This is a genomic window from Micrococcus sp. CH7 (genome assembly GCF_001595485.1).
Taxonomy (GTDB): Bacteria; Actinomycetota; Actinomycetes; order Actinomycetales; family Micrococcaceae; genus Micrococcus; species Micrococcus luteus.
In genome coordinates, this window is record NZ_LOSQ01000041.1 from 31,301 (window position 1) to 74,433 (window position 43,133).

At 73.7% G+C, this 43,133-nt stretch carries 39 protein-coding genes and 4 tRNA genes; 23 read left to right on the forward strand and 20 right to left on the reverse strand.

Annotation, left to right across the window (positions count from 1 at the left end):
* Positions 1 to 115 precede the first annotated feature (115 nt).
* Positions 116 to 544, reverse strand: a complete 429-nt coding sequence (locus AUV08_RS09480) for a hypothetical protein (RefSeq protein ID WP_061867201.1) — start codon at positions 542 to 544, stop codon at positions 116 to 118.
* A gap of 131 nt (positions 545 to 675) precedes the next feature.
* Here AUV08_RS09480 and AUV08_RS09485 point away from each other — a divergent pair.
* Positions 676 to 752: transfer RNA gene (locus tag AUV08_RS09485), tRNA-Pro, on the forward strand.
* Between the two features lie 64 nt (positions 753 to 816).
* Here the strand turns inward: AUV08_RS09485 and AUV08_RS09490 are convergent.
* From AUV08_RS09490 to AUV08_RS09510, 5 genes are all read right to left on the reverse strand, one after another.
* Positions 817 to 1,179 carry a GNAT family N-acetyltransferase gene (locus tag AUV08_RS09490; RefSeq protein WP_061867200.1) on the reverse strand — a complete coding sequence of 121 codons (363 nt, stop codon included), beginning with the start codon at positions 1,177 to 1,179 and terminating at the stop codon, positions 817 to 819.
* A gap of 57 nt (positions 1,180 to 1,236) precedes the next feature.
* The gene (locus AUV08_RS09495) at positions 1,237 to 1,734 is read right to left on the reverse strand and encodes a carboxymuconolactone decarboxylase family protein (RefSeq protein ID WP_061867199.1); all 498 of its coding nucleotides are present in this window, start codon (positions 1,732 to 1,734) and stop codon (positions 1,237 to 1,239) included.
* A gap of 92 nt (positions 1,735 to 1,826) precedes the next feature.
* Entirely contained in the window at positions 1,827 to 3,386 is a 1,560-nt protein-coding gene (locus AUV08_RS09500) for a DUF5129 domain-containing protein (protein WP_061867198.1), read from the reverse strand.
* 62 nt (positions 3,387 to 3,448) lie between these two features.
* Positions 3,449 to 4,189 carry an NADPH-dependent F420 reductase gene (locus tag AUV08_RS09505; RefSeq protein ID WP_061873218.1) on the reverse strand — a complete coding sequence of 247 codons (741 nt, stop codon included), beginning with the start codon at positions 4,187 to 4,189 and terminating at the stop codon, positions 3,449 to 3,451.
* Positions 4,176 to 5,078: a fumarylacetoacetate hydrolase family protein gene (locus tag AUV08_RS09510; protein ID WP_020625724.1), complete on the reverse strand. Its 903-nt coding sequence runs from the start codon at positions 5,076 to 5,078 to the stop codon at positions 4,176 to 4,178. The genes AUV08_RS09505 and AUV08_RS09510 overlap by 14 nt, the downstream gene beginning before the upstream one ends.
* Before the next feature lie 65 nt (positions 5,079 to 5,143).
* Between AUV08_RS09510 and AUV08_RS09515 the strand changes: the two genes are divergently transcribed.
* The 4 genes from AUV08_RS09515 to treZ all read left to right on the forward strand — a co-directional run bounded on the left by AUV08_RS09515 (position 5,144) and on the right by treZ (position 11,212).
* On the forward strand, positions 5,144 to 6,187 hold the full coding sequence (locus tag AUV08_RS09515) for an aldo/keto reductase (protein ID WP_061867196.1): 1,044 nt from the start codon (positions 5,144 to 5,146) through the stop codon (positions 6,185 to 6,187).
* A 36-nt stretch (positions 6,188 to 6,223) separates the two neighbouring features.
* Positions 6,224 to 6,682: a hypothetical protein gene (locus AUV08_RS09520; RefSeq protein ID WP_061867195.1), complete on the forward strand. Its 459-nt coding sequence runs from the start codon at positions 6,224 to 6,226 to the stop codon at positions 6,680 to 6,682.
* A gap of 61 nt (positions 6,683 to 6,743) precedes the next feature.
* The gene (gene treY, locus AUV08_RS09525; protein WP_061867194.1) at positions 6,744 to 9,224 is read left to right on the forward strand and encodes a malto-oligosyltrehalose synthase; all 2,481 of its coding nucleotides are present in this window, start codon (positions 6,744 to 6,746) and stop codon (positions 9,222 to 9,224) included.
* A complete protein-coding gene (treZ, locus tag AUV08_RS09530) occupies positions 9,221 to 11,212 on the forward strand; it encodes a malto-oligosyltrehalose trehalohydrolase (RefSeq protein WP_061873219.1) in 1,992 nt (663 codons plus the stop codon). The genes treY and treZ overlap by 4 nt, the downstream gene beginning before the upstream one ends.
* Positions 11,213 to 11,225: 13 nt before the next feature.
* Here the strand turns inward: treZ and AUV08_RS09535 are convergent, their stop codons facing one another.
* Positions 11,226 to 12,527: a DUF4032 domain-containing protein gene (locus AUV08_RS09535; protein WP_061867192.1), complete on the reverse strand. Its 1,302-nt coding sequence runs from the start codon at positions 12,525 to 12,527 to the stop codon at positions 11,226 to 11,228.
* A 119-nt stretch (positions 12,528 to 12,646) separates the two neighbouring features.
* On the opposite strand from AUV08_RS09535, the gene AUV08_RS09540 reads away from it, so the two are divergent.
* The 5 genes from AUV08_RS09540 to AUV08_RS09560 all read left to right on the forward strand — a co-directional run bounded on the left by AUV08_RS09540 (position 12,647) and on the right by AUV08_RS09560 (position 17,791).
* Complete coding sequence (locus tag AUV08_RS09540; protein WP_231862071.1) at positions 12,647 to 13,507, forward strand: thioredoxin domain-containing protein; 861 nt, start codon at positions 12,647 to 12,649, stop codon at positions 13,505 to 13,507.
* Positions 13,508 to 13,627: 120 nt separating this feature from the next.
* Positions 13,628 to 13,704, forward strand: a tRNA-Thr gene (locus AUV08_RS09545).
* Between the two features lie 275 nt (positions 13,705 to 13,979).
* Complete coding sequence (locus tag AUV08_RS09550; protein ID WP_231862070.1) at positions 13,980 to 15,431, forward strand: S8 family peptidase; 1,452 nt, start codon at positions 13,980 to 13,982, stop codon at positions 15,429 to 15,431.
* A gap of 200 nt (positions 15,432 to 15,631) precedes the next feature.
* Positions 15,632 to 15,705, forward strand: a tRNA-Val gene (locus AUV08_RS09555).
* Between the two features lie 166 nt (positions 15,706 to 15,871).
* A complete protein-coding gene (locus AUV08_RS09560) occupies positions 15,872 to 17,791 on the forward strand; it encodes a threonine/serine exporter ThrE family protein (protein ID WP_061873220.1) in 1,920 nt (639 codons plus the stop codon).
* A 13-nt stretch (positions 17,792 to 17,804) separates the two neighbouring features.
* On the opposite strand, the gene AUV08_RS09565 is transcribed toward AUV08_RS09560, so the two are convergent.
* Entirely contained in the window at positions 17,805 to 18,482 is a 678-nt protein-coding gene (locus AUV08_RS09565) for a uracil-DNA glycosylase (RefSeq protein WP_036382484.1), read from the reverse strand.
* Between the two features lie 36 nt (positions 18,483 to 18,518).
* On the opposite strand from AUV08_RS09565, the gene AUV08_RS09570 reads away from it, so the two are divergent.
* The 3 genes from AUV08_RS09570 to groL all read left to right on the forward strand — a co-directional run bounded on the left by AUV08_RS09570 (position 18,519) and on the right by groL (position 21,881).
* The gene (locus tag AUV08_RS09570) at positions 18,519 to 18,863 is read left to right on the forward strand and encodes a DUF3263 domain-containing protein (RefSeq protein ID WP_205805498.1); all 345 of its coding nucleotides are present in this window, start codon (positions 18,519 to 18,521) and stop codon (positions 18,861 to 18,863) included.
* A 3-nt stretch (positions 18,864 to 18,866) separates the two neighbouring features.
* Positions 18,867 to 19,931: a LytR C-terminal domain-containing protein gene (locus AUV08_RS09575; RefSeq protein WP_061867188.1), complete on the forward strand. Its 1,065-nt coding sequence runs from the start codon at positions 18,867 to 18,869 to the stop codon at positions 19,929 to 19,931.
* 318 nt (positions 19,932 to 20,249) lie between these two features.
* Positions 20,250 to 21,881 carry a chaperonin GroEL gene (gene groL, locus AUV08_RS09580; RefSeq protein WP_061867187.1) on the forward strand — a complete coding sequence of 544 codons (1,632 nt, stop codon included), beginning with the start codon at positions 20,250 to 20,252 and terminating at the stop codon, positions 21,879 to 21,881.
* A 109-nt stretch (positions 21,882 to 21,990) separates the two neighbouring features.
* Here the strand turns inward: groL and AUV08_RS09585 are convergent, their stop codons facing one another.
* From AUV08_RS09585 to AUV08_RS09605, 5 genes are all read right to left on the reverse strand, one after another.
* A complete protein-coding gene (locus AUV08_RS09585; protein ID WP_061867186.1) occupies positions 21,991 to 22,923 on the reverse strand; it encodes a DUF4031 domain-containing protein in 933 nt (310 codons plus the stop codon).
* Between the two features lie 67 nt (positions 22,924 to 22,990).
* Entirely contained in the window at positions 22,991 to 23,281 is a 291-nt protein-coding gene (locus AUV08_RS09590; protein ID WP_010079419.1) for a WXG100 family type VII secretion target, read from the reverse strand.
* Between the two features lie 55 nt (positions 23,282 to 23,336).
* Entirely contained in the window at positions 23,337 to 25,142 is a 1,806-nt protein-coding gene (locus tag AUV08_RS09595; protein WP_061867185.1) for a HAMP domain-containing sensor histidine kinase, read from the reverse strand.
* A gap of 1 nt (position 25,143) precedes the next feature.
* Complete coding sequence (locus tag AUV08_RS09600; protein WP_041103075.1) at positions 25,144 to 25,854, reverse strand: response regulator transcription factor; 711 nt, start codon at positions 25,852 to 25,854, stop codon at positions 25,144 to 25,146.
* Positions 25,855 to 25,932: 78 nt separating this feature from the next.
* A complete protein-coding gene (locus AUV08_RS09605) occupies positions 25,933 to 26,196 on the reverse strand; it encodes a hypothetical protein (RefSeq protein ID WP_061873222.1) in 264 nt (87 codons plus the stop codon).
* 211 nt (positions 26,197 to 26,407) lie between these two features.
* On the opposite strand from AUV08_RS09605, the gene AUV08_RS09615 reads away from it, so the two are divergent.
* Together AUV08_RS09615 and AUV08_RS09620 are read left to right on the forward strand one after the other, a co-directional pair.
* Complete coding sequence (locus AUV08_RS09615; protein WP_020628350.1) at positions 26,408 to 26,791, forward strand: cold-shock protein; 384 nt, start codon at positions 26,408 to 26,410, stop codon at positions 26,789 to 26,791.
* Positions 26,792 to 26,794: 3 nt separating this feature from the next.
* Positions 26,795 to 27,280: a DUF3027 domain-containing protein gene (locus tag AUV08_RS09620; RefSeq protein ID WP_041103071.1), complete on the forward strand. Its 486-nt coding sequence runs from the start codon at positions 26,795 to 26,797 to the stop codon at positions 27,278 to 27,280.
* Positions 27,281 to 27,371: 91 nt separating this feature from the next.
* Here the strand turns inward: AUV08_RS09620 and serC are convergent, their stop codons facing one another.
* Entirely contained in the window at positions 27,372 to 28,499 is a 1,128-nt protein-coding gene (gene serC / locus AUV08_RS09625; protein WP_044659024.1) for a phosphoserine transaminase, read from the reverse strand.
* Positions 28,500 to 28,627: 128 nt separating this feature from the next.
* Between serC and AUV08_RS09630 the strand changes: the two genes are divergently transcribed.
* From AUV08_RS09630 to AUV08_RS09640, 3 genes are all read left to right on the forward strand, one after another.
* Entirely contained in the window at positions 28,628 to 29,350 is a 723-nt protein-coding gene (locus AUV08_RS09630; RefSeq protein WP_020628347.1) for a metal-dependent transcriptional regulator, read from the forward strand.
* Positions 29,351 to 29,509: 159 nt separating this feature from the next.
* On the forward strand, positions 29,510 to 30,004 hold the full coding sequence (locus AUV08_RS09635) for an HNH endonuclease (RefSeq protein ID WP_036382503.1): 495 nt from the start codon (positions 29,510 to 29,512) through the stop codon (positions 30,002 to 30,004).
* Positions 30,005 to 30,080: 76 nt separating this feature from the next.
* Positions 30,081 to 31,949, forward strand: a complete 1,869-nt coding sequence (locus AUV08_RS09640; RefSeq protein ID WP_061867722.1) for an ABC transporter ATP-binding protein — start codon at positions 30,081 to 30,083, stop codon at positions 31,947 to 31,949.
* Between the two features lie 26 nt (positions 31,950 to 31,975).
* Here the strand turns inward: AUV08_RS09640 and AUV08_RS09645 are convergent.
* Both AUV08_RS09645 and AUV08_RS09650 read right to left on the reverse strand, forming a co-directional pair.
* Positions 31,976 to 32,049: transfer RNA gene (locus AUV08_RS09645), tRNA-Arg, on the reverse strand.
* A 43-nt stretch (positions 32,050 to 32,092) separates the two neighbouring features.
* Positions 32,093 to 32,743: a hypothetical protein gene (locus tag AUV08_RS09650; protein ID WP_036382508.1), complete on the reverse strand. Its 651-nt coding sequence runs from the start codon at positions 32,741 to 32,743 to the stop codon at positions 32,093 to 32,095.
* A gap of 222 nt (positions 32,744 to 32,965) precedes the next feature.
* Between AUV08_RS09650 and pcrA the strand changes: the two genes are divergently transcribed.
* The 3 genes from pcrA to sucD all read left to right on the forward strand — a co-directional run bounded on the left by pcrA (position 32,966) and on the right by sucD (position 37,829).
* On the forward strand, positions 32,966 to 35,527 hold the full coding sequence (gene pcrA / locus AUV08_RS09655) for a DNA helicase PcrA (protein WP_061873223.1): 2,562 nt from the start codon (positions 32,966 to 32,968) through the stop codon (positions 35,525 to 35,527).
* A gap of 184 nt (positions 35,528 to 35,711) precedes the next feature.
* Entirely contained in the window at positions 35,712 to 36,881 is a 1,170-nt protein-coding gene (sucC, locus tag AUV08_RS09660) for an ADP-forming succinate--CoA ligase subunit beta (protein WP_041103060.1), read from the forward strand.
* A 27-nt stretch (positions 36,882 to 36,908) separates the two neighbouring features.
* Complete coding sequence (gene sucD / locus AUV08_RS09665; RefSeq protein WP_061867723.1) at positions 36,909 to 37,829, forward strand: succinate--CoA ligase subunit alpha; 921 nt, start codon at positions 36,909 to 36,911, stop codon at positions 37,827 to 37,829.
* A gap of 118 nt (positions 37,830 to 37,947) precedes the next feature.
* On the opposite strand, the gene AUV08_RS09670 is transcribed toward sucD, so the two are convergent.
* Genes AUV08_RS09670 through AUV08_RS09680 form a run of 3 tightly spaced genes read right to left on the reverse strand, consistent with a single transcriptional unit; the run spans position 37,948 to position 39,951 of the window.
* Positions 37,948 to 38,556: a response regulator transcription factor gene (locus AUV08_RS09670; protein WP_230956215.1), complete on the reverse strand. Its 609-nt coding sequence runs from the start codon at positions 38,554 to 38,556 to the stop codon at positions 37,948 to 37,950.
* On the reverse strand, positions 38,553 to 39,662 hold the full coding sequence (locus AUV08_RS09675; protein WP_060973827.1) for a sensor histidine kinase: 1,110 nt from the start codon (positions 39,660 to 39,662) through the stop codon (positions 38,553 to 38,555). Before AUV08_RS09675 ends, AUV08_RS09670 begins: the two co-directional genes overlap by 4 nt.
* Before the next feature lie 40 nt (positions 39,663 to 39,702).
* On the reverse strand, positions 39,703 to 39,951 hold the full coding sequence (locus AUV08_RS09680; protein WP_060973828.1) for a hypothetical protein: 249 nt from the start codon (positions 39,949 to 39,951) through the stop codon (positions 39,703 to 39,705).
* 211 nt (positions 39,952 to 40,162) lie between these two features.
* Here AUV08_RS09680 and AUV08_RS09685 point away from each other — a divergent pair, with 211 nt between their 5' ends.
* Positions 40,163 to 41,083 (forward strand): ABC transporter ATP-binding protein, encoded by a 921-nt coding sequence (locus AUV08_RS09685; protein WP_060973829.1) that lies wholly within the window; start codon positions 40,163 to 40,165, stop codon positions 41,081 to 41,083.
* A 46-nt stretch (positions 41,084 to 41,129) separates the two neighbouring features.
* Positions 41,130 to 41,837 carry an ABC transporter permease gene (locus tag AUV08_RS09690; protein WP_060973830.1) on the forward strand — a complete coding sequence of 236 codons (708 nt, stop codon included), beginning with the start codon at positions 41,130 to 41,132 and terminating at the stop codon, positions 41,835 to 41,837.
* 179 nt (positions 41,838 to 42,016) lie between these two features.
* On the opposite strand, the gene AUV08_RS09695 is transcribed toward AUV08_RS09690, so the two are convergent.
* A partial coding sequence (locus tag AUV08_RS09695) for a VIT1/CCC1 transporter family protein (RefSeq protein ID WP_061873224.1) occupies positions 42,017 to 43,133 on the reverse strand: 1,117 nt, incomplete at its 5' end.

Consider the following 43,133-nt stretch of genomic DNA (forward strand, 5'->3'; position numbering starts at 1 on the left):
AGGGCCTCGCACTGTTGGTGCGAGGCCCTTCCCGCATTCCGGGGAGGATTCACCGGGCGGCCCCGTGCGATCTGCACGGGGCTTTCTGCGTTCCCGGGTGCATTCCCCGCGGCGCTCAGAACTCCTCGCCGGCCCGCAGCCGCGCCGTGAGCGCGCGGGTGAGTCGGCGGCGCAGCCGGCCGTGCTCCGTGCTCTGCTCCAGAAGGCGCGCGTGCACGGCGTCGGCATGGGCCGGCTTCTCCGAGTCGGGGAGCGCGAGGAAGTCGCGCAGCAGCGGCTCCAAGCGCCCGGTGAGGGCGAGCACGAGCTCCTGGGCCTCCACGGGCCGTGTGCGCTGCAGGCGAGTCCAGGCCGGGGCGTACTCGGCGGCGTGCTCGACCATCTCCCACGCGAGGGCCCAGCTGTCCGGGCGCAGCCGGTGCCGCTCCGCGCGCAACAGCTGTCGCAGGGCGGCCACGGCCTCCTCGAGCTCGGCAGCGGCCGGGGCGCCGTCGTCGTCGGGGGAGGGGCTCGCGGAGGGACGCAGGAACGGCCACCAGCTCATGCCGGCCTCTCTCGGATTCGTCGGGTGCGCAGAGGTCTCATGCGTGCGATTCTGCCCCGCATCTCGGTTTGGCGGCACCCGGTGTGGCTGGTATAGTCGCACTCTGTTGGATTCAGGTCTGAGACCTCCAACGGGGTGTGGCGCAGCTTGGTAGCGCGCGTCGTTCGGGACGACGAGGCCGCAGGTTCAAATCCTGTCACCCCGACCAGAAAGAGCCCCCGCCGATCCGGCGGGGGCTCTTCTCGTCTGTGGGTGCAGTCGGGTGCGGGGCGTCAGTCCTGGCGGGACTCCAGGAACCGCAGATGCTCGGGGCGCGCCGGGTCCACTTCGCCGGCCACGTCGTCGTGTTCGTCCACCCAGTCCTTCACGTACGGGCACACGGGGACGATCCGGCGGCCCGCGGCCACGGTGTCCTCCAGCGCCTCGCGCACGAGGATCGAGGCCAAGCCCCGGCCCTCGTACTCGTGGTCGACCTTGGTGTGCGGGAAGATCCGCTGGGCCGGGCCGTCGGCGGTGTCGTCGTCGATCGCCACCGTGAAGCCGGCCACCGTGCCCGCGTCATCGACGACGATCTCGTACCCCTCCGCGTTCTTGCGGACCTGCGGGTGCTCCAGGCTCGGGGTCTGCTCGGTCATGGTCGGTCCTCTCGTTCCTCGGTGGACCCCGCCGCCGGGCCGGCGACGGGGAAGGGGTCAGCCGTCCCGGCGCCGCACGGGGTGATGGGACAGGATCGAGATGCGGTTCGTCAGGTTCATCACGATCGCGACCCACTGCACGGCCGCGTACTGGGCGTCCGTGAGCACGGCGGCCGTGGAGGCCTGCACGTAGTTCAGCTGCTCCTGCTCGGGGAGGTCCGTGACCGCCTCGGCGAGCTCGAGCGCGGCGCGCTCCTGCTCCGAGTACACGGCCCCGGCCTCACGCCACGCCGGCAGCAGCCCCAGGCGCTGCACGCTCAGGCCGGCGTCGGCGCCCTGGCGGGTGTGCCGGTCCAGGCAGAACACGCAGCCGTTGAGTTGGGAGACCCGGAGGTTCACGAGCTCCACGAGCTGCCGGTCCAGCCCGGCCTGCTCGGCGGCATCGCGCGCGGCCGAGGCCAGCGGCCCGACCGCGTGCCACGCCTCGGGCACGGCCTTGTCGAGGAAGAACGCGAGGGGGTCCTGACGGGGTGCGGGGGTGTCAGCGGCGGTCATGGTCCTTCACTGTCTCGCAGAACGGGGCGGGGGGCCAGGGACCGGGTGCCCGGCCCGGACGAGCTTCCGGCTCAGATCCGGCCCCGATCGCCTCAGAATCGGCCGGACGAGCCCGCCCCGGAGAACGAGCCGCCCGAGGATCCGTAGCCGGTCCCGGAGGAGCTGGACTGCGCCTGGCGGTGGTCCTGGACGGACCGCTCGCCGGCCTGGTGGCCCGTGGTGAAGGCCACCACCGTCCAGTAGGCATCCGCCGGCAACGCGGAGTCCAGGATCGAGCCGCGCGCGGACCGGGCCGGGCCACGGTGCGAGCGCAGCTCGTCGCGCAGCAGCTCACGCTCGGCCTCGTCCTTGCCGAAGGCCGCCACCTCGGCGTCGGCGAGGGCGGAGACCAGCCCGGTCAGGCGACGCCGCAGCGCGTCCAGCTCGTCCAGCGCCGCGGCCGGGGTCAGGCGCTCCTCCTGCAGGTCCGCGCCCAGCGCCTCGAGCCGGTCCTGCGCCTCGGCGCGGAAGGACTCCAGCGCGGCGACCGCGGACCGGACGGGTCCGGCGGAGCCGACGGAGGAGGCCAGCGTGCCGACGGCGTCCAGGTCGGCCCGCAGCGGGGCGGTCTGCTGGTCCCACGCCGCCGGCCACCCCGGGTGGCGGTTGAGGAAGGTGTTCGCCGCGGCCACGGCGTCGTCGAGGCGGTCGAGCTCACGGGCGCGGTCCCGGACGTCCTCCGCGGCCCGGGCATGCTCCGTGCGATGCAGGCTGCGCTCCGGCAGGGCCTCGAGGCGGTCCAGTTCCGCCGACGCGTCGAGCGCCTGGCGCCGGAAGCCGCGGAAGCGCTCCATCAGCGCGGCCGCGTGGGGCGAGTCCTCAGGCACCGTGGACGCGTTCACCTCGGTGGCGTCCATCTCCAGGGTGACGGAGGTCAGGTGGGTGCGGGCCTCGGCCAGCAGGTCGGCCGTCCGGCGGCGGCGACGCCGTCGGCTCGCGAGCACCGCGGCCGCGGCGCCGCCGCCCGCCACACCGACGATCCCCGCGCCGAACCACAGCTCGGGAGCCTGCCACCAGGGGCGCCCGATCAGCTCTGCGGCGGCGCCCGTCACCTCCACGACCGTGTCCGTCCATCGGGCCGCACGGGCCGCCTCGTGGCCGGCCTCGCGCACCTCCCGCAGCTGGTCCGTGCTGAGCATCCGGTCCTCGCCCACGTACACCCCGATCACCCGGTTGTCCGGGTCGAGCGCCACGATCACGAGGCCGTCGGCCCACTTCTGGCCGTCCGCGCTGAGCCAGTCCGGGTGCTCGGCGCGAGCCCGTTCGAGCACCCGCCCGTTGAACGCCTGGGACGCGCGGTCGTCGTCCAGCGCGGAGAGGTCCGGGCCGCGCTCGGTGACCACGGCGACGCGGGTCGGCTCCCGGAACTCGATCCCCGCCAGGTCACGGCGCAGCTGGGCGGGGTCGATCACGCCCGCGTCATCCACGAGCTCCACCCGGTCCCAGGCCACGGCGTGGGCCTGCGGCGCGGCGGCCACGACGGCGCCCGTCACCCCCGCCGCGACCGGCAGGGCGACGACGGTGGCGGCCGCCGCCGGTCCGGTGAGGGCGGCGGCGGACAGGGCGACCGCGGCGAGCGTGCGGCGGGCGGTGCGGTGCGTCGGACGGGTCACGGGGGCCTCCTGGAGGGGTCGGCGGTCCCGCCCAGCGTAGGCACCGCAGGGCCGGTGTCGCCTCAGCCGGTGGACGCGTCGGCGAGCAGCACGGCGAGCCGGCCGGCGTCGTGCGCAGTGCCGAACCCCGCCGCCCCCGGCTCGAGGGCCCCGGCCCGGTCGAGGCCCGTGTAGGGGACCGCGTCGAAGCCCATCGCCGTGACGAGGGCGATCACCGTGTCGCGCGCGGCGGCGACCGCGGCCGGGTCGGCCGTCGCGTCGGCCGGCTCGGTGCCCACCGCGAGGGCGCGGCGCGGGGCTGTGGCACGCCCGGCATCTCCGAGGTCGTGATGCGAGATCTCCGAGAACGCGCGCACGACGGGAACGCGCAGCCCCGCGGCGGCCCAGCGCGCGGCGATCCGGACGGAGCCGGGCGAGCCGTCGTCGTCGAGCCACGCCGGGACGGGCTCGCCCGGCCACGTGTTGGTCAGGTCCACCACGGCGCGCGTGGCCGGCCCGGCGAGGGCGAGCGGGTCGACGTCGTCGAGCGCCTCGCGCGGCACGGCCACGACGACGAGCTCCGCCTCCGCCGCCAGGTCCTCGGCCGACACGGCGACGGCCTTGGGCGCGTAGATCGTCAGGTGGCGCTGGACCGCCGCGGGGCGCCGCGTGCCCGCGACCATCACCCGCGGGGCGGCCGTGCCCGGGGAGAGGCGGGGGATGCGCGCGATCGCACGTGCCAGCGCGGTGCCCGCCCGCCCCGCACCGAGGATGCCGACGACGCGGGGCAGGGCGTCCGCCGGCGCCGCCTCAGACGAGCTCATTGCGCTGGCGTCCCAGCCCGGTGATCTCCACCTCGACGACGTCGTCGGGACGCAGCCACGGGCGGCGGCCCTCGGCGTCCCGGCGGGCCAGGGCGACCCCTGCGGGCGTGCCGGTCAGGATCAGGTCACCCGGGTTCAGGGTGATCAGCTGCGAGGCGTAGGAGACCAGCTCGGCGGGGGAGAAGACGACGTCGGCGACCCTGTCCTCCTGACGCAGCTCACCGTTGACGTGCGTGAGGACGCGCGCGTCCGCCGGGAACTCTTCCGGGGTGACCAGCCACGGACCCACGGGCGTCGAGGCCTCCCACACCTTGCCCTGCAGCCACTCGGAGGTGCGGCCCTGGAAGCCGCGCATGGAGATGTCGTTGGCCACCGCGTAGCCCGCGATGTGCTCCGGGGCGTCCTCGACGGCGATGCGTCGGCCCGGCTCCCCGACCACGATGCACAGCTCGCCCTCGTAGTCGACCCGGTGGTCCTCCTCGGGGACCTCGATCGGGTCCAGCGCACCCGTGAGGGACTGCGGGAACTTCGCGAACAGCGTCGGATGCTCGGGGCGATCCAGGCCCGTCTCGTCGATGTGGTTCGTGTAGTTCAGGCCCACGCAGAACACCTTGGTGGGGAAGGGCACGAGCGTGTCGTAGACGAGGCCGGAGGTGTCCAGCAGGAGGGACCGGTCGGCCTGCGCCGCGCGGAGGGCACCCTCCACCATCTCCCGCTGCTCCTCCGGCGTGGCGGTGAGGTACTCGCCGACGTCGCGACAGTCCGGCAGGGCGACGGCGCGCACGGCGACCTCGGGGTCCTCGGGGTGCACGGAGGTGATGACCGCGGCGAACGTGGCGCCGGGGTAGGCGGCGTCGGAGTCGGGCTGGCGGAACGTGGCGAGCTTCATGGACCCATCCCATCACAGGGCGGCGGGTCCGGACCCGGGGCGGGCGGACGTGAGACGGTGAGGCCATGAGCACAGCCTCCACGCATCCGCCGCTCGACCTCGACCCGACCCCGGCCACCCCGATCGTCCTCGGGACCATGGCCTGGGGGTCCGTTCCCCCGCCGCCCCCGGACGCCGATCCGGGGGCGGGGCCGGAGGGGCCCGCGGGCGCAGCGCAGGCCGAGGCGGCCGTGGAGCGTGCCCGCCGCGCCCTGCGCGCCGGGATCGAGGCCGGCGTCGACCTGCTGGACACCGCGGACATCTACGGGGCCGGCCGCTCCGAGGAGACCGTCGGCCGGCTGCTGCACGAGCTGCCCTACGAGGAGCGCTCCGCCCTGAAGGTGCAGACCAAGTGCGGGATCGTCCTGCACGAGACGGACCCGGCCGGGCGGCGTCTGACCCGCTACGACTCCTCGCCCGAGCACGTGCGCGCCTCGCTGGAGGGCTCGCTGTCCCGCCTCGGCGAGCAGCGCGTGGACACCCTGATCATCCACCGGCCCGACGTCCTCACGCCCGTGGCCGACACCGTGCGCGCCTTCCTCGACGCGCGGGAGGCGGGCCTGGTCGGCAAGCTGGGCGTCTCCAACCTCGGCGTGGGCCGCGTCCTCGAGTTCCAGCGCGAGCTCGAGAGCCAGGCGGCGGACGGGACCGGGCTGGCGTGCGTCCAGGTCGAGCTCGGCCTGCACCACCGCACCCTCGTGGAGGCGGTCGTGCTCGCCAACCACCCGGACGCCCCCGCGGACGCCGACGCCGGGCGCCTCGGCCCGGTGTGCGCCGCGGAGGGGATCGAGCTGCAGGCCTGGGGTCCGCTGGGGCAGGGTCGGTTCAGCTCCGGCGACGACGGCGCGGCCGGCGTCGTCGGCGAGGTCGCGGCGGAGCTGGGCGTCAGTCGGGAGGCCGTGGTGCTCGCCTGGCTGCTGCGCCTGCCGTGGGGCGTGCGGCCCGTGATCGGCACCCAGGACCCGGAGCGCGTCGCCGCGTGCGCCGAGGCGGCCGCCGCGGGCGAGGCGATGGACTCCGCGCAGTGGCACCGCCTGTGGACCGCGGCACGCGGCGCCGGCCTGCCCTGAGCGACCCACAGACGTGAGGGATGTCACACTGGGGGCATGACCTTCGAGCCCGTCAACCTCTTCACCCCCTGGCTCGCCTACTGGGCGGCCGCCCTCGCGCTCGTCGTCGGCGGCATCCTGCTGGCCGCCGGGATCTGGCGTGAGCGCCGACACCGCCGGCACGCTGACGCGCACGGACGCAACACCGAGGTGGACGTCCTGGACAACACCCGGCTGCAGCGCCGGGTGGGGGCCGTGATGCTGGCGGTCGCGGCCGTGCTGGCCGGCGTGGGTGTGTGGACGCACCTGGCGGGGCTGGACACGCTGCGTCAGAACCTGACGGCCAAGTACGGCTACACCTCGATCGAGCGCATCCGCCAGTCCGGCCCCGGCTTCGTGGCCGATCTGACCCAGGCCGACGGCACCGTGCTGCGCGACGAGATGGTCCTGCTGGAGTCCTCGGGCGAGCCCGTCGTCGGGGAGGACATCTTCGCCCGTCCGGTCGAGACGCGTTGACCTTCCCGCCCCGGCCCGTCGGGCCTGATGCCGCGTCGGGGGCCTCTGTTAGCGTCGCCGCGTGAGCACCTCGACCGTCCGTTCCGCCCCCGCGTCCACCTACCGGCTCCAGGTCAGCCCGGATCTGCCGCTGGAGTCCGTGGCCGGGCTCGTGCCCTATCTGCGGCGCCTGGGCGTGGACTGGCTCTACCTCTCGCCGCTGCTCGAGGCCGAGCCCGGCTCCGACCACGGGTACGACGTCGTGGACCCCACGCGGCTGGACGCCGCCCGCGGCGGGGCCGAGGGACTGGACGCGGTCGCGCGCGCCGCGCACGAGGCGGGCATGGGCGTGCTCATCGACATCGTGCCGAACCACGTGGGCGTGGCCACGCCCCAGGCCAATCCGGCGTGGTGGGACGTGCTCACCCACGGTCCCGAGGCGGCGCATGCGGCGTGGTTCGACGTGGACTGGGCGGCCGGCGGCGGCTCCCTGCTCATCCCCGTGCTGGGAGACGGCCCTGACGGGGACGCGAACGCGGAGCTGGACCGTCTCGTCGTCGACGCCGAGGGCGGCCGTCTGCGCTACTGGGACAACGTCTACCCCCTCGCCCCCGGATCGCTCGAGGCCGCCGAGACGGAGACCGGGCTGCGCGCCGCGGAGGTCTTCGCGGCGGCGGACCCGGCGAAGGAGCCGACCGCGGAGCAGGCCCGCCTGGCCCGCGCCGTCCACGACCGCCAGCACTACCGGCTGGTCGGCTGGCGCCGCGGCGACGCCGAGCTGAACTACCGCCGCTTCTTCACCGTCACCACGCTTGCGGGCGTCCGGGTGGAGGAGCCCGAGGTCTTCGACGTCGTCCATGCCGAACCCGCCCGCTGGGTCCGCGAAGGGCTCGTGGACGGGCTGCGCGTGGACCACCCGGACGGCCTGGCGGACCCGGCCGGCTACACGCGGCGCCTGCGCTCCCACGTCCTGCCGGAGGGCTACCTCGTGGTGGAGAAGATCCTCGAGCCCGGTGAGTCGCTGCCCGCGGACTGGCCCGTGGACGGGACCACCGGCTACGACGCGCTCGGCGAGGTCGAACGCGTCTTCATGCATCCCGAGGCCGCGGGCGATGCGGCCGAGGACGCGCGCCGTCGTCGGGAGTGGGACGAGGCCGTGGTGCGGGCCAAGCACGACGTGGCCACCGGCTCCCTCGCGGCCGAGACCGCCCGGCTGGTCCGGGAGGTCCGCACCGTGCACGCCCTCAACGCCCACCCGGACGAGGACGTGGCCGCCGCGTTCGCCGCCGTGCTCGCCCGCCTGCCCGTGTACCGCACCTACCTGCCCGTGGGCCTGGCCGTGCTCGAGGGCGCGCTGGCGGACGCGGCCGCGGCGGAGCCGGGCCTCGCCGACGTGCTCGGCGACCTGCGGCCCGAGCTGACCGACCCGGACTCGCCCGTGGCCCGCCGGTTCCAGCAGACCTCCGGCATGGTGATGGCCAAGGGCGTCGAGGACCGGTCCTTCTACCGGTACACCCGGTGGGCCAATCTGAACGAGGTCGGCGGAGACCCCTCCCACGTCGCCCTGTCCCTGGCCGACTTCCACGCCGCCCAGCAGGCGCGCCAGGCCGCCTGGCCGACGGCCATGACCACCCTGAGCACCCACGACACCAAGCGCGGCGAGGACGTGCGCGCCCGCATCGCCGTGCTCGCCGAGGAGCCCGACCGCTGGGCCGCCGAGCTCGCGGAGCTGAGGCGCCTCCACCCGCTCGGCCACCCCGACGCGGAGCGGCTGCTCTGGGAGTCCATCGTGGGTGTCTGGCCCACGGACGGCACCGCGCCGGAGGAGGAGCGGATCCTCGGCTTCCTGCAGAAGGCCTCCCGCGAGGCGGCCCTGGCCACCACCTGGACGGACCAGGACCCCGAGTTCGAGGCCCGGCTCGCCGCGCTCGCCGCCGCCGTCACCTCCCCCGAGGGGCCTGCGCGGGGCGTGCTGCAGGCCGTCGCGGACCGCATCGCCGAGCCCGGCCTGGTGGTCCAGCTCGGCCACAAGCTCGTCCAGCTCGCCGCCCCCGGCGTCCCCGACGTCTACCAGGGCACGGAGGTGCCCTTCCCCACCCTCGTGGACCCGGACAACCGCCGCCCCGTGGACTTCGCGGCCCGGGCCGACCTGCTGGACCGCCTCGACGCCGGCCACACGCCCGGCCTCGACGACCCCGCCGCCGCCAAGCTGGCCGTCGTGGCCGGCGTGCTGCGCACCCGCCGCGACCGGCCCGAGCTGTTCACCGGCCACCGCCCCCTCGACGTCTCCGGCCCCGCCGCCGAGCACGCGATCGCGTTCGACCGGGGCGGGGCGCTCGCCGTGGCCACCCGCTGGCCCGTCCGCCTGGCGGCCGCGGGCGGCTGGGGCGAGACCGTCGTGACCGTGCCGGCCGGCCGGTGGGAGGACGCCGTCACCGGCCACCCCGTCCACCCTGACGCGCGCGGCGCCGTGCGCCTCGACGAACTGCTCAGCACCCTGCCCGTCGCGCTGCTCGTCCCGGCGCACGCCCCGTCCGACCGCCGAGAGAGGACCGCCCCGTGACCGAGCCCCGTCCGGCCGACGCCCCCGCCCCGGGCCTGCACCCGATCGGCTCCGACCCCCTGGACCCCGCCGCGGCCGAGCGGGCCGCCGTCGACGCCGCGCGCGTCGTCCCCTACGCAGTGTGGGCGCCGCACGCAGAGAGCGTCGACCTCGTCCTCGTCGACACCGAGCCCGGCGCCCTGCACGACGCCGAGGACCGCTGGCCCGTCGCCGCCGTCGTGGCCATGGACCCCGCCGCCGGAGGCTGGTGGACGCCCACGGAGGACCCGCTGGCCACCCTCGGCCTCGACGCCGCCCAGCCGCCGGCCGACCCCGGCTACGGCTACCGCGTGGACGGGGCGGACCCCGTGCCGGACCCCCGCTCCCGCCGCCAGCCCGACACGGTCCACGGGCCCTCCCGCCGCGACGTCGCCGGCCGCGCCTTCGCGTGGCCGGACGAGGGCTGGACCGGGCCGCCCGGGGTGGAGTCCGATCCGGCCGCACCCCAGGGCGGGGGCCTGCGCGGCGCCGTCCTCTACGAGCTGCACGTGGGGACCTTCACGGCCGAGGGGACCCTCGACGCCGCCATCGCCCGCCTGCCGCACCTGACGGACCTCGGGGTCACCCACGTCGAGCTGCTGCCGGTGAACTCCTTCCCCGGGCCGCGGAACTGGGGCTACGACGGGGTGGCGTGGTTCGCCGTCGACGAGTCCTACGGCGGCCCCGCCGCCTACCGCCGCTTCGTGGCCGCCGCCCACGCCGCCGGCCTCGGCGTGGTCCAGGACGTCGTGCACAACCACCTGGGCCCCTCCGGCAACTACCTGCAGGTGTTCGGGCCGTATCTGGGTCAGGGCGGCACCGGCTGGGGCGACGGCCTGAACCTGGACGGCGCCGACTCGGACGAGGTGCGCCGGCTCGTCCTGGACAACGTCCGCTTCTGGCTCGAGGAGATGCGCGTGGACGGGCTGCGCCTGGACGCGGTGCACGCCCTGCGGGACGCCCGCGCCGTGCACCTGCTCGAGGAGAGGGCCGCGCTCGCGGACGGGATCGCGGCCCGTGCCGGCCGACCCGTGCCCCTCCTGGCCGAGTCCGACCTCAACGACCCGCGTCTGGTGCTGCCCCGCCACGCCGGCGGGCTCGGCCTCGCCGCGGCCTGGAACGACGACGTCCACCACGCCCTGCACGTGGCCGCGACGGGGGAGACCCACGGCTACTACGCGGACTTCGCCCCGCTGGAGGCGGTGGCCAAGGTCATGGAGCGCACCTACTTCCACGACGGCACCCGCTCCACCTTCCGCGGCCGTGACCACGGGCGCCCCGTGCCGGAGGCTGTCCCCAACCACGCGTGGGTGGCCAGCATCCAGAACCACGACCAGGTGGGCAACCGTGCCGGCGGCGACCGCACCGCTGCCGCCCTGTCCGAGGGTGCGCTCGCGGCCGAGGCCGCCCTGCTGCTGACCGGCCCGCACGTGCCGATGCTCTTCATGGGGGAGGAGTTCGCGGCCTCGACGCCGTGGCCGTTCTTCACCTCGTTCCGCGAGCCCGAGCTCGGGGACGCCGTCCGGCAGGGACGACGCCGCGAGTTCGCCGCCCACGGCTGGGACCCGGCCGACGTCCCCGACCCGCAGGACCCCGCGACGCGGGACGCGGCGGTGCTGGACTGGGCGGAGGCCGCGGGCGGCACGGACGGCCAGGGCCGCGGGGTGCGCGTGCTCGCCGCCTACCGCACCCTGATCGGCCTGCGCCGCACGCTGCCCCAGTTCACCGACCCTCGCCGCGACCGCGTCCGGGCCGAGGTGGACGCGGCCCGGCGCCACGTGCGCCTCACCCGCGCCGGCGAGGACGCCGACGTCGTCCTGCTCGTCGCCCTCGGCGCGGAGCCGCTTCCCGTGCCCGCGGACCTGACGCGGGCGGAGCTGCTCGCCGGCCACGGCGACCACGGCCCGCTCGGCCCCGGCACGGTGCCGGCGGCGGTCCCGGCCCCCGGCTTCCTGCTCCTGCGCCGCTGAGCCGTGTCCGGCGTCAGTCCGCGTCCGCAGGCGGGACGGCGCGCAGCATGGTGGTCGTGGGGTGCAGTGCCACCGCGTCCTCGTCGCGGCGGGCCCGCAGCACCGTGTCCACGTAGGAGTCCACCGCCTCCTGCAGGGGCACGGCCCGGCCGCGGGCCTCGGAGAGGTACCAGCGGTGCTCGAGGAGCTGGTGCATCACCTCGGCGGGCTCGAGCTTGGCTCGCAGCTCAAGGGGCACCGAGCGGACCACGGGGTCGAACACCTCCACCACCCAGCGGTGCGCCGCAGCCTCGATGTCCATGTACGGGTCCCACTCCCGGCGGGCGGCCTCGATGTCCACGAGCAGCCGGCGGGCCTGGTTCTCCTGGACCTCGAGTCCCGTGAGGCGGGTCAGCCGACGGCGGTGGTAGCCCGCGTGGATCTCGACGGGCCGGGCGATCATCATCCCGGGGGCGTCGGCGGCGCGCAGTGAGTACTCGGCCAGCTCGAACCCGAGCTCCTGCAGGCGGCGGACGCGGCGGTCCAGGCGCCACGGCTCGGCGCGGGGGAACAGCAGAGGCTCGGTCAGCTCGTCCCACAGCCGGCGGTAGGAGGCCACGAGCAGGTCCGGCGTGGTGACGGGGTCCACCTCCGGGTCCAGCAGCCCGCTGGCCTGCAGGTCCAGCAGCTCGCCGCCCACGTTCACGGCGGCCACGTCCAGGTCGTGCTCGCGCTGGCCGTTGGACAGCCGCTCCCGCAGCTCGCCGGTCTCGGCGTCCACCAGGTGAGCGGCGAACCCGCCCGCGTCCCGCCGGAACAGGACGTTGGACAGGGAGACGTCACCCCAGATGAACCCCTCGAGGTGCAGTTCCACGAGCAGCGTCGCCAGCGCGTCCATGAGCCGCACGAGGGTGCGGCGCTCGAGGCGCTCCGAGAACACGGCGCGGTACGGCAGGGAGAAGCGCAGGTGCCGGGTCACGAGGGCGGCGGGCAGGGGCGTGCCGTCGTCCTCCGTGCGTCCGGTGACCACGGCCACCGGCACCACCGACGGCGCCGGGCTCCGCTCGAGCCGGCGCAGCAGCCGGTACTCGCGGAACGCGAGTTCTTCGGTGGTCTCCTTCACCGCCACGATGCCCCCGCCCATCCGGGCGAAGCGCACCACGTGACGGGAGATGCCCCGCGGCAGGGCCGCCAGCACCTCACGCGGCCACATGTCGAGGGGGAGCACCCAGGGCAGGGCGAGCAGAGACGTCGCCGGGTCCTCGGTCGCGTCCCCCGACGGGGCGCCCGTGATGGTCAGTCGATCGACGGGGGAGGGGGTCTCGGCGGTGTCCATGGTCACGATCCTTCCAGACAGGGCCGCTATGCTCGCCTGGCGCGGCGCGCCCGCTGCCCGCCGGCTCCGGTGCTCGACCCGGACCGACTGCCCCACGAGGAGGACCCTTGGCCCGGAACATGTCAGGCTCGCACACCTCGGCGACGGACGCTCGTGCGCGTGCCCGCCAGATCCAGGAGGAGCAGCGCAGGAAGGACAGTCGCCGCCGCACCGGCGTCATCTGGGGCTCGGTCCTCGCGGTGGTGCTCGTGATCGGCCTCGTCGTCGCGTTCGTGCTCAACCGCAACGGCGACGACGCCGCCACCGCCGGCCCCATCCCCGCCGTGGCGAACGAGCAGGGCGGCATCGAGTTGGCCTCGGCCACGGCCCTGGCGGAGGGCGCGGGAGAACGCGAGGTCGACCCCTCGAAGATCGAGGTGCCGAAGCAGTCCGCGAGCTCCCAGCCCGAGACCCTGCCGAACACCGAGGCCCGGGCGGACGGCGAGCCGACGCGGATCGTGCTCTACGCGGACTTCAACTGCGTGCACTGCGCGGACTTCGAGTCCACCAACGCGGACCAGATCGAGCAGTGGCTCGAGCAGGGTGAGGCCACGGTCGAGTACCGGATGGTGGACTACCTGAGCGCCCCGAATAACCAGAACTACTCGGCCCGCGCCGCCAACGCCGCGTACTGCGTGGCGGACCAGAAGCCCGAGGCCTACAACGGCTTCGTGGCCGCCCTGTTCGCCGCCTACGACGAGCACCAGGGCAAGGGCCTGGACAACGCGGCGATCACGCAGCTCGCGCAGGAGCACGGCGCGGACATCGCCTCCTGCGTCGAGGACGGCACGTTCCGCTCCGCGGTCGAGCACACCACCCGCCAGGCGCGCGTCGCCGGCGTGGCCGGCACCCCCACCGTGTTCGTGGACGGGAAGAACTGGGCCCTCGACGGCGAGGACAAGACCTTCGCCGACTGGGCGGGCGCCAAGATCGCCGGCTGACCCGGCTGACCCGTCGCCGAGGTCCGCGGGGCGTCCCCACGCAGGGGGCGCCCCGTGCCGTCCGCCCGGGCCTTGTACGCTGGGAGGGTCGGCCGCGGCGCCCCCGGGCGCCGGCCGCCGGCCTCCTTAGCTCAGCTGGCCAGAGCAGCTGCCTTGTAAACAGCAGGTCGCCGGTTCGAATCCGGCAGGGGGCTCCACCCCACCGCGGGCCCGACGGCGCCGCGCACCTCCGCCGGGAGGGCGCGGCGCCGTCGTCGTGTCCGGCGCGGGCCGACGCTGGGGTGCCGCTGTGCGCGCCCCGACCATCCGCCCGGCCCGGCTGGCGGAACCGCGAGAGATGCCTCGACCATCCGCCAGACTTCGGCCCGCGGCCTCGCCGTGACGGAATCGTGACCCTACCGTGAGCTCAGTCACCCTGGCCCGAGCCCCTCGGGCGCCCGCATCCGGTGACCCAGAACTCCGAGGAGATCCCGTGCAGTCCTCCACACCCCGCAGCACCCGCCGCCGCATCGGCGCCCTCGTGGCCGGCGCCGTCCTCGCCGGCGGGACCCTGACCTCGTCCCCCGCGCTCGCGGCCCCCTCCGGCGGCGCCCCCGCCGCACCGGCAGCGAGCCCGACCGCCGCCTCACCCCTGGCGGCGGCGCAGGTCGAGGACCCGAGCGCCGACGGCTACGACTCCTTCATCGTCACCTACAAGGAGACCGCCGCCAACGCCCACGCGAAGGGCCGCGCCAACGCCTGGGGCAAGGCCGCGAAGGAGGCCGGCGTCTCCGTGAAGGAGCTGCGTGAGACCGCGCTCGGCTCCCGCGTGGTCAAGGCGGACCGCAAGCTGGATCAGGCCGAGTCCGCGAAGTTCATGGCCGACCTGAAGGCCTCCGGGGCGGTCGAGGCCGTGGAGCCGGACGCGCTCCTCACCGCCACCGGCCTGAGTCCCGTGGACGCCCTCTACTCGCAGCAGTGGGGCTTCACCGGCAGCCACGGCATGCGGGTCCCCGGGGCGTGGGATCGCACGACGGGCTCCGGTGCGACCGTGGCCGTCATCGACACCGGCATCACCTCCCACCCGGACCTCGACCGCAACGTCGTGCCCGGCTACGACTTCATCTCCGACGGCAGGGCGGCGCGCGACGGCGGTGGCCGCGACTCCAATCCGCGTGACGAGGGCGACTGGTACGCCGCCGGCGAGTGCGGCACCGCCGGTGCCTCCGACTCCTCGTGGCACGGCTCCCACGTGGCGGGCACCGTCGCGGCCGTGGCCGACTCCCAGGGCGTCGTCGGTGTGGCGCCGAACGCGAAGATCCAGCCGATCCGCGTGCTCGGCAGGTGCGGCGGCTCGCTGTCCGACATCGCCGACGCGGTCGTGTGGGCTGCCGGCGGCACGGTGGCGGGCGTGCCGGCCAACCCGAACCCGGCGGACGTCATCAACATGTCCCTCGGTGGCTCCGGCATGTGCGGCACCACCTACCAGAACGCGATCAACGCGGCCGTCTCCCGCGGCGTGCCCGTCGTCGTGGCCGCGGGCAACGAGAACCAGCCCGCCGCCAATGTGCGCCCGGCCAACTGCCAGAACACCGTCGTGGTGGCCGCCTCCACCTCGCAGGGCGCCCGCGCCTCGTTCTCGAACTACGGCTCCGCCGTGGACGTGACCGCTCCGGGGGCGAACATCATCTCGACCGTGAACAACGGCGCCACCACCCCGACGACGGCCGGCCACGCCGCCTACAACGGCACCTCGATGGCCACCCCGCACGTCGCGGGCCTGGCCGCCCTGCTGCTGGCCGCGCAGCCGAGCCTCACCCCGGCCCAGGTCGAGTCCACCCTCACGTCCACGGCCCGGTCCATGCCGGTGACCTGCTACGCAGGCTGCGGCGCCGGTCTGGCGGACGCCACCAGGGCGGTCTCCTCCCTCGGCGGCAGCTCCTGACCGGGGCCCGCCCCGGGCGCCGGGGCCTCGTTGGTCGCCCAGGGCGGTTTCGAGCCCGGCGCCACGCTGACCGACGCCTGACGTGCTCGTCGGCTCTCGACGGCCGCTCCGCCGTGCGCGGGGCGGCCGTCGCCCGGGTGGACAGGCGACGCCGCCTGAGGTATCGTTCTTCGAGTTGTCACCCCCATGGGGCGACGCCCGGATCTTTAGCTCAGTTGGTTAGAGCGTTCGCTTCACACGCGAGAGGTCGCTGGTTCGAGTCCAGTAAGATCCACCGCAGCAGGGCCCTCCTCCGGGAGGGCCCTTTCGCATCCCCGGTCCGCGGTGCCGAAGGCCCCGGCGGGGGAGGTGTCGGCGTGGTTGGATGGACGCGTCGGCGGGGCTCGGCCCACCGCCGTCTCGCGTCCAGCGCCCGCATACGGAAGGAGAGGGTGAGCCGCATGGAGCAGGAGGGCACCCAGGAGCCGGCGCGGTTCGACCCCCGCATCGCGGAGCCCCCGGCCGTCCCCACGCTCATCCCCGTGCTGCGCCCGGCCGGCGCCGAGGACGCCGCCGCTGTCGGCGACCTCGCGATCGACCCGGAGGACCCCGGCCTGCTCGACCTCGACCCGGCGGAGTCGGCCCACCCGGCCGCGGCCGCGGTCGCCGTCGAGCCGACCGAACCGCTGCCGCCCGTGGTCCGCCCCGCCGCCGCCGATCCGGTCCCGGCGCCGGCGCCGGAGCCGGAGGAATCGGCCGAGCCGGAGGAGACGCTGCCGGAGCCGGCCGCGGACGCGCCCCTGACCGAGCCGCCGCTGTCCGAGCAGGTGCCCACCTCCGTCCTGGCCCCCGCGGAGGCCGACGGCGCCCTGCCCGCCCCGGACGTGATCCCCGCGCCGGACATCACCGTCCCGGACCCGGTGGTCCCCGTGGGCCCGCCCGAGAAGCGCGGGCGTCGGCGCGGCCGGCGCTCCCGCGAGGTCTTCGTCGAGAACCTGCCGACGCAGGCGCTCGTGCTGGCCGACCGCCTGCACTCCTCGCCGTACGGGCGCCGCATGCACTCCACGCTGCAGCAGCGCCGCGCGGAGGCGCAGGCCCTTGAGGCCCGCACGACCCTGGACTTCGCGCTCAAGCTGGGCGAGACGATGTTCAGCTTCGGCGCGGCCTCGCTGGACGTGGAGACCTCGATCATCGTGGCCACGCAGGCCTACGGGATCCTCGAGACCGAGGTGGACCTGACCAACCAGTCCATCTCCCTGAACTACGCGCCCGACTCCTCACGCGGCGAGGCCCCGTTCACCCTCCAGCGGGTGGTCCGCTCGTCCTCGGTGAACTTCGAGGGGCTCGTGGCCGTCCACCGGCTCGTCGAGGAGATCGCCGCGGGCGAGGTGGACCGGGCCGAGGCCCAGCGCCGGCTCGTGGAGATCCGGCATCAGCCCAAGCCGTTCCCCGCCGTCTTCGAGGTCCTCTTCTCCGGCGTGTTCGTGGCCTGCTTCGTGCCGTTCATCGGCGGGACCTGGACGGGCGCGGCCCTGGGCATGGTCTCCACCTGGCTGGTCTTCTGGCTCAAGGTCCAGGCGGACAAGGCGCGCTTCCCGGAGATCTTCTCCACGATGTTCGGGGCGATCACGGCCACGGTGATCGCGCTGATGGCCCACGCCCTCGACCTGCCGGTCAACCCGGCGCTGGTGATCGCCGGCGGCATCATGATGCTCCTGCCCACGGCGAGGTTCGTCACCGCGGTGCAGGACGCCATCCACGGCTTCCCGGTGACCGCCGCGGGCCGCTTCCTCTCCGCGCTGCTCGTGTTCGCCGGCGTGATGGCCGGGATCATGATCGCCGTGGGCATCGGGGATCTCGTGGGATTCGAACAGCTGGACCTGGCCGAGGCGGGGACGCTGAGCTATCCGCCGCTGCTGCTGCTGGGCCTCGTGATGGCCGCGGGCATGGCGGACGCGGGGGTGGAGCAGTCGCGGTGGCCCCAGATCCTGGCCTGCGGTCTCGTGTCCGGGGCCGGCTTCGGCGCGTACCTGGCCGCACAGCAGATCGGGGTCAGCGACCGGCTGGTGCCCGCGGTCGCCGCGGCGGCGGTCGGGTTCCTCGGCCGCCTGGTGGCCCAGCGGCTCGCAGCCCCGGCGCTCGTGATCGTCCTGCCGTCCATGCTGTTCCTGCTTCCCGGACTCACCATGTTCCGGTCCGTCTACGGGTTCACCGTGGAGACCGGGGCCACGCTGCTGGGCGTCGAGGGACTGTTCAACGCCGCGGTCATCGTCGTGGCGATCGCGGCCGGCGTCGCCTTCGGCAACACCCTGGCCAAGCCGATCACCGACCGGATGGGCACGCTGCTGCCCACCGAGCTCGTGATGCACCAGCGCGGCTGACCGGCGGCCCGGCTCAGTCGGGCAGGCGCCAGTCCACCGGGGCCGCGCCGGCCGCCTCGAGGAGCCGGTTCACCCGGCTGAACGGCCGGGAGCCGAAGAACCCGCGGTGGGCGCTCAGGGGCGAGGGATGCGGGGACTCCACGACGCCGGCCCCCGCCGCCGTCAGCAGCGGCGCCATGCGCCGCGCGTCGGCTCCCCACAGCAGCCCCACGAGCGGGGTGCCGCGCGCGCAGAGGGCCCGCACCGCGGCCTCCGTGATCTGCTCCCAGCCGAGGCCGCGGTGGCTGCCGGGTGCGCCGGCCCGCACGCTGAGGGCGCGGTTCAGCAGCAGCACGCCCTGGTCCGTCCACGCGGAGAGGTCCCCGTGGGCGGGCGGGGTGATGCCGAGGTCGTCGTGCAGCTCCCGGTGGATGTTGGCCAGGGAGCGGGGCAGCGGCCGCACGTGGCGGTCCACCGCGAAGCTCAGGCCGATCGGATGGCCCGGCGTCGGGTAGGGGTCCTGGCCCAGCACGAGGACGCGGACGTCCGCGAACGGCTGACGGAACGCCCGCAGGATGTGCTCCGGCGCCGGCAGCACCTGCTCTCCGGCCGCCCGGCGGGCCCGCAGGGCCTCGCCGACCTGCTCGAACGCGGCGGCCTGCGGGGCGAGGGCCGCCTCCCAGCCCGGATCCAGGGGCGCGATGAACTCCATGCCCCGAGGGTAGACCGGGTGGGTACAGTGGCCGCCATGTCCCACCCCACGCCCGTCTCGCCCGATCCGGCCCCGGACGAGGGTGCCCGCGCGCGGGCGCGACGGGACGAGCTGACGGACCTGGAGCGTGCGGTCCTGGACCTGGAGGCCGCCACCTGGCGGTACGGCGGGGCCAAGGACCACGCCGTCCGAGAGCGTCTGGGGCTGTCTCCGACCGCCTATTATCAGGTGTTGAACGGATTGCTGGACCGTGAGGCCGCCCTGGCCTACCGACCCCTGCTGGTCACGCGGCTGCTGCGCAAGCGCGGCACCCGCAGCCGGGCCCGGAGGGGACCCGCGGATCCGGCGCCGTCCACGCCCGCTTCCCGCCAGGAGAACTGACCCATGGCCTACCAGCCCGACCGCTTCGACGAGGTCCCCGAGTACACGGACCAGCGCGGCGCGCACCGCGAGTCCTTCGCCGCCGCCGGCGCGACCGCCGCGGGCGGGGGTCGCCGCCTGAGCCCGCTGCTCTGGGTGGCCGGCCTCGTCCTGCTCGCCGGCCTGTTCGTGGGCGTCGTCCTGCCGTGGCTCACCGGCGACCGCTCCGAGCCCGTCGCCGCCGAGAGCTCGACGACGGCCCCGGCGGTCGAGCCGTCGACGTCGACGTCGGCGTCGTCCGAGTCCTCCTCGGCGTCCTCCGCGTCGGTGTCGACTGCATCCGCGACCGAGTCCGCCACCCCGTCCGAGGACACGGCGGAGGCGTCCCGTTCCGCGGCTGCGGCCGCGGCTGAGTCCTCGCGGGTGGCGCAGGAGGCGGCCGCCGCAGAGGCCGCCGAGTCGTCCCGGGCCGCCGAGTCGTCCCGTGCCGCCGCGGAGGCCGCTGAGTCGTCCCGTGCCGCCGCCGAGGCACAGGCGGCGGAGGCCTCGCGTTCCGAGGCCGCCGCGCAGTCCGCAGAGGCGTCCCGGTCGGCGGCGGCCGTCCAGGCGGCGGAGTCCTCGCGCGCCGCCGCGTCCCGTTCGGCCGCCGCGGCGGAGGCCTCGCGCTCGCAGTCCGCGGCCGCGTCGAGCTCCCGTGCGGCCGCGCAGTCTGCGGCCGCGTCGAGCTCTCGTGCGGCCGCGCAGTCTGCGGCCGCGTCGAGCTCCCGTGCGGCCGCGCAGTCTGCGGCCGCGTCGAGCTCTCGTGCAGCCGCGCAGTCCGCGGCCGTGCGCGGCACCCACGTCACCGTGTACAACGCGACCCGCACCCAGGGCCTCGCCGCCTCCTACGCGCAGCGGCTCACGAGCGCCGGCTACACCTCGGTGGACGCGAAGAACTGGAGCGGCTACGGCATCCAGTCCTCCACCGTCCTGTACAACGGCTCGGCCAACCAGGCCGCCGCCGAGGCGGTCGGCAAGGAGCTCGGCTTCCCGGTCCTGCAGACCCCGAACCTGCAGGTGAACGGCGTCGCGGTGGTCGTCACCGGCTGATCCGCCCGTCGTGCGGCCGTTCCGGCCGCGCACCCTTTCCGGCCCCCGGCGGGGCGCCTCCCGAGGCGTGCTGTCGGGGGCCGTCCGCCGTCCGCGGAAGGGCGGGCCCCGCACCGCGGACCCTTTGCACTCTCCCGGTGCGAGTGCTCATAATGGGGTTAGCACTCCGAAGGCGCGACTGCCAGCCGTACCCCGGTCGGTCCGGCGCCGTGGAGGAGGACCTGTCCACCGGTGAGGCCCCCAAGGGCCGTCCGTCGCGGGCATCGGGGCGGGTCAGCCACCAGCAGTAGGAAGCCGACGTCCAGAAAGGACCTGCACATGGCCAAGACCATCGCATTCGACGAAGAGGCCCGCCGCGGCCTGGAGAAGGGCCTGAACGCCCTGGCCGACGCCGTGAAGGTGACCCTCGGCCCCCGCGGCCGCAACGTGGTGCTGGAGAAGAAGTGGGGCGCCCCCACCATCACCAACGACGGCGTCTCCATCGCCAAGGAGATCGAGCTCGAGGACCCGTACGAGAAGATCGGCGCGGAGCTCGTCAAGGAGGTCGCCAAGAAGACCGACGACGTCGCCGGCGACGGCACCACCACCGCCACCGTGCTGGCCCAGGCGCTGGTCCGCGAGGGCCTGCGCAACGTGGCCGCGGGCGCCGACCCGCTGTCCCTGAAGCGCGGCATCGAGAAGGCCGTGGAGGCCGTCACCTCTGAGCTGCTCTCCGCCTCCCGCGAGATCGAGACCAAGGACCAGATCGCGGCCACCGCCTCGATCTCCGCCGCGGACAAGCAGATCGGCTCCCTCATCGCCGAGGCCCTGGACAAGGTCGGCAAGGAGGGCGTCATCACCGTCGAGGAGTCCAACACCTTCGGCCTCGAGCTCGAGCTCACCGAGGGCATGCGCTTCGACAAGGGCTACATCTCCGGCTACTTCGTGACCGACGCGGACCGCCAGGAGGCCGTCCTCGAGGATCCCTACATCCTCATCGTCAACTCGAAGATCTCCTCCGTGAAGGACATGGTGGCGATCCTCGAGAAGGTCATGCAGTCGGGCAAGCCGCTGCTGATCATCGCCGAGGACGTCGAGGGCGAGGCCCTGGCCACCCTCGTGGTCAACAAGATCCGCGGCACCTTCAAGTCCGTGGCCGTGAAGGCCCCGGGCTTCGGCGACCGCCGCAAGGCCATGCTCGCCGACATCGCCATCCTCACCGGCGGCCAGGTCATCTCCTCCGAGGTGGGCCTGTCCCTGGAGAACGCGACCCTCGACCTGCTGGGCACCGCCCGCAAGGTGGTCATCACCAAGGATGAGACCACCATCGTGGAGGGCGCCGGCGACGCCGAGCAGATCGCCGGCCGCGTGGCCCAGATCCGCTCCGAGATCGAGAACACCGACTCGGACTACGACCGCGAGAAGCTGCAGGAGCGCCTCGCCAAGCTGGCCGGCGGCGTGGCCGTCATCAAGGCCGGCGCGGCCACCGAGGTGGAGCTCAAGGAGCGCAAGCACCGCATCGAGGACGCCGTGCGCAACGCCAAGGCCGCGGTGGAGGAGGGCATCGTCGCCGGCGGCGGCGTGGCCCTGATCCAGGCCGGCGCCAAGGCGTTCGGCGGCCTGCAGCTCGAGGGCGACGAGGCCACCGGCGCGAACATCGTCAAGGTCGCCATCGAGGCCCCGCTGAAGCAGATCGCCTTCAACGCGGGCCTGGAGCCCGGCGTCGTGGCCGACAAGGTCAAGACCCTCGACGACGGCCACGGCCTGAACGCCGCCACCGGCGAGTACGAGGACCTGCTGGCCGCCGGCATCAACGACCCGGTGAAGGTGACCCGCTCGGCCCTGCAGAACGCCGCGTCCATCGCGGGCCTGTTCCTGACCACCGAGGCCGTCGTCGCGGACAAGCCCGAGAAGGCCGCCGCCGGCGCCGAGGGCATGGACCCGATGGGCGGCATGGGCGGCATGATGTGATCAGCCGCTGAGCCGGCCCGGCCCGGTCGGGCGCCCAGCCTGCGAGGCCCGTCTCCCCGCCGGGGAGGCGGGCCTCGCCGCGTCCCGGGTCAGCACCGGGGCAGTGCGCTCAGGCCGACAGCGCGGCCCGTTCCGCCGCCAGGTTCCGGCGGGCGGCGGCCTCCCAGCGCGTTCGGCCGGGCGCGGTCCGATACAGCCGCTCGGCGTCCAGCAGGGCGTCCAGCACCGCGCCGCGACCGCGGGTCCAGTCCGCGTCGGACACGTGCGCGTAGTCCTGCCGCACCGCGGCCACGTAGCGGGCGTAGGCCTCGGGGGAGCGGCCGAGGACCTCGAGGTCCGCGTCCGAGAGCACCGCCCCGGCCGCGTCGTGCGGGGCGGGGTCGTGGGCGGCGGTGAGCAGCACGAGGCGCGCCACCTCGTCGACGAGGTCGGCCGGCACGGCCAGCCGCGGGTCGGTGAGCACGTTCCGGGCCAGGGCGGCCGAGTCCGCCTCGTCCTGGCCGGCGGGCGCGGCGGGGTCCCCGACGTAGACGGCGTCGTGGAACCACGCGGCCAGGCGGACCGCACGCGGATCCGGCCCGGTCTCCGCCCCCGCCCGCTCGAGCAGGTCCACGGACTCGAGCACCGCGAGCAGGTGGGCCGGGTCGTGGTAGTGCCGATGCGGCTCCGCCCAGCGGGCCAGCAGGTCGCGTCCCGCCGTCGTCACCGCGTCCGGGCTCGCCGCCGTGCCCTCGAACAGCCGCGCCCAGCGCCGGGCGAGGACGACGTCGCGCTTCTCGGCGCGGCTCCGGGCGGGCACGCGCAGCCCCGAGGCGGCGAGGCGGCGCACCAGCTCCCGTCCGGTGACGGGCACCGCCCCGCGGGCCACGAGCTCGGCGCGTCGGTGCGCGGGCACGTCGTAGTGGTCCCGGTCGAAGGCCCGCTCCGAGAGCCCCGCCGCCCGCGCGAACGCGTGGAGCTCCTCGAGGGAGGCGTCGGAGACGAGGTGGGAGAACACGGTGCCGTGGGCGGGCCACGCGGGCGGGTCGATCAGGACGGTCATGCCCCCACTCTAGGAAGCACGGACCGGGGCGCGGCCGGCCGGCCGCACCCCGGACCGTTCCGGGCGCTCAGAACCGGAACATCGCGGCGTTGGCGGTCTCCGCGTCCTGGTACTGGGTGGCGGCGGCGTCCATCGCGCGGCGGATGCCCGCCAGGGACTCCTCCACGCGCTGCTGGGTGGCGCGCCACTCGGTGAGCACACCCTGGAAGTTCGCGGCCGCCTGGCCGCGCCAGGTGTCCTGCAGCTGGCGCAGGTTGGCCTCCATGGTGCTCACCTCCGCCTGGAGGCGGCCGATGGAGCCCTCCACCGCCCCGCTCTTGGCCCGCAGGTCCTCGACGTCGATCTGCACGATGCTCATGTGACTGTCCCCTCTGATGAGTGCTGATGGGCGGCGGGTGCCGCCGGGCACCACGCTAGGGACGCGCGTCGCGCCCGGCCGCCGGGTCGTCCCCGCCTGGGGACGGGACGCTGGCCTCGGGCGCCTGTGCAGGAGCAGAAGCCCGACGGCGGCGCTCGGCCGAGGCACGACGGAACCGCTCCGCCGCCCGCAGCAGGCGGCTGCTCCGGGCGGCGTCCGCGGCGCTGGCGCCGGCTCCTGACGGCGCGGTCAGGGCGAGGGGGCCGCTGGGCGGACCGGCCGCGTCGTCGTCGGTGTCCTGCGCGGACGGGCGCTCGTCCTCGACGTCCTCGTCCGCCTCGTCCTCGAACGGCGCCCACGGCAGGTGGACGGAGAAGGTGGCGCCGCCGCCCTCGGTCTCCAGCAGCCGGACGGAGCCGCCGTGCTGGGCCACGATCGCCGCGACGATGGCCAGGCCGAGCCCCGTGCCGCCCGTCTCGCGGTGCCGGGAGGTGTCCGCGCGGTAGAACCGCTCGAAGATGCGGGCGCGGTCCTCCTCGGACACGCCCGGCCCGTGGTCACGGATCTCGATCACGGAGCTGCGGCCCGCGCCGTCCGCCCCGGCCCGGCCGCCGAGGTGGTCGACCGTGCCGACCGCGATCTCGATGGGGGTGCCGGCGGGGGTGTAGCGCAGGGCGTTGGCCATGAGGTTCACCACCACCTGGCGCATCCGGTTCTCGTCGCCGAGGATGGGCGCCGGGGCCGCCCGGTCGTCGTCGGGGCCCACGAGGGTGACCTTGCGGTCCGGGGCGTTCACGGACGCGTCCATCATGGAGTCCATCGCGAGGATGAGCAGGTCCACCGGGGCGTGCTCGAGGGGGCGCTGCTCGTCGAGGCGGGCCAGGGTGAGCAGGTCCTCCACGAGGCGGGTCATGCGGGTGGCCTCGGACTCGATGCGCTGCATGGCGGCGGCGACGTCCTCCTCCTCGCGCAGCCCGCCGTGCCGGTACAGCTCGGAGAACCCGCGGATGGTGACCAGGGGGGTGCGCAGCTCGTGGGAGGCGTCCTGCACGAATCGGCGCATCTTGTCCTCGGAGATCTCCTTGTCCCGGAACGCGGACTCGATGTGCGCGAGCATGGCATTGAGGGAGCGGGAGAGCCGGCCCACCTCGGTGTCGGGCGCCGCGCTCTCCACGCGCTGGCTCAGGTCGCCGGCGGCGATCTTGGCGGCGGTGCGCTCCACGCGGTTCAGGGTGCGGAACGCGCGCTGGACCGCCAGGTTGGCCACGATCACGGTGCCCGCCGTCGCGAGCAGGCCGATGGTCACGACGATCGAGGTGACGCGCTCGACGGAGGAGGTCACGCTCTGCAGGGGAAGGGCCACGGCCATGGTGCCGTCGCCGCTGCTGAGCCCGTACAGCTGCACGCGCCAGCCGCTCGAGTCCGGCTGTGTGCCGGGCACCTCGAAGGAGGCGGAGCCGCGCTCCAGGGCCTCGGCCGGGGTGATGTCCGGCAGGGCCGGCTCGTCCGCACCCGGCATCACCGGGGTCTGGACGACCCGCGCGCCCTCGTTGTCCCACACGACGCCGTAGAAGCGCAGGATGGGCAGCTGCGGCATGTAGTACTCGCCGGTCTGGGCGACGTTGGCCAGGTACATCGAGACGGTGTCCCGGTTGGCGGCCATGTCCTCGTCCAGCTGGCGCACCGCCTCCTGGCGGAACAGCACCGCGGTCGCCACGGCGGTCACGGCGACCAGGGCCAGCATGAGCGCCGCGATCATCACGACCAGCTTGGTGCGCAGGGACTGCCCCTGCCACGCGCCCCTCAGCCAGGCGCGCGGATGGCGGACGCGGGCCGCCGCGGCGTCGAGCCGCGCACGCACGTCAGCGCTTGTCCGCGGTGCGGAGCATGTAGCCGACGCCGCGCTTGGTGTGGATCATCTTCTCGCGGCCGCCGACGTCGATCTTGCGGCGCAGGTAGGAGATGTAGGACTCGACGATCGAGGCGTCCCCGTTGAAGTCGTACTCCCACACGTGGTCCAGGATCTGGGCCTTCGAGAGCACCCGGTTCGGGTTCATCATGAGGTAGCGCAGCAGCTTGAACTCGGTGGGGGAGAGCTCCACGACCTCGCCGCCGCGGCGGACCTCGTGCGCGTCGTCGTCGAGCTCGAGATCGTCCACGCGCAGCACCGCCGCGTCGTCGTCGTCGAGGGAGGCGGTGCGGCGCAGCACGGCGCGGATGCGGGCGACCACCTCGTCGAGGGAGAACGGCTTGGTCACGTAGTCGTCACCGCCGACCGTCAGGCCGGTGATCTTGTCCTCGGTGCCGTCCCGCGCGGTGAGGAACACGACGGGGAAGTGACGGCCGGCGGAGCGCAGGCGGCGGGTCACGGTGAAGCCGTCCATGTCCGGGAGCATCACGTCCAGCACGGCCAGGTCCGGCTGGAACTCCTCGGCGGCGTCCAGGGCCTCCCGGCCGTTGGCCGCGGCCGTGACCTCGAAGCCGGCGTAGCGCAGGGACGTGGAGAGCAGCTCGCGGATGTTGGGCTCGTCGTCCACCACCAGGAGGCGTGCTTCGGGGTTCTGAGGCTGCATGGAGCCCAGTCAACCGCCCCGACCTGGGAACACCCTGAAAGGGTGCTGGATGTCACGGGGCGTCGTTGGCCCGACGGCTCAGGGGCGCGAGCGCCGGACGGCGCCCAGCACCACGTGCAGCAGCATCAGGCCGAAGCCGACGGGCAGGCCGAACAGCGCGAGCGCGAACAGCGCCGGGGACGCCGGCCACGCCAGGAAGTACGCGACCAGCAGGGCCACCAGGGCCAGAGCGGACACCGCCGTCACGGCCACGCCCAGCACCAGGACGACGCCACGACCGCCCCGGTGATCGGCGGGGTCGGCGGCGGGCGCGGAGGCGGGGAGGGTGGAGGGCCGAGGCATGCCCGCCACTCTAGTCGGGCTATCCTGGGAGGTCATTGACGACCACGTCCTCCGCCGTCCCCTCCGGGCGCACGGCCAGGCTGGTCCCACCGATGCCGCGGCGCACCGCCACGCCGGTGCCGGACCCCGCCGACCCGAGACGAGAGCACGGCCGCCCCTGCGGCGCCGGCCCGACGCGGTGGACCCACATGACGAGGAGCAGGTGACGCACATGCCCACCGGGCGCATCAAGTTCTACGACTCGACCAAGGGCTTCGGGTTCGCCCAGACGGACGAGGGCGAGGAGGTCCACGTGCCCGCCTCGGCCCTGCCGGCCGGGGTGACCGAGCTGCGCGGAGGCACCCGCGTGGAGTTCGGCGTGGCCGAGGGCCGCCGCGGCAAGCAGGCGCTCTCGCTGCGCGTGCTCGACGCCGCACCCTCGGTGGTCCGCAACCACCGACCCGGCGCCACCGAGATGGCCGTCCTCATGGAGGACCTCATCACGTGGCTGGACCAGACCTCCAACGGCCTGCGCCGCGGCCGCTACCCCCAGCGCGCCCAGGCGCAGAAGATGGCGCAGGTGCTGCGCCGTGTCGCCGACGATCTGGAGGCCTGAGCCATGACCACCCACGACGACGCCCCGCGCGTCGACCACCGGAGCCCCGACGCCGAGCCCGCGCCCGCGGAGGAGAGGGCGGCCGTGCCGCCCGCGCGTCGCCGGGCCCCGCGCCGCGACGAGCTGCTCGCCGCCGCCGTGGACGCCGCCCGCGCGGGGCTGGCCGGGCTGGCCGCCCCGGACGAGGTGGGGGAGCACGTGGACGTGCTCGTGGACGACGACCGGCTCCTGACGCACCGCTTCGCGTGCCGCATGCCCGGCTACGCGGGCTGGCTCTGGTACGTGACGATCGCCCGGGCCCCACGCGCCAAGCAGGTCACCGTGTGCGAGACCGGCCTCATGGCGGGGGAGGGTGCGCTCGTGGCGCCCCCGTGGGTGCCGTACGCCGAGCGCGTGAACGAGGAGGAGCGCGAGCGGCTCAAGGCCGTGGCCGAGGGCCGTGTGCCCGGCGCCCCGGCGCCTGAGACCGCGCCGGACGACCGCGGCTGAGACGGCGCGCCCCGGCTGACCCGCCGGGGCGGACACGCAACGGGCCCGCGGTGGAGTCCCCCGCGGGCCCGTGTCCCCGTCCGGGGACGGCTCAGGCCAGGCGCTCGACCACGTGGTCGATGCAGCGCAGCAGTGCCGCGACGTCCTCGGGCTCGATCGCGGCGAAGGTCGCGATCCGCAGCTGGTTCCGGCCGAGCTTGCGATAGGGCTCCACGTCCACCACGCCGTTCGCGCGCAGGGCCTGGGCGACCGCCGCCGCGTCGACGTCGTCGGAGAAGTCGACGGTGCAGACCACGGCGGAGCGGTCCTCGGACCGGGCCACAAAGGGCGTGGCGAAGGACGACGCCTCGGCCCACGCGTACACGCGCGAGGAGGAGTCGGCGGTGCGGGCGGTCATCGCGTCCAGCCCGCCCTGACCGTTCATCCAGCGCAGCTGCGCGTCCAGCATGACGAGCGTGGCCAGCGCGGGCGTGTTGTAGGTCTGGTCCTTGAGGGAGTTCTCCACGGCCGTGGCCAGGTCCAGGAACGCCGGGATCCAGCGGCCGGACTCCTTGATCTCCGCGACCCGCGCCAGGGCCCGCGGGGAGAACAGCGCGAGCCACAGACCGCCGTCGGACGCGAAGTTCTTCTGCGGCGCGAAGTAGTACACGTCCGCCTCGGACACGTCCACCGGCAGGCCGCCCGCGGCCGAGGTGGCGTCGACGACGACCAGCGCGTCCTCGTCGATGCCCGCGGGGCGGACGACGGGCGCCATCACGCCGGTGGAGGTCTCGTTGTGCGGCCACGCGTACACGTCGACCCCGGCCACGGCCTCCGGCTCGGGGCGGGTGCCCGGCTCGGAGGTGCGGATGTCCGACGGCGCCAGGAACGGCGCCTGGTCGGTGGCCTTGGCGAACTTCGAGCCGAACTCGCCGAAGCTCAGATGCTGGGCGCGCTCGCGGACCAGGCTGAAGGCGGCCGCGTCCCAGAACGCGGTGGAGCCGCCGACGCCGAGGATCACCTCGTAGCCCTCCGGCGCCGAGAACAGCTCGGCGACGCCTGACCGGACGCTCGCCACCAGGTCCTTGACCGGCTTCTGACGGTGCGACGTGCCGAGCAGCCCGGCTGCGTCCTGGAGCGCGCTCAGCTGCTCGGGGCGGACCTTGGAGGGGCCGGCGCCGAAGCGGCCGTCGGCCGGCAGCAGGTCCTGGGGGATGGTGATCTCGGCGGGGGAGGTCATGCGTGCTCCTGACGCTTCGGGGTCGCGGGTCGCGCCCATTCTCCCGCGCCCGGGACCACCGGCCGTCCACGTGACTCACGCCTCGCTAGGATGTCCGGGACGAAGAGCCCGAGGGAAGAGGACGTGCCATGACGGATCTGATCGACACCACCGAGATGTACCTGCGCACGATCCTCGAGCTCGAGGAGGAGGGCATCCCCCCGCTGCGCGCCCGCATCGTCGAGCGTCTGGAGCACTCCGGCCCCACCGTCTCCCAGACCGTGGCCCGCATGGAGCGGGACGGGCTGGTGCACGTGGGCGCGGACCGTCGGCTGGAGCTGACCGTGGCGGGCCGCGAGCGGGCCGTGTCCGTGCTGCGCAAGCACCGCCTGGCCGAGCGCCTGCTCGCGGACGTGATCGGCCTCGAGTGGGAGCTCGTCCACGAGGAGGCCTGCCGCTGGGAGCACGTGATGAGCGACCAGGTGGAGCGCCGCCTGCTCACGCTCCTGGAGAACCCCACCGAGACCCCCTACGGCACCCCGATCCCGCCCCGGCCCGAGCAGGCCTCCGCCGAGGACTGGAGCCGCGACATGGGCCTGGCGGGCGCCCGGCTCTCCGAGGAGGCCGCCACCGCCGGCCGGTTCCGCGTCCGCGGGCTGGCCGAGGGCGTGCAGACCGACCCCGAGCTGCTGGCCCAGCTGGCCGGCGCCGGCGTGACCCCCGGCCGCGTGGTGCGTGCCGAGGCCGCCCGCGACGCCGGGTACATCCGGGTCGAGGGCGAGGCGGAGGACGGCGCGGCCGCGGACGGCGGGGCCCTCGAGCTGGCCGAGGCCACGGCCGCGCACGTGTGGGTCGAGCGTCTCGACGGCTGAGGCGCGGCGCGCCGTCGTCGTGCGTGACGGGGGCGTGATGGCCCGGTGACGGGCCGGTGAACCTCTTCCGCCGCCGCAGGCGACACGTGGCGCGCCGATGCACCCGCGTCTAGCGTGGAGACACGACGCCCCTGTGTCCCCACGCTTCCGAGGCCCCCGATGCGCACACTCGTCCTCAACGCCGGCTACGAACCCCTCTCGGTCGTCTCCGACCGCCGGGCGCTGCTGCTCGTGGCCACCGGCAAGGCGAGCGTGCTCGAGGACGCCGGTGACCCGATGCGCAGCCCCACCCGCGCGTGGGGCCGACCCCTCGTGATCCTGCTGCACCAGTACATCCGGGTGCCCCACACGGATGCGGCCCCGGTCTCCCGCAAGGGCGTGCTGCGCCGGGACGGACACCGCTGCGCCTACTGCGGCGCCCACGCCACCACCGTGGACCACGTGCGGCCGCGCTCGCGGGGCGGCGAGAACACGTGGGAGAACCTGGTGGCCTGCTGCCTGCGCTGCAACGGGGCGAAGGCGGACCGCTCGCTCGAGGCCCTGGGCTGGCGGCTGCGGGTGGAGCCGGTGCGCCCGCGCGGGGCCCAGTGGCGGATCCGCGAGCTGGAGCGGCCCGCCGAAGCGTGGCGGGACTACCTGCGCCTGGCCGCCTGACGCCGGAAGCGGAATCGCGCCCGCCCGTGCCCGCCGGTTCCTAGACTCTCGAACGGTCGAGAGAGCGGAGGGGCCCATGAGCATGGAGTCGGCGGCACGGATGTCCATGATGCGGATGACCCGCGGGCAGTCCGACGCCCAGCAGAGCCTCGCCCGCGGCACGGTGCGCCGGACCATCGCGTTCGCGGGCCGGTACCGCACCCGACTGATCGTGTTCGTCGCGGCGTCCATCGTGGGCGCGGTGCTCGGCGTGGCCTCGCCCGTGCTGGCCGGCGACGTCGTCAACGCGATCACCGGCGGCGCGGACCGCGGGCTCGTGGTGCGGCTGGCCCTGCTGATCGCCCTCGTGGCCGTGCTCGACGCGGCGCTGTCCGTGTTCACCAAGTGGCTCTCCTCCGGGCTGGGGGAACGCGTCATCTACGACCTGCGCACCGCCGTGTTCGACCACGTACAGCGCATGCCGGTGGCGTTCTTCCAGCGCACCCGCACCGGCGCGCTCGTCTCACGCCTGAACAACGACGTGATCGGGGCGCAGTCGGCGATATCGCGGACTCTCTCCGGCGTCGTCGCGAACGTGGTGTCCGTGGCGCTGACCCTGGGCGTGATGGTGGCCACCAGCTGGCAGGTCACCGTCCTGTCCCTCGTGATGCTGCCGCTGTTCCTGGTGCCGGCCCGGGCGGTCGGCTCGAAGCTGGCGGGCCTGTCCCGCGAACGGGCCGGGCACAACGCGGCCATGGGCGACCAGATGACCGAGCGGTTCTCCGCTCCCGGCGCCACGCTCATCAAGCTCTTCGGCCGCCCCGCCGCCGAGTCCGCCGAGTTCGCCCGCCGTGCCGACCGCGTGCGCGCCACCGGCGTGGACATCTCCGTGCGCCAGGCGGTCTTCACCACGCTGCTCACCCTGGTCTCCGCGCTCGCGCTCGCGGCCGTGTACGGCGTGGGCGGGCTCCAGGCGATCGCGGGCACCCTTGACGCCGGCGACGTCGTCACCCTCGCCCTCCTGCTGACCCGCCTCTACGCGCCCCTGACCGCGCTGGCGAACGCCCGCGTGGAGATCATGAGCGCGCTCGTGAGCTTCGAGCGCGTGTTCGAGGTCCTGGACCTGGAGCCGCTCATCACGGAGCCCGCGCGGCCCGCGGCCCTGCCGGAGGGGCCCCTGTCCGTGCGGCTGCGGGACGTACGCTTCGCCTACCCCACCGCGGAGCAGGTGTCCCTGGCCTCCCTCGAGGAGGTCGCGGAGCTGGACTCACGCGGCGGCGAGGAGGTGCTGCACGGGATCGACGTGACCGTCCCCGCCGGGGCCACCGTGGCCCTCGTGGGCTCCTCGGGTGCGGGCAAGTCCACCATCGCCTCGCTCGTCACCCGCCTGCACGACGTCACCTCCGGCGCCGTCGAGATCGGCGGCGTGGACGTGCGGGACCTCGCGTTCGCGGACCTGCAGCGGGCCGTGGGCATGGTGACCCAGGACGGCCACCTCTTCCACGAGACGGTGCGCGCCAACCTGACGCTGGCCCGCCCCGACGCGACGGACGAGCATCTGTGGGACGCCGTCGAGCGGGCCCGCCTGCGCCCCGTCATCGAGGCGCTGCCGGACGGGCTGGACACCGTGGTCGGCGAGCGCGGCTACCGCCTCTCCGGCGGTGAGCGGCAGCGCATGACGATCGCGCGGCTGCTGCTGGCGGCCCCGCGCGTCGTGGTGCTGGACGAGGCGACGGCGGCGCTGGACTCCACCAACGAGCGGGCCATCCAGGAAGCGCTGGGGGAGGCGCTGGCCGGGCGGACCGCGATCGTGATCGCGCACCGGCTCTCCACCGTGCGCAGCGCGGACGAGATCTTCGTGGTCGAGGCCGGGCGGATCGTGGAGCGCGGCACGCACGCAGAGCTGCTCGCGGCGGGCGGGCGGTATGCGGAGCTCTACACCACGCAGTTCGCCGACGCGGAATGAGGCGGCGGCCGGACCGGCCACCCGGGTGCCCCAGGCCGGAATCGAACCGACGGCCTACCCTTTAGGAGAGGGTCGCTCTATCCAACTGAGCTACTGGGGCGCGGACCGTGCGTCGGTCCGGTGAGCGAGTCTAGCCGAGCCCCTCAGGCCTCCCGCGCGGCGGGACCACGACGACGGCGCCGCCCGGCCCACAGCATCACGGCCACCGCCAGCGCGAGCAGCGCGAGCAGGACCCAGCGGGTCAGCGTCAGGGCGGCCGCCAGGCCGGCGCCCGGGCCGCCGGCGGCGATGGCCTGCTCGATCGCGATGTTCTCGCAGATGTCCACGACCGCGAACAGCACGCCCAGCCCGAAGACCACCCACTTGGCCCCGGCGGGACGCAGGCGCCACGCGCCGACCGCGGTGACCGTCAGCGCCACGGCGATCGGGAAGATCACGCCGGCCGTCTTGTGCACCCAGTTCAGCTGGCCGCGGGCGTCCTCGTCCATGACCGCGGAGAGCGCACGGATGTGGTCCTGCCCGTAGAACAGCAGGGAGTCCGGCATCGCCAGTCCGCCGCTGAGCTGGGTCATCTGCTGCAGCACCAGCAGGTGGAGGTACGCGCCCACGAGCAGGGTGGTCACGATCAGCGCGCTCACCGGGATCGCCGGGCTGCCCTCGCGCTCAGCGGCCGCGGCGAGGTCCTCACGGACGTTGACGTCCCGCAGCGTGGGACGGGAGCGCGGGGACTCGGCGACCGGGCGCGCGGCGGGCCGCGACGGGCGCGGACGGGACTTGCGGGACTTCTGGGACACGGGGCACCTCCGCGGTCCATCCTCCCAGACCGACCGAGCCGGCCCGGCCCCGCGCCGTCCAGCCCGTCCAACCCACTTTCGAACGTGAAATCGGGGTCATGGGGACTTTCGAACGCGAGATAGGCCCCACATCACGTTCGAGAGTGCGGGTGGGGTGGGGGCGGGGGCGACGACGGCGGCGCCCGCTGTCGCGTCCGGGGCCGCGCCTAGACTGGGTCCGCCATGGCTGACCTCTTCTCCGCGCTCGGACGCACGCCCCTGAACCTCGACCGCACCCGCCGCCCGGCGGACCCGGAGACCGCCCTGCCCGGGCTCGTGCCCCCGGCCGTCACGCGCGCGGCCGCGGACCCCGAGGCCTGGGGCGAGGACGTCCGGCCGGCCGCGCCGACGCACACTCCCGAGTCGCTCGTGGCGGGGCTCAACCCGCAGCAGGCAGCCGCGGTGACCCACACGGGGGCGCCGCTGCTGATCGTGGCGGGCGCCGGCTCGGGCAAGACCCGGGTGCTGACCCACCGCATCGCGTGGCTGCTCGCCACCGGACGGGCGCGGCCGCACGAGATCCTCGCCATCACCTTCACGAACAAGGCCGCCGCGGAGATGCGCGAGCGCGTGGCCGGTCTGATCGGTCCCACTGCCCAGCGGATGTGGATCTCCACGTTCCACTCCTCCGCCGTGCGGCTGCTGCGCAACGAGGCCGCCAACATCGGGCTGAAGTCCACGTTCACCATCTACGACTCGGCGGACAGCCTGCGCCTGGTCACCACCGTCGCCAAGCAGCACGAGCTGGACCCGAAGCGCTTCGCGCCCAAGGCCCTGCTGAACCGCATCAGCTCCCTGAAGAACGAGCTCGTGGAGGCGGACGACTACGCCGCCACCGTGGCCGAGGGGGACCCGTGGGGCCGCGCCGTCGCCGCCGTCTACCGGGACTACACGGCCCGCCTGCGCCAGGCCAACGCCCTGGACTTCGACGACCTGATCGGCATGACGGTCCACATGTTCGAGGCGTTCCCGCGCGTGCTGGACAACTACCGCCGCCGGTTCCGCCACGTCCTCGTGGACGAGTACCAGGACACCAACCACGCCCAGTACCGGCTGATCCGGCTCCTCGCCGGCCCGGCGGGCGACCCCGAGGGTGTGGAGACCCCCGGCGGCGAGCTGACCGTCGTCGGCGACTCGGACCAGTCCATCTACGCGTTCCGCGGCGCGGACATCCGCAACATCGTCGAGTTCGAGCAGGACTTCACGGACGCCGTCACCATCAAGCTCGAGCAGAACTACCGCTCCACGCAGACCATCCTGGACGCCGCCAACGCGGTGATCGAGCGCAACCCGGACCGCCGTCCCAAGCGCCTGTGGACGGCCGAGGGGGAGGGCCCCGCGATCGTCGGCTACGCCGCGGAGAACGAGTCCGCCGAGGCGGAGTGGATCGCCACCACCATCGACCGGCTGCAGGACGAGGACGGGATCCGCCCGGCCGACGTCGCCGTGTTCTACCGGACCAACGCGCAGTCCCGTGCGCTCGAGGAGCGGCTGGTGACGCGCGGCATCCCGTACCGGGTCATCGGCGGCACGCGCTTCTACGACCGCAAGGAGATCAAGGACGCGCTCGCCTACCTGCGGGTGATCGTCAACCCCGACGACGACGTCAACGTGCGCCGCATCCTCAACGAGCCCAAGCGGGGCATCGGGGACCGGGCCGAGGGCGCCATCGCCGCGTGGGCCGAGCGCAACCGCTCCACGTTCTCCGCGGCCCTGCGCGACGCCGAGAACGCCCCCGGCATGGCCGCGCGCTCGCTCAAGGCCGTCCGCGGCTTCGTGCAGATGATGGACGACCTCGGCCAGGTCGCCGAGTCCGCCGGCCCGGCCACCGTCCTGGAGGCCGTCCTCGAGCAGTCCGGGATGCTGGCCGCCCTCCGCGAGTCCGAGGACCTGCAGGACGAGTCCCGCGCGGACAACCTCGGCGAGCTCGTCGCCGTCGTCCGCTCCTTCGAGACGACGCACCCGGACGGCACCCTGTCCGACTTCCTCGAGCAGGTGGCGCTCGTGGCGGACGCGGACCAGCTGCCCACGGCCCCGGACGTGGAGGGCGAGGCGCTCGCCGAGCAGCAGGGCCAGGTCACGCTCATGACGCTGCACACCGCCAAGGGCCTCGAGTTCCCCGTGGTGTTCCTGACGGGCATGGAGCACGGGGTGTTCCCGCACGCCCGCTCGATGACGGACGAGAAGGAGCTCGCGGAGGAGCGCCGTCTGGCCTACGTGGGCCTGACGCGCGCCCGCCGTCGCCTGTTCCTGACGCGCGCCGAGGCACGCTCGCTGTGGGGCCAGCACCAGTTCAACCCGCCCAGCCAGTTCCTCGGGGAGATCCCGGAGGCGCTCATCGACTGGGAGCGGGAGGGCACCACGCGCTCGGCCGGGTCGTTGAGCCTGACCGGCGCCGGCACCTCGCGCTACGCGGGGCGGTTCGGCGGCGGGCGACCGGCCTGGCGGTCCCGGGACGACGACGGCGCGCGGCCCCAGCGCCTCACCCGCGGGGACGAGCCGGCGGACCTCACGGTGCCCTCCGGTGTGGTGCGCGGGAAGGCGCCGAGCCGGGTGCAGCCGCAGAAGGAGATCGTGGCGCTCAGCCCGGGCGACCGCGTCTCCCACGCGACCTTCGGCGAGGGGCGTGTGGACGCCGTCGCGGGCGCGGGGGACAAGACCGTCGCGACCGTCACCTTCGACGCCACCGGGGCGCAGAAGCGGCTGCTGCTGCGCTACGCCCCGCTGACGAAGGTCGAGGGCTGACGGGACCGGCCCGCCGACTCCCCGGTCTCTCCGGGGTGTGGACTAGAGTGAGCCGTGGAACGCCGCCGTCCGCCGCCCTGCTGTGCCCCCGTGCCCGGCCCGGCCACGGAGGGGGCGTCGACGTCGGCCGCGCCCGCGGGCGAGGCCGGCAGACCCTGTCTTCGACCAAGAAGGACACACCACCGTGGACCTGTATGAGTACCAGGCGCGCGATCTGTTCGAGGCGCACGGCGTCCCCGTGCTGGCCGGCATCGTTGCGCAGACCCCGGACGAGGCCAAGGCGGCCGCGGAGAAGATCGGCGGCGTCACCGTCGTCAAGGCGCAGGTGAAGGTCGGCGGCCGCGGCAAGGCCGGCGGCGTGAAGGTCGCCAAGACGGCCGACGAGGCCTACGAGCACGCCAAGGCCATCCTGGGGATGGACATCAAGGGCCACACCGTGCACCGGGTCATGATCGCCCAGGGCGCCGACATCGCCGAGGAGTACTACTTCTCCGTGCTGCTGGACCGCGCCAACCGCACCTACCTGGCCATGTGCTCGGTCGAGGGCGGCATGGAGATCGAGCAGCTGGCCGAGGAGCGCCCCGAGGCCCTCGCCAAGGTGCCCGTCTCCGCGCTGACCGGCATCGACGCCGAGACCGCCCAGAAGATCGTCGCCGAGGCGGGCTTCCCCGAGGAGCTGCGCGCCGACGTCGCCGAGGTCATCCAGAAGCTCTGGGAGGTCTTCGAGAAGGAGGACGCCACCCTCGTCGAGGTGAACCCGCTGGTGAAGACCGGCGACGGCACGATCCTCGCCCTGGACGGCAAGGTCTCCCTCGACGACAACGCGGCGTTCCGCCACGAGGGCCACGCCGCCCTCGTCGACGAGCGCACCGAGGACCCGCTGGAGGCCAAGGCCAAGGCCAACGGCCTCAACTACGTGAAGCTGGACGGCCAGGTCGGCGTGATCGGCAACGGCGCCGGCCTCGTGATGTCCACCCTCGACGTCGTCGCGTACGCCGGCGAGAAGCACGGCGGCGTGAAGCCGGCCAACTTCCTGGACATCGGCGGCGGCGCCAACGCCGAGGTCATGGCCAACGGCCTCGACGTCATCCTGGGCGACGAGCAGGTCAAGTCCGTGTTCGTGAACGTCTTCGGCGGCATCACCGCGTGCGACGCCGTCGCGAACGGCATCGTCAAGGCCCTCGAGATCCTGGGTGACACCGCCACCAAGCCGCTGGTCGTGCGCCTGGACGGCAATGCCGTGGAGGAGGGCCGCCGCATCCTGCAGGAGGCGAACCACCCGCTCGTCACCCTGGCCGCCACCATGGACGAGGGCGCCGACAAGGCCGCCGAGCTCGCCCACTCCGCGAACTGACCGTTCGGAAAGACTGAGGAAACAGCTATGTCGATCTACCTGAACAAGGACTCCAAGGTCATCGTCCAGGGCATCACCGGCGGCGAGGGCACCAAGCACACCCGCCTCATGCTCAAGGCCGGCACGAACATCGTGGGCGGCGTGAACGCCCGCAAGGCCGGCACCACCGTGTCCCACGAGGACAAGGACGGCAACGCCGTCGAGCTGCCCGTCTTCGGCACCGTCAAGGAGGCCATGGAGAAGACCGGCGCGGACGTGTCCGTGGCCTTCGTGCCGCCGGCCTTCGCCAAGGACGCCGCGATCGAGGCCATCGAGGCCGAGATCCCGCTGCTCGTGGTCATCACGGAGGGCATCCCGGTGCAGGACTCCGCCGAGTTCTTCGCCCTGTCGCAGTCGAAGACCGGCGAGGACGGGAAGCCGAAGACCCGCATCATCGGCCCGAACTGCCCCGGCATCATCACCCCGGGCGAGGCCCTGGCCGGCATCACCCCGGCCACCATCACCGGCTCCGGCCCCATCGGCCTCGTGTCCAAGTCCGGCACGCTGACCTACCAGATGATGTACGAGCTGCGTGACTTCGGCTTCTCCACCGCCATCGGCATCGGCGGCGACCCGGTCATAGGCACTACCCACATCGACGCCCTCGAGGCGTTCGAGGCCGACCCGGACACCCAGGCCATCGTGATGATCGGTGAGATCGGCGGCGACGCCGAGGAGCGTGCGGCCGAGTTCATCAAGGCCAACGTCACCAAGCCGGTCGTCGGCTACGTGGCCGGCTTCACCGCCCCGGAGGGCAAGACCATGGGCCACGCCGGCGCCATCGTCTCCGGCTCCGCCGGCACCGCGCAGGCCAAGAAGGAGGCCCTCGAGGCCGCGGGCGTGAAGGTCGGCAAGACCCCGTCCGAGACCGCCCAGCTCATGCGGGAGATCCTGCAGGCCCAGGCCTGATCCCGACCCTCGGCCGCCGGGCCTGACGGCACGGCGACCACAGCGAACGGCCCCTCACCCGCCAGGGTGAGGGGCCGTCGTCGTGGTGAGGTCCTGTGAGATGACGGGAGACGCGGAGTCAGAGCCACTCGTGGCGGCGGGCGAACCGCGCCGCGTCATGGCGCGTGGACGTCTGGGTCTTCTGCATGGCGCTGGAGAGGTAGTTGCGGACCGTGCCCTCCGCGAGGTGCAGCTGCTGCGCGATCCTGGCCACGGAGTACCCCTCGCCCGTGGCACGCAGGGCGTCGAGCTCCCGGTCGGTGAGGGGACAGTCGTCCGAGATCGCCCGGGCCGTGGTGTCCGGATCGATCCATCGTTGCCCGCTGTTCACCCTGCGGATCACATCGGCGATTTCCCCCGGCTCCGCAGACTTGGTGACGAACCCGGTGACGCCAGCCTTCAGCGCCCGTCGGAGCACCCCGGGACGGGCGTGGCGGGTGAGCATCACCACCGGGAGGTCGGGGTGGGTCTCGCGGAGCGTCGCGACGGCTGCGACGCCGTCCAGACCGGGCATCTCCATGTCCGTCACCAGCATGTCGGGATCGATGCGGCGCACTGCCTCGACCGCCTCATGGCCGTCGGCGGCCACCTCCTCGACGCGGATGCCGCCCTCTATCTCCAGCAGAGTGGCCAGTGCTGTGCGCAGGAGCTTCTCGTCGTCCGCCAGGACGATCCTGATGTCATTCACACCGACTCCTCCTCGTCCGCTTCCCATCGTGCCCCGAGGGTGAACCGTCCGTCGACACAGGAGACGTCCAGGCGGCCTCCGACCCCCGCGAGGCGGGACCGGAGGTTGTCCAGCCCTCCCGTGTGGTCCTCGGCGGAGACACCGGCCGCACCGTCATTGGAGATCACCACGTGCCCGGGGGCAAGGCTGATCTCGACCCTGCGGGCGTCGGAGTGACGCAGGATGTTGGTGGTCCCCTCCCTGATCACGACGCCGGCCACATGCTCGAACTCTTCGCCTCGCGGGCCGCCGTCGTCGTCGGTGGTGACGGTGATGCCTGTGGCCTCGAGCAGCGCGACGGAGTTCGCGAGCTCACCGCGCAGGGTCAAGGTGTGCCCGTCCTGTGCCAGCGCCTTGGTCTCGGCCATGGTCTGGCGCAGGGTCTGCTGAGCCTCATCGAGTTCCCGCTGGGCCGCGTCGGTGTCCGTGGAAAGCATCCGCTGGGCGACGGCGATCTTGAGCTTCACCACGTGCAGCGCATGGCCTTGGATGTCATGGAGGTCCTGGGAGAAGCGCAGCCGCTCGGCATCGAGAGAGGCTGCCCGCTCCTGCTCCGCACGCTGGTCCTGCAGGCGCATGAGGTCGAAGGAGATTCGGGAAACGGGGATGGTCACGCACGCGACGCCCGTCAGCAGGGCGCCCATGCCGACATAGACCCACAAGGCCTGGGGATCGGTGACGAACACGAGAGCGCCGGCCGCCGACCCGACAGTGAGCACCAGCAGGGTCACGACGGCCCTGGCGTGTCGGCTCCACATGACCTCGAGCGCACCGGCGAGGGCGAAGGCCAGGGCGCCCAGGGGAGTCAGATCCCAGAGGGCGCTGAGCGCCCAGGTGAGAGTGCCCAGGGCGAGCACTGCCCAACGCGTCGGAGCAGCCACCTCCCGGTGCCACTGGGACAGCAGCCAGAGGCCGGCGATGAGGCCGGGTGCCAGGACGAGAGGGGGCCACGGCTCCACAGCGGACGTCAGGAGGGCGACGATGGCGGCAACACCGAAGACTGCGAGCAGGACGAAGCTCGTCCTACTGCGCAGCCTTCGCGTCTCCGACGTGTGCTCGGAGGTCATGGGCACTCCATGTTCAGTCAGCGCGTGGATCGGGTGCCCCTCAGGAGGTCACCTGCGTCTCTCGCTCGACGGCCTTGTGGCTGGCCGAGAACCCCACAGCGGTCGCGACGACGGCGACCACCATGCCGACGATCAGCCAGGTGGCGTCGGCGGTGTCCCGTGCGGGGACCCAGGAGGTGATCTCAGAGGGCAGGATCTCGGGGATGGGCAGGTAGTGCAGCGTCAACATGACGCCGAACGCGGTGGCACAGAGAAACAGGATGAATGCGATGGTCCGGATGGTCTTCATGGGAGCCTCCCGTGTCCAGGTCGATGGTTGGTTCTCTTCGGCGGTCCCGATCCGCCGCGGGTGCCGCGGGATCGGAACGACATCCACCTTTCCGTCACCGGCCCGCCCCGCACCAGTGACGCAGCGTCATGCTTGCGCACCAACTCTGTCATGCCGCGCAGTGACGTGACCTCACTGTCGGGGGCGGATTCCGGTTGGTTGTGTGGGGGACATGCAGAACACGACGCTTCTCCCCGCCCCCACCGCCGTCGACTCTCGCACGGAGACGATCGTCGAGATCCACGACCTCAGGGTCGACTACGGGGACTTCACTGCCGTCGACGGGATCGATCTCGAGATCCGACGTGGGGAGTTCTTCGGCCTGCTCGGCACCAACGGTGCCGGGAAGACCACCACCATCGAGGTCATGGAGGGTCACCGGGCCCCGACCGCCGGCTCCGTGCGGGTCCTCGGGCAGGACCCGAGCGACCGCACCCTGCGTCGTCGGGTGGGGATCATGCTCCAGGAGAGCGGGTTCGCCCCGGACCTGACCGTACGCGAGACCCTCGCGCTGATCGGTCGTCTGACGCGGCGGGACGACGACGTCGACCGTGTCCTGGACCTCGTGGACCTCCGCCGGCGTCGGGACACCCGGACCGGGCAGCTCTCTGGCGGCGAGAAGCGCCGCCTCGACTTCGCCACGGCGATCTTCGGCTCACCGGAGCTGATCTTCCTTGACGAGCCCACCACGGGGTTGGACATCGAGGCACGCGACGCACTCTGGCACGTCGTGGACCGGCTGCGTGACGAGGGCGCGACGATCCTGCTCACCACGCACTACCTCGAGGAGGCCCAGGAGCGGGCCGACCGCATCGCGCTCATGCACAGCGGCCGCATCCATCGGCAGGGGACAGTCGCCGAGCTCACCTCGGCCTTCCCCTCGACCATCAGCTTCCGGCTGAGTGGTGAGCCCACCGTCCCGTTCGAGGACGCGACGATCGCACCCGGCGGCGCGGTCACCATCCCCACCACGAACCTCCAGGAGGACCTGTACCGCCTCCTGGTGTGGTCCCGCTCCCGCGATGTGGAGCTCGAGGGCCTGAACGTCGGAGCCGAGGGGCTCGAATCCCTCTTCCGCGCCCTTAACGCCTGATCACACGTCCTCACGACCGACTCGACCACCACAAGAGGAGCCCGCAATGTTCGCCATCGCCCGCAGCGAGATGACACAGCTCGTCCGCAACCGCCTCGTCGCAGCCTCGTCGTTGTTCATCCCCCTCGCCTTCAGCGCGGTCCTGATCTTCAACCGCGAGAACTTCGGGGGCACCCCGGTGACGGCCGCTCTGATCCTGGTCACCGTGACCGCCATGGGCACCTACATCACGGCGACGACCACCCTGGCCTCCCGCCGCCAGAACCTGTTCCTCAAGCGGCTGCGCTCCACGTCGGCGAAGGACGCCTCCATCTTGAGCGGTCTCGTGCTGCCGATTGCGCTGGTGAACCTGGTGCAGGCCGGGGTCATCGTCGCGATCCTGTCGGTCGTCGGCACCCCTCCGGTGGGGGTCGTGGCCGTCGTGGCCGCCGTCGTCGTCCTGGAGTTGATGTTCGTGGGCGCGGCCATCGCGACGGCGGGTCTCACCAACTCCCCGGACCACGCGCAGGTGACCACGCTGCCCCTGTTCGTCGTCGCCCTCGGCGCCTCCATGTGGGTCGGTCTGACCGGCACGGAGGAGCTTGCCGGAGTCAAACGCCTGCTCCCCGGCGGTGCGGTGACCGAGCTGATCATCGAGGGATGGAGCGGCATGGCCCTCCACGAGGCCGTCAGCCTGCTGCTGCCGAGCCTCGCCTTCGTCGTGGCGGCGTTCGCCATGGCAAAGAGCACCTTCCGGTGGGAACCGCGTACCTGAGGCCCGCATGGTCACCACCTTCCGCTCCTCATGACACAGAGCAGAGCGACACTGCGACAGCGGGCCGGCCCACCGCTGTCGGTGCACTCATCGGGGCTCTGGAGGAACTGAGCCGCCGAGAGGACGGAGAGGACCGGACCCTCTTCTCGTGGCCGGGGCGCCAGACCGCCCTCCCCGCGTCAGCCCACGTTCGCGCCGAAGAGCAGGCCGAGCACGTACGTCACGGCAGCGGCGCCGAAGCCGATCGCGAGCTGGCGCAGGCCCCGAGCCAGCGGTGAGGAGCCGGACAGCAGCCCGACCACACCGCCGGTGAAGAGCAGGGCCACGCCCACCATCGCCGCCGCCAGGCCCAGGGCCCACAGCCCGGACATGCCGAAGATGTACGGCAGGATCGGGATGAGTGCGCCGGAGGCGAAGAACGCGAAGCTGGACAGGGAGGCGCTCCACGCCGAGCCGATCTCCGCGAAGGAGTCCGAGTGGTCCACCGGGCCCTGGGAGCCGTCGGGACGGGCGGAGAACTGCGGGTTGCAGTCGCACGTGAGATAGCCGAGGCGCTCGAGCGCGCGGTGCTCGGCGTCCTCGGGCGTCATGCCGCGGGCCAGGTAGACGAGCTTGAGCTCGTTGTGGTCCAGGTCCAGGTGCTGGGCCGCCTCGAGGGTGATCTGGGTGGGGGAGGAGGCCTCGAGCAGCTCCCGCTGGGACCGCACCGAGACGTACTCGCCGGCCGCCATGGACAGCGCGCCCGCCAGCAGGCCGGCCACGCCGGTGAACAGCACCACGGACGGCGCCACGCCCGTCGCGCCGATGCCCATCACGAGCGCCAGGTTGGAGACCAGCCCGTCGTTCATGCCGAAGACGGCGGCGCGGAAGTTGCCGGCCAGCTGCTCGCGACCCCGGGCGGCGAGGCCGCGCACGACCTCCTCGTGGATGGCCTCATCCGCCACCATGCCCTCGGGGGCGTCCTGGTCCTCCGCGTAGGGAGTGTCCGACTCGGCGCGCTGGGCCAGGGCCAGCACGAACACGGAGCCGAAGATCCGCGCGAGCCAGCGCAGCAGGATGCGGTGCAGGGAGGGGCGCGGCGGGTTCTCGGCGTGCTCGCCCAGGAGGGCCCGCCAGTGCTGTTCGTGGCGGCGCTCGGCCTCGGCGAGGCCGAGCAGGATGTCGCGCTCCACGCCGTCCTTGCGAGCGGCGATGTCGCGGTAGATCTGGCCCTCGGCGATCTCATCCGCGAGGTAGCGGCGCCAGCGTCGGACCTGTTCGCGGGTCGGCTCGGGACGTGCCGCAGGAGTGGCGGTG

Excerpts from the sequence above, each read along its gene's own strand:
- AUV08_RS09480 (WP_061867201.1), bottom strand. The coding sequence starts at position 544 with ATGAGCTGGTGGCCGTTCCTGCGTCCCTCCGCGAGCCCCTCCCCCGAC.
- AUV08_RS09490 (WP_061867200.1), bottom strand. The coding sequence starts at position 1,179 with ATGACCGAGCAGACCCCGAGCCTGGAGCACCCGCAGGTCCGCAAGAAC.
- AUV08_RS09495 (WP_061867199.1), bottom strand. The coding sequence starts at position 1,734 with ATGACCGCCGCTGACACCCCCGCACCCCGTCAGGACCCCCTCGCGTTC.
- AUV08_RS09505 (WP_061873218.1), bottom strand. The coding sequence starts at position 4,189 with ATGAGCTCGTCTGAGGCGGCGCCGGCGGACGCCCTGCCCCGCGTCGTC.
- AUV08_RS09510 (WP_020625724.1), bottom strand. The coding sequence starts at position 5,078 with ATGAAGCTCGCCACGTTCCGCCAGCCCGACTCCGACGCCGCCTACCCC.
- AUV08_RS09515 (WP_061867196.1), top strand. The coding sequence starts at position 5,144 with ATGAGCACAGCCTCCACGCATCCGCCGCTCGACCTCGACCCGACCCCG.
- AUV08_RS09520 (WP_061867195.1), top strand. The coding sequence starts at position 6,224 with ATGACCTTCGAGCCCGTCAACCTCTTCACCCCCTGGCTCGCCTACTGG.
- AUV08_RS09535 (WP_061867192.1), bottom strand. The coding sequence starts at position 12,527 with ATGGACACCGCCGAGACCCCCTCCCCCGTCGATCGACTGACCATCACG.
- AUV08_RS09540 (WP_231862071.1), top strand. The coding sequence starts at position 12,647 with ATGTCAGGCTCGCACACCTCGGCGACGGACGCTCGTGCGCGTGCCCGC.
- AUV08_RS09560 (WP_061873220.1), top strand. The coding sequence starts at position 15,872 with ATGGAGCAGGAGGGCACCCAGGAGCCGGCGCGGTTCGACCCCCGCATC.
- AUV08_RS09565 (WP_036382484.1), bottom strand. The coding sequence starts at position 18,482 with ATGGAGTTCATCGCGCCCCTGGATCCGGGCTGGGAGGCGGCCCTCGCC.
- AUV08_RS09570 (WP_205805498.1), top strand. The coding sequence starts at position 18,519 with ATGTCCCACCCCACGCCCGTCTCGCCCGATCCGGCCCCGGACGAGGGT.
- AUV08_RS09575 (WP_061867188.1), top strand. The coding sequence starts at position 18,867 with ATGGCCTACCAGCCCGACCGCTTCGACGAGGTCCCCGAGTACACGGAC.
- groL (WP_061867187.1), top strand. The coding sequence starts at position 20,250 with ATGGCCAAGACCATCGCATTCGACGAAGAGGCCCGCCGCGGCCTGGAG.
- AUV08_RS09585 (WP_061867186.1), bottom strand. The coding sequence starts at position 22,923 with ATGACCGTCCTGATCGACCCGCCCGCGTGGCCCGCCCACGGCACCGTG.
- AUV08_RS09590 (WP_010079419.1), bottom strand. The coding sequence starts at position 23,281 with ATGAGCATCGTGCAGATCGACGTCGAGGACCTGCGGGCCAAGAGCGGG.
- AUV08_RS09600 (WP_041103075.1), bottom strand. The coding sequence starts at position 25,854 with ATGCAGCCTCAGAACCCCGAAGCACGCCTCCTGGTGGTGGACGACGAG.
- AUV08_RS09605 (WP_061873222.1), bottom strand. The coding sequence starts at position 26,196 with ATGCCTCGGCCCTCCACCCTCCCCGCCTCCGCGCCCGCCGCCGACCCC.
- AUV08_RS09615 (WP_020628350.1), top strand. The coding sequence starts at position 26,408 with ATGCCCACCGGGCGCATCAAGTTCTACGACTCGACCAAGGGCTTCGGG.
- AUV08_RS09620 (WP_041103071.1), top strand. The coding sequence starts at position 26,795 with ATGACCACCCACGACGACGCCCCGCGCGTCGACCACCGGAGCCCCGAC.
- serC (WP_044659024.1), bottom strand. The coding sequence starts at position 28,499 with ATGACCTCCCCCGCCGAGATCACCATCCCCCAGGACCTGCTGCCGGCC.
- AUV08_RS09630 (WP_020628347.1), top strand. The coding sequence starts at position 28,628 with ATGACGGATCTGATCGACACCACCGAGATGTACCTGCGCACGATCCTC.
- AUV08_RS09635 (WP_036382503.1), top strand. The coding sequence starts at position 29,510 with ATGCGCACACTCGTCCTCAACGCCGGCTACGAACCCCTCTCGGTCGTC.
- AUV08_RS09640 (WP_061867722.1), top strand. The coding sequence starts at position 30,081 with ATGAGCATGGAGTCGGCGGCACGGATGTCCATGATGCGGATGACCCGC.
- pcrA (WP_061873223.1), top strand. The coding sequence starts at position 32,966 with ATGGCTGACCTCTTCTCCGCGCTCGGACGCACGCCCCTGAACCTCGAC.
- sucD (WP_061867723.1), top strand. The coding sequence starts at position 36,909 with ATGTCGATCTACCTGAACAAGGACTCCAAGGTCATCGTCCAGGGCATC.
- AUV08_RS09675 (WP_060973827.1), bottom strand. The coding sequence starts at position 39,662 with ATGACCTCCGAGCACACGTCGGAGACGCGAAGGCTGCGCAGTAGGACG.
- AUV08_RS09680 (WP_060973828.1), bottom strand. The coding sequence starts at position 39,951 with ATGAAGACCATCCGGACCATCGCATTCATCCTGTTTCTCTGTGCCACC.
- AUV08_RS09685 (WP_060973829.1), top strand. The coding sequence starts at position 40,163 with ATGCAGAACACGACGCTTCTCCCCGCCCCCACCGCCGTCGACTCTCGC.
- AUV08_RS09690 (WP_060973830.1), top strand. The coding sequence starts at position 41,130 with ATGTTCGCCATCGCCCGCAGCGAGATGACACAGCTCGTCCGCAACCGC.